This window comes from Paracoccus isoporae (assembly GCF_900101865.1).
Classification (GTDB): domain Bacteria; phylum Pseudomonadota; class Alphaproteobacteria; order Rhodobacterales; family Rhodobacteraceae; genus Paracoccus; species Paracoccus isoporae.
This window is the reverse complement of record NZ_FNAH01000002.1, coordinates 1-53685: the sequence shown is the minus strand read 5'-3', so window position 1 is coordinate 53685 and position 53685 is coordinate 1. Positions and strand designations below refer to the sequence as shown.

The 53685-nt window shown below is 64.7% G+C and carries 64 protein-coding genes and 1 pseudogene (1 of these 65 only partly in view); 7 read left to right on the top strand and 58 right to left on the bottom strand.

What is annotated here, in order from left to right; genetic code table 11:
* A protein-coding gene (locus BLT73_RS03910; protein WP_245727052.1) for a DUF6446 family protein crosses the window boundary here: on the bottom strand, positions 1-396 show its 5' portion. Its footprint begins 81 nt before the window's first position; 396 of the gene's 477 nt are visible here — the first part of the coding sequence; its start codon is at positions 394-396; its stop codon lies beyond the left edge, outside the window.
* The gene (locus tag BLT73_RS03905) at positions 393-1325 is read right to left on the bottom strand and encodes a glycine--tRNA ligase subunit alpha (RefSeq protein WP_090521114.1); all 933 of its coding nucleotides are present in this window, start codon (positions 1323-1325) and stop codon (positions 393-395) included. The genes BLT73_RS03910 and BLT73_RS03905 overlap by 4 nt, the downstream gene beginning before the upstream one ends.
* 96 nt (positions 1326-1421) lie before the next feature.
* Here BLT73_RS03905 and BLT73_RS03900 point away from each other — a divergent pair, with 96 nt between their 5' ends.
* Positions 1422-2867, top strand: coding sequence for a peptidoglycan-binding protein (locus tag BLT73_RS03900; RefSeq protein ID WP_090521113.1), 1446 nt, complete (start codon positions 1422-1424; stop codon positions 2865-2867).
* Between the two features lie 28 nt (positions 2868-2895).
* Here BLT73_RS03900 and BLT73_RS03895 read toward each other — a convergent pair whose 3' ends face one another.
* The 6 genes from BLT73_RS03895 to BLT73_RS03870 form a co-directional block, all read right to left on the bottom strand.
* Positions 2896-4347, bottom strand: coding sequence for a TrkH family potassium uptake protein (locus BLT73_RS03895; protein ID WP_090521111.1), 1452 nt, complete (start codon positions 4345-4347; stop codon positions 2896-2898).
* A 75-nt stretch (positions 4348-4422) separates the two neighbouring features.
* Positions 4423-5424, bottom strand: a complete 1002-nt coding sequence (locus BLT73_RS03890; RefSeq protein WP_090521110.1) for an ABC transporter ATP-binding protein — start codon at positions 5422-5424, stop codon at positions 4423-4425.
* Positions 5421-6410: an ABC transporter ATP-binding protein gene (locus BLT73_RS03885; RefSeq protein ID WP_090521109.1), complete on the bottom strand. Its 990-nt coding sequence runs from the start codon at positions 6408-6410 to the stop codon at positions 5421-5423. The genes BLT73_RS03890 and BLT73_RS03885 overlap by 4 nt, the downstream gene beginning before the upstream one ends.
* A gap of 4 nt (positions 6411-6414) precedes the next feature.
* The gene (locus BLT73_RS03880; protein WP_090521108.1) at positions 6415-7329 is read right to left on the bottom strand and encodes an ABC transporter permease subunit; all 915 of its coding nucleotides are present in this window, start codon (positions 7327-7329) and stop codon (positions 6415-6417) included.
* A 3-nt stretch (positions 7330-7332) separates the two neighbouring features.
* A complete protein-coding gene (locus BLT73_RS03875; RefSeq protein ID WP_090521106.1) occupies positions 7333-8340 on the bottom strand; it encodes an ABC transporter permease subunit in 1008 nt (335 codons plus the stop codon).
* 82 nt (positions 8341-8422) lie between these two features.
* Entirely contained in the window at positions 8423-10009 is a 1587-nt protein-coding gene (locus tag BLT73_RS03870) for an ABC transporter substrate-binding protein (protein ID WP_090521105.1), read from the bottom strand.
* Positions 10010-10283: 274 nt separating this feature from the next.
* Here BLT73_RS03870 and BLT73_RS03865 point away from each other — a divergent pair, with 274 nt between their 5' ends.
* The 3 genes from BLT73_RS03865 to BLT73_RS03855 all read left to right on the top strand — a co-directional run bounded on the left by BLT73_RS03865 (position 10284) and on the right by BLT73_RS03855 (position 14404).
* The gene (locus tag BLT73_RS03865; protein WP_090521103.1) at positions 10284-11255 is read left to right on the top strand and encodes a TAXI family TRAP transporter solute-binding subunit; all 972 of its coding nucleotides are present in this window, start codon (positions 10284-10286) and stop codon (positions 11253-11255) included.
* An 86-nt stretch (positions 11256-11341) separates the two neighbouring features.
* Positions 11342-13513, top strand: a complete 2172-nt coding sequence (locus BLT73_RS03860; RefSeq protein WP_090521102.1) for a TRAP transporter permease — start codon at positions 11342-11344, stop codon at positions 13511-13513.
* A gap of 387 nt (positions 13514-13900) precedes the next feature.
* The gene (locus BLT73_RS03855) at positions 13901-14404 is read left to right on the top strand and encodes a MarR family winged helix-turn-helix transcriptional regulator (RefSeq protein ID WP_090521101.1); all 504 of its coding nucleotides are present in this window, start codon (positions 13901-13903) and stop codon (positions 14402-14404) included.
* Positions 14405-14409: 5 nt separating this feature from the next.
* On the opposite strand, the gene pdeM is transcribed toward BLT73_RS03855, so the two are convergent.
* The 38 genes from pdeM to rpmC form a co-directional block, all read right to left on the bottom strand.
* Entirely contained in the window at positions 14410-15048 is a 639-nt protein-coding gene (gene pdeM / locus BLT73_RS03850; RefSeq protein ID WP_090521099.1) for a ligase-associated DNA damage response endonuclease PdeM, read from the bottom strand.
* Complete coding sequence (locus BLT73_RS03845; RefSeq protein WP_090521096.1) at positions 15045-17438, bottom strand: ligase-associated DNA damage response DEXH box helicase; 2394 nt, start codon at positions 17436-17438, stop codon at positions 15045-15047. Before BLT73_RS03845 ends, pdeM begins: the two co-directional genes overlap by 4 nt.
* Positions 17435-19015 (bottom strand): cisplatin damage response ATP-dependent DNA ligase, encoded by a 1581-nt coding sequence (locus tag BLT73_RS03840; protein WP_090521094.1) that lies wholly within the window; start codon positions 19013-19015, stop codon positions 17435-17437. Before BLT73_RS03840 ends, BLT73_RS03845 begins: the two co-directional genes overlap by 4 nt.
* On the bottom strand, positions 19015-20022 hold the full coding sequence (locus tag BLT73_RS03835; RefSeq protein ID WP_090521092.1) for a ligase-associated DNA damage response exonuclease: 1008 nt from the start codon (positions 20020-20022) through the stop codon (positions 19015-19017). The genes BLT73_RS03840 and BLT73_RS03835 overlap by 1 nt, the downstream gene beginning before the upstream one ends.
* Positions 20023-20496 carry a pyridoxamine 5'-phosphate oxidase family protein gene (locus tag BLT73_RS03830; RefSeq protein WP_090521090.1) on the bottom strand — a complete coding sequence of 158 codons (474 nt, stop codon included), beginning with the start codon at positions 20494-20496 and terminating at the stop codon, positions 20023-20025.
* Between the two features lie 64 nt (positions 20497-20560).
* Positions 20561-21304, bottom strand: a complete 744-nt coding sequence (locus tag BLT73_RS03825) for an amino acid ABC transporter ATP-binding protein (protein ID WP_176804960.1) — start codon at positions 21302-21304, stop codon at positions 20561-20563.
* Positions 21305-21365: 61 nt separating this feature from the next.
* Positions 21366-22820 (bottom strand): amino acid ABC transporter permease, encoded by a 1455-nt coding sequence (locus BLT73_RS03820; RefSeq protein ID WP_090521087.1) that lies wholly within the window; start codon positions 22818-22820, stop codon positions 21366-21368.
* A 1-nt stretch (position 22821) separates the two neighbouring features.
* Positions 22822-24075, bottom strand: coding sequence for an amino acid ABC transporter permease (locus BLT73_RS03815; protein WP_245727050.1), 1254 nt, complete (start codon positions 24073-24075; stop codon positions 22822-22824).
* Between the two features lie 108 nt (positions 24076-24183).
* A complete protein-coding gene (locus BLT73_RS03810) occupies positions 24184-25209 on the bottom strand; it encodes an amino acid ABC transporter substrate-binding protein (RefSeq protein ID WP_090521084.1) in 1026 nt (341 codons plus the stop codon).
* Between the two features lie 123 nt (positions 25210-25332).
* Positions 25333-26043, bottom strand: coding sequence for an ATP12 family chaperone protein (locus tag BLT73_RS03805; RefSeq protein WP_090521082.1), 711 nt, complete (start codon positions 26041-26043; stop codon positions 25333-25335).
* A complete protein-coding gene (locus BLT73_RS03800; protein ID WP_090521080.1) occupies positions 26040-26693 on the bottom strand; it encodes an HAD-IA family hydrolase in 654 nt (217 codons plus the stop codon). The genes BLT73_RS03805 and BLT73_RS03800 overlap by 4 nt, the downstream gene beginning before the upstream one ends.
* A complete protein-coding gene (locus BLT73_RS03795; RefSeq protein ID WP_090521078.1) occupies positions 26690-27733 on the bottom strand; it encodes an RluA family pseudouridine synthase in 1044 nt (347 codons plus the stop codon). Before BLT73_RS03795 ends, BLT73_RS03800 begins: the two co-directional genes overlap by 4 nt.
* On the bottom strand, positions 27730-28104 hold the full coding sequence (gene crcB / locus BLT73_RS03790) for a fluoride efflux transporter CrcB (RefSeq protein ID WP_090521076.1): 375 nt from the start codon (positions 28102-28104) through the stop codon (positions 27730-27732). The genes BLT73_RS03795 and crcB overlap by 4 nt, the downstream gene beginning before the upstream one ends.
* The gene (locus BLT73_RS03785) at positions 28101-28541 is read right to left on the bottom strand and encodes a DUF6314 family protein (RefSeq protein WP_090521074.1); all 441 of its coding nucleotides are present in this window, start codon (positions 28539-28541) and stop codon (positions 28101-28103) included. The genes crcB and BLT73_RS03785 overlap by 4 nt, the downstream gene beginning before the upstream one ends.
* A gap of 9 nt (positions 28542-28550) precedes the next feature.
* Positions 28551-29879: a replication-associated recombination protein A gene (locus BLT73_RS03780; protein WP_090521071.1), complete on the bottom strand. Its 1329-nt coding sequence runs from the start codon at positions 29877-29879 to the stop codon at positions 28551-28553.
* Positions 29880-29920: 41 nt separating this feature from the next.
* Positions 29921-30511 (bottom strand): acyl-homoserine-lactone synthase, encoded by a 591-nt coding sequence (locus BLT73_RS03775; protein WP_090521069.1) that lies wholly within the window; start codon positions 30509-30511, stop codon positions 29921-29923.
* 58 nt (positions 30512-30569) lie between these two features.
* Positions 30570-31181: an autoinducer binding domain-containing protein gene (locus tag BLT73_RS03770; protein ID WP_090521067.1), complete on the bottom strand. Its 612-nt coding sequence runs from the start codon at positions 31179-31181 to the stop codon at positions 30570-30572.
* 265 nt (positions 31182-31446) lie between these two features.
* On the bottom strand, positions 31447-31866 hold the full coding sequence (gene rplQ / locus BLT73_RS03765) for a 50S ribosomal protein L17 (protein WP_090521064.1): 420 nt from the start codon (positions 31864-31866) through the stop codon (positions 31447-31449).
* A 156-nt stretch (positions 31867-32022) separates the two neighbouring features.
* Positions 32023-33039, bottom strand: coding sequence for a DNA-directed RNA polymerase subunit alpha (locus BLT73_RS03760; protein ID WP_090521063.1), 1017 nt, complete (start codon positions 33037-33039; stop codon positions 32023-32025).
* Positions 33040-33157: 118 nt separating this feature from the next.
* Positions 33158-33547, bottom strand: a complete 390-nt coding sequence (rpsK, locus tag BLT73_RS03755) for a 30S ribosomal protein S11 (RefSeq protein WP_090521060.1) — start codon at positions 33545-33547, stop codon at positions 33158-33160.
* A gap of 12 nt (positions 33548-33559) precedes the next feature.
* Positions 33560-33928, bottom strand: a complete 369-nt coding sequence (gene rpsM, locus BLT73_RS03750) for a 30S ribosomal protein S13 (RefSeq protein WP_090521058.1) — start codon at positions 33926-33928, stop codon at positions 33560-33562.
* A 181-nt stretch (positions 33929-34109) separates the two neighbouring features.
* Entirely contained in the window at positions 34110-34457 is a 348-nt protein-coding gene (locus BLT73_RS03745; RefSeq protein ID WP_143025618.1) for a hypothetical protein, read from the bottom strand.
* Positions 34435-34881, bottom strand: a complete 447-nt coding sequence (locus BLT73_RS03740) for a Panacea domain-containing protein (protein ID WP_090521055.1) — start codon at positions 34879-34881, stop codon at positions 34435-34437. Before BLT73_RS03740 ends, BLT73_RS03745 begins: the two co-directional genes overlap by 23 nt.
* Positions 34882-34953: 72 nt before the next feature.
* Positions 34954-35616: an adenylate kinase gene (locus tag BLT73_RS03735; RefSeq protein WP_090521053.1), complete on the bottom strand. Its 663-nt coding sequence runs from the start codon at positions 35614-35616 to the stop codon at positions 34954-34956.
* A 35-nt stretch (positions 35617-35651) separates the two neighbouring features.
* Positions 35652-37025, bottom strand: a complete 1374-nt coding sequence (gene secY, locus BLT73_RS03730) for a preprotein translocase subunit SecY (RefSeq protein ID WP_090521051.1) — start codon at positions 37023-37025, stop codon at positions 35652-35654.
* 123 nt (positions 37026-37148) lie between these two features.
* Positions 37149-37634, bottom strand: a complete 486-nt coding sequence (gene rplO / locus BLT73_RS03725; protein WP_090521049.1) for a 50S ribosomal protein L15 — start codon at positions 37632-37634, stop codon at positions 37149-37151.
* 128 nt (positions 37635-37762) lie between these two features.
* Complete coding sequence (locus BLT73_RS03720; RefSeq protein WP_090521047.1) at positions 37763-38374, bottom strand: phosphatase PAP2 family protein; 612 nt, start codon at positions 38372-38374, stop codon at positions 37763-37765.
* A 174-nt stretch (positions 38375-38548) separates the two neighbouring features.
* Positions 38549-38737: a 50S ribosomal protein L30 gene (gene rpmD, locus BLT73_RS03715; protein ID WP_090521045.1), complete on the bottom strand. Its 189-nt coding sequence runs from the start codon at positions 38735-38737 to the stop codon at positions 38549-38551.
* Positions 38738-38749: 12 nt separating this feature from the next.
* A complete protein-coding gene (gene rpsE / locus BLT73_RS03710) occupies positions 38750-39346 on the bottom strand; it encodes a 30S ribosomal protein S5 (RefSeq protein WP_090521043.1) in 597 nt (198 codons plus the stop codon).
* Between the two features lie 136 nt (positions 39347-39482).
* Positions 39483-39842, bottom strand: coding sequence for a 50S ribosomal protein L18 (gene rplR, locus BLT73_RS03705; protein ID WP_090521041.1), 360 nt, complete (start codon positions 39840-39842; stop codon positions 39483-39485).
* Positions 39843-39853: 11 nt separating this feature from the next.
* Positions 39854-40387: a 50S ribosomal protein L6 gene (rplF, locus tag BLT73_RS03700; RefSeq protein WP_090521039.1), complete on the bottom strand. Its 534-nt coding sequence runs from the start codon at positions 40385-40387 to the stop codon at positions 39854-39856.
* A 10-nt stretch (positions 40388-40397) separates the two neighbouring features.
* Entirely contained in the window at positions 40398-40796 is a 399-nt protein-coding gene (gene rpsH, locus BLT73_RS03695) for a 30S ribosomal protein S8 (RefSeq protein ID WP_090521037.1), read from the bottom strand.
* 10 nt (positions 40797-40806) lie between these two features.
* The gene (rpsN, locus tag BLT73_RS03690) at positions 40807-41112 is read right to left on the bottom strand and encodes a 30S ribosomal protein S14 (protein WP_090521035.1); all 306 of its coding nucleotides are present in this window, start codon (positions 41110-41112) and stop codon (positions 40807-40809) included.
* Between the two features lie 19 nt (positions 41113-41131).
* Positions 41132-41692, bottom strand: coding sequence for a 50S ribosomal protein L5 (gene rplE / locus BLT73_RS03685; protein WP_090521034.1), 561 nt, complete (start codon positions 41690-41692; stop codon positions 41132-41134).
* On the bottom strand, positions 41692-41997 hold the full coding sequence (rplX, locus tag BLT73_RS03680) for a 50S ribosomal protein L24 (RefSeq protein ID WP_090521033.1): 306 nt from the start codon (positions 41995-41997) through the stop codon (positions 41692-41694). The genes rplE and rplX overlap by 1 nt, the downstream gene beginning before the upstream one ends.
* Positions 41997-42365 carry a 50S ribosomal protein L14 gene (rplN, locus tag BLT73_RS03675; RefSeq protein ID WP_090521031.1) on the bottom strand — a complete coding sequence of 123 codons (369 nt, stop codon included), beginning with the start codon at positions 42363-42365 and terminating at the stop codon, positions 41997-41999. Before rplN ends, rplX begins: the two co-directional genes overlap by 1 nt.
* 65 nt (positions 42366-42430) lie before the next feature.
* Positions 42431-42679, bottom strand: a complete 249-nt coding sequence (gene rpsQ / locus BLT73_RS03670) for a 30S ribosomal protein S17 (protein ID WP_090521030.1) — start codon at positions 42677-42679, stop codon at positions 42431-42433.
* A gap of 10 nt (positions 42680-42689) precedes the next feature.
* Positions 42690-42896 carry a 50S ribosomal protein L29 gene (gene rpmC / locus BLT73_RS03665; protein ID WP_090521028.1) on the bottom strand — a complete coding sequence of 69 codons (207 nt, stop codon included), beginning with the start codon at positions 42894-42896 and terminating at the stop codon, positions 42690-42692.
* A 240-nt stretch (positions 42897-43136) separates the two neighbouring features.
* Between rpmC and BLT73_RS03660 the strand changes: the two genes are divergently transcribed.
* Positions 43137-44192 (top strand): hypothetical protein, encoded by a 1056-nt coding sequence (locus BLT73_RS03660; RefSeq protein WP_090521026.1) that lies wholly within the window; start codon positions 43137-43139, stop codon positions 44190-44192.
* A gap of 9 nt (positions 44193-44201) precedes the next feature.
* Complete coding sequence (locus BLT73_RS03655) at positions 44202-44354, top strand: YqaE/Pmp3 family membrane protein (protein ID WP_090521024.1); 153 nt, start codon at positions 44202-44204, stop codon at positions 44352-44354.
* 103 nt (positions 44355-44457) lie between these two features.
* Here the strand turns inward: BLT73_RS03655 and BLT73_RS03650 are convergent, their stop codons facing one another.
* The 11 genes and pseudogenes from BLT73_RS03650 to BLT73_RS03600 form a co-directional block, all read right to left on the bottom strand.
* A complete protein-coding gene (locus tag BLT73_RS03650) occupies positions 44458-45417 on the bottom strand; it encodes a hypothetical protein (protein WP_090521022.1) in 960 nt (319 codons plus the stop codon).
* Positions 45418-45642: 225 nt separating this feature from the next.
* Positions 45643-46056: a 50S ribosomal protein L16 gene (rplP, locus tag BLT73_RS03645; RefSeq protein ID WP_090521020.1), complete on the bottom strand. Its 414-nt coding sequence runs from the start codon at positions 46054-46056 to the stop codon at positions 45643-45645.
* A 12-nt stretch (positions 46057-46068) separates the two neighbouring features.
* A complete protein-coding gene (gene rpsC, locus BLT73_RS03640) occupies positions 46069-46785 on the bottom strand; it encodes a 30S ribosomal protein S3 (RefSeq protein WP_090521018.1) in 717 nt (238 codons plus the stop codon).
* 74 nt (positions 46786-46859) lie between these two features.
* A pseudogene (gene rplV, locus BLT73_RS03635) lies at positions 46860-47237 on the bottom strand (50S ribosomal protein L22); the annotation flags it as partial.
* 3 nt (positions 47238-47240) lie between these two features.
* On the bottom strand, positions 47241-47519 hold the full coding sequence (gene rpsS, locus BLT73_RS03630; protein ID WP_076526684.1) for a 30S ribosomal protein S19: 279 nt from the start codon (positions 47517-47519) through the stop codon (positions 47241-47243).
* 3 nt (positions 47520-47522) lie between these two features.
* The gene (gene rplB / locus BLT73_RS03625) at positions 47523-48362 is read right to left on the bottom strand and encodes a 50S ribosomal protein L2 (RefSeq protein WP_090521015.1); all 840 of its coding nucleotides are present in this window, start codon (positions 48360-48362) and stop codon (positions 47523-47525) included.
* Positions 48363-48439: 77 nt separating this feature from the next.
* Positions 48440-48736 (bottom strand): 50S ribosomal protein L23, encoded by a 297-nt coding sequence (locus BLT73_RS03620; protein ID WP_090521013.1) that lies wholly within the window; start codon positions 48734-48736, stop codon positions 48440-48442.
* Positions 48733-49353, bottom strand: a complete 621-nt coding sequence (gene rplD, locus BLT73_RS03615) for a 50S ribosomal protein L4 (protein ID WP_090521012.1) — start codon at positions 49351-49353, stop codon at positions 48733-48735. The genes BLT73_RS03620 and rplD overlap by 4 nt, the downstream gene beginning before the upstream one ends.
* On the bottom strand, positions 49350-50237 hold the full coding sequence (gene rplC, locus BLT73_RS03610; protein ID WP_090521010.1) for a 50S ribosomal protein L3: 888 nt from the start codon (positions 50235-50237) through the stop codon (positions 49350-49352). Before rplC ends, rplD begins: the two co-directional genes overlap by 4 nt.
* Before the next feature lie 10 nt (positions 50238-50247).
* Positions 50248-50556, bottom strand: a complete 309-nt coding sequence (gene rpsJ / locus BLT73_RS03605; RefSeq protein ID WP_042247848.1) for a 30S ribosomal protein S10 — start codon at positions 50554-50556, stop codon at positions 50248-50250.
* A 253-nt stretch (positions 50557-50809) separates the two neighbouring features.
* Positions 50810-51493: a hypothetical protein gene (locus BLT73_RS03600; protein WP_090521008.1), complete on the bottom strand. Its 684-nt coding sequence runs from the start codon at positions 51491-51493 to the stop codon at positions 50810-50812.
* Between the two features lie 435 nt (positions 51494-51928).
* On the opposite strand from BLT73_RS03600, the gene BLT73_RS03595 reads away from it, so the two are divergent.
* Positions 51929-52954, top strand: coding sequence for a glycosyltransferase family 2 protein (locus BLT73_RS03595; RefSeq protein WP_176804889.1), 1026 nt, complete (start codon positions 51929-51931; stop codon positions 52952-52954).
* 131 nt (positions 52955-53085) lie between these two features.
* Here the strand turns inward: BLT73_RS03595 and BLT73_RS03590 are convergent.
* The coding region (locus BLT73_RS03590; RefSeq protein ID WP_245727047.1) for an EF-Tu C-terminal domain-related protein at positions 53086-53685 on the bottom strand (600 nt) is incomplete at its 5' end.

Below are 53685 nucleotides of genomic sequence, written 5' to 3'. Positions count from 1 at the left end.
GACGCGGTCGAAACCGGGCGAGATGTCGCGTTCCATCAGATAGGACGCGGCGCGGCCGTCCTCCACGTCATGGGTCAGAGCGGCATTGTCGAAACAGTCGAACCAGCCCGGCGGATTGAGCGGTGTCGGCGCGGCATAGGGTTCGGCCCCGGCGAATGCGCCCGGATCGACCGTCAGGCAGGCGCGAAACCGCAGGGGCGAGCTGTCCGAGGTGATGCCCTGAAAATCGCCAACCGCCAGCGGCACCGCACCGTCTGCGGTCTGCACAGACAGCTCCGGCGGCGTATCGATGCGGTCGTAATAGGCATAGTTCTGGGTATACCACACCCCGATGCCGGCCCCGATGCCGCACAGCACCAGCGTCCCGGCCATCAGCTTGCCCGCGGTGATGGTCACGCCGCCACCTGCGCCAGCCCGGTCTGCATGAACAGATCGGCGCATTTCCTGGTCAGCGCGCGGACCCGGCGGATATAATCGGCACGTTCGGTGACCGAGATCACGCCGCGCGCATCCAGAAGGTTGAAGACATGGCTGGCCTTGATGGCCTGATCATAGGCCGGATGGGCCATCAGGATGCGGCGTCCGGCGCTGTCTTCCTCGGCGGCGGTGACGATGCGCTCGCATTCCGCCTCGGCATCGCGGAAATGCTGGAACAGCGTCCCGGTATCGGCCTGCTCGAAATTCCAGCGGGAATATTCCTCCTCGGTCTGGCGGAATATGTCGCCATAAAGCAGCGGGATCGGGCTGTCGGGGTCGTTGAACGGCATCTCCATCACATGCTCGGCGCCCAGCACATACATCGCCAGACGTTCCAGCCCGTAGGTCAGCTCGCCCGAGACCGGCGCGCAGTCATAGCCCGCCACCTGCTGGAAATAGGTGAACTGGCTGACCTCCATCCCGTCGCACCAGACCTCCCAGCCGAGGCCCCAGGCGCCCAGCGTCGGGCTTTCCCAGTCATCTTCCACGAAGCGGACATCATGGACCAGCGGGTCGAGGCCGATGGCGCGCAGGCTGTCCAGATACAGCTCCTGCAAATTCGGCGGGCTGGGTTTGATGATGACCTGATACTGATAGTAATGCTGCAATCGGTTCGGGTTCTCGCCATAGCGCCCGTCGGTCGGCCGCCGCGAGGGCTGGACATAGGCCGCCGCCCAGGGTTTCGGCCCCAGCGAGCGCAGCGTCGTGGCCGGGTGGAACGTGCCCGCGCCGACTTCCATGTCATAGGGTTGCAGGATCGCGCAGCCCGATTTCGCCCAATGGTTTTGCAGGCGCAGGATCACATCCTGGAAACATCGCGGCGCGGCGTCGCTGCGGGGGCTGGTCATCGGGGCATCCTTTTTCGTATGTCTGCCAGAACTCGCGCGTGTTCTAGGCGCGGCGTGGCACAGGGTCAACGGACCAGCACAGGGCAGGATGACAGCATGGCGGGCAAAATCATGAAACCACTGGCCGTATTGGCGCTGAGCGTGGCGTTTCCGGGGCTGGCCGCGGCGGAGGACGTGTTCATCCGCGTCGAGGCCAAGCGCGGCGCGGCGGCCGCCGAGGCCGCCGGAGCTGTCTGGCAGTCGCGGGTCGAAGATCTGCCGGTGGTGACATTCCCGATCAGCGCAAGCTGGACCGCCATCGGCCTTGGCCCCCTGCCCCGCGAGACGGCAGAGGCGCGCATGGCGGCGCTGAAGGCGGCAGGGGCGATCCCGGCCGACAGCCTGCTGACCCCGGCCGAGGGGATCGCCGCCGCGACGCTGTCTGGCGGGGCCGCGCCCGGCGTGGAAGAGGTCGCGCCGGATGCGGGACGCGCGGCCGATGGCGCCTCGACCGCGGGGGTGGTGCCGGCCCCGGCGCCGATCACGCCTGCCGCGCCCTCGCCCGACCGCTATCTGCGCATCGAGGCCTTCGCGGCGCGCGATCAGGCCGATGCCGCGCTTGACCGCTGGCGCGAGACCCTGCCCGAGGCCGGGATGTGGACCATGCCGAATGGCTGGTTCGCCATCGCGCTCGGCCCGTTTTCCGAGGACGGCGCACAGCAATGGCTGGAGGCGCTGAAGACCGGCGGCGCAATCCCCGAAGACAGCCTGATCGAGACGGCGGCCGACATGGGAACGGAGACGGTGCCGGGAACGGACACCGACTGGGCGCTTGCCCCTGCCGATCCGCCCGCCATGCCTCCGATGAACGAGGCGCAGGCGGTGCTGAAATGGGCCGGGTTCTACGACGGCGAAATCGACGGCCAGTCCGGTCCCAAGACTCGCGCGGCCATCGCCGCCGCGCTTGCCGCGCAGCGCGCGACGCCGGATGCCGCAACCGCCCTTGCCAATCTGGCCGATCGCCGCGCCGAATGGCGCGCGGAGCTGGGGCTGGAGACCCTGCTCGACACCCATACCGGGCTGTCGCTGACCGCGCCGATGCAGCGCCTTGCGCATGACCGCAACGAACGCGCTTTGTCCATCTACGGGCCGCGCGACGAATCCGGCGCGGCGCTGATCCTGTTTTCGCAGCCGGGCGGTCAGCAGGAGATGGAGGATCTGGCCGGGCTCGTCACCGCGCTTGGCTGGGTGCCGTCGCCCACGCGCGAGATCGGCAATGGCCGGGCCGTGCTGTCGGGGCGCAACGACACCCATATCGGTCGCGCGGAATCGCGGGTCAGCGACGGGATCGTGGAAGGCTGGGTGCTGATCTGGCCGGTCGAGGACGAAGCCAATGCCCCCCGCATGGCGCGCGAAATCGCACAGAGCTTTACCCGCGCGCAGCCCCCTGCCAGCCCGGAGGCGGCGGATGCTGCGGGCGCAGCCGGATCGCTCAATCCGGCAGCAGACATGCCGGATGGAGAGGACGCGACCGGCTCGGGGACGAACGGCAACGCACCTTGATGCGCCGCTGACCGCGCCCCGGCGCCGCCTATCCCCGCCAGAAGCGCGGCAGCAGCAGCACCAGCACGCTGATGAGTTCCAGCCGGCCCAGATACATGCCGAAGCTCATCAGCCATTTCGCGGCATCGGGAAAACGCTGGATGCTGCCATTCGAGGTGATCTCCGGCCCCCAGACCGGGCCGACATTGGCAATCGCCGTCCAGGCGGCGGTCAGCGCGGTCTTGGGATGCAGCCCGGTCAGCGCCAGCCCGACGATCAGCAGCCCGAAGCTGAGCACGAACATGGTGAAGAAGGTCATCACCGAATCGACCACGTCCTTTTCCAGCCGCTTGCCCGCCAGCCGCAGCGGATAGAGCCGGTGCGGCGACTGCATCCGCCGGATCTGGGCGCGGATGGCCTGGAACAGCACCTGGTAGCGGAAGATCTTGACCGAACAGCCGGTCGATCCGGTGCAGCCGCCGATCAGCGCGGCGCAGAACAGCACGGCAAAGGGCAGATGCCCCCATTGCAACACATTGGTCGAAGCAAAGCCGGTGCCGGAGAAGACGGTGATGACGTTGAACACCGTCTCGCGCAGAATATCCCAGGGGTTCGAGACATCATGCATATAGGCCAGGCGGTAGATGATGATGACGCCGATCGCATAGGCCAGCCAGCGGATATAGGTGCGCACCTGCGAATCGCGCCAGATCGGCGCCAGATCCCCGCGGATCGCCTGCAACATGCGCACGAAGGGCAGCGAGGCCAGGATCATGAACAGCGTCGCGACCCACTCCGCCGGGCCGATGAACGCCCCGAAGCTGGCATCGTAATTCGAGAACCCGCCGGTCGAACAGGTGGTCAGCGCGTGCAGCACCGCGTCATAGGCGCTCATCCCGGTCACGACATAGAGAAGCGCGCAGATCACGGTGATGCCAAGATAGATCCAGGTCATCTCGGCCGCGATCTGTCCGGCGCGGGGCAAGACCTTGCCGAGCGTGTCGAAGCCTTCGGAGCGGAAGAACTGCATGCCCCCGACCTTCATCACCGGCAGGAACACCATCGCCACCACGACGATCCCCAGCCCGCCCGACCATTGCAGGATCGCGCGCCACATATTCGTGCCCGGCGGCAGGTCGTCCAGCTTCGGGATCACCGTGGTCCCGGTGGTGGTCAGCCCCGACATGGATTCGAAGAACGCATCGGTGAAATTCAGCCCCGGCGCGCCCAGCATCAGCGGCACCGCCCCGATCAGCGGCAGCACCAGCCACAGCCCCGAGGTCAGCAGAAAGCTCTGCTCAATGGTCAGATTGCCGCGGGAAGAAGCGGTGGCCGCCACCACCAGCCAGCTCAGCACCACCACCAGCACCGATGACTGCGCCATGCGGATCCAGTTCGGATCGCCCGCATTATAGTCGATCACCGCCGGAAACAGCATCATCGCCCCGAGCGCGACGCTGATCCGGCCGATGGTGTGGGCGACGGGGCGGATATCGATCATGGCTTGTGATTGCCGCGCCGGGGCCGGGCCGTCAAGCCAGCCCGTTGAAATGCGGCGGCGCGGCGCATCGCCTGATCACGCCGCGGCGGTCTCATCCTCCGGCACCGGGTTGTGGCAGGCGAAGCAATGTCCGCCCCCCGCCGGATTACCGCCCTGCAACTCCGGCTCGACGCTCAGGCAGATCTCCTGGCGGCGCCAGCAGCGCGGGTTGAACGGGCATCCTTCGGGTTTCGCCATGGGAGAGGGCAGCTCGCCCTCCAGCTTGATCCGCTCCTTGCGGTCCGAGGGATCAGCCATCGGCGTCGCCGACATCAGCGCCTTGGTATAGGGGTGGCGCGGGGCGTCGAAGATCACATCCTTCGGCCCCATCTCCACCGGCTCGCCCAGATAGATCACCATCACCTCGTCGGCGATATGGCGCACCACGGACAGGTCATGGCTGATGAACAGATAGGCCAGATCCATCCGCTCCTGAATATCCATCAGCAGGTTCAGCACCTGGCTTTGAATCGACAGATCGAGCGCCGAGACGGGTTCGTCGAGCACGAGGATCTTCGGCTCCAGCATCAGCGCGCGGGCGACCGCCACGCGCTGCCGCTGCCCGCCCGAGAACATATGCGGGTAGCGGTCGAAATGCTCGGGCCGCAGTCCGACCATGGACAGCATGTCACGGGCGCGGCGGTCACGCTCCTTGCGGTCGATCTCGGGGCGGTTCAGCAGCAGCGGCTCCATCAGCGTCTGACCGATGGTCTGGCGCGGGTTCAGGCTGCCGTAGGGATCCTGGAACACGATCTGAACCATGGCGCGCAGGTCGCGGTCGCGGCTCGCCCCCTCTGGCCCGATCTTCTTGCCGCCAATGACCAGCTCGCCCTCGGTCGGCGGCTCGATCATGGTCACGACGCGCGCCAGCGTCGATTTGCCGGAGCCGGATTCGCCCACCACGGCCAGCGTCTTGCCCGGCGTGAGCGTGAAGCTCGCCCCGTCAAGCGCGCGCAGCGTGGCGGCGGGCTGCATGAAGCCGCCCTTGACCTCGTAATGGCGTTTCAGATTGCTGGCGGTCAGGACGGGGGCGCTCATGCGGCGGTCTCCTTGCCGGTGGGATGGCCGTGGGACAGCGGGTAATGGCACAGCGCATGGCCCATGGCGGGCCCGGCCGGGACCGGGCGCTCGGCCTTGCAGCGCGCATCTGCGAATTGGCAGCGCGGCGAAAACAGACAGCCCGCCGGGCGGTCGAACTGACCCGGCACGACGCCGGGAATGGTGGGCAGCTTGCGCTCCGTCGCGCGTTCGGGAAGCGCGGCCAGAAGCGCGGCGGTATAGGGGTGGTGCGGATCGTCGAACAGCCCCTGCACCTCCTGCAGCTCCACCCGCTGGCCGGCATATTGCACCTGCACCCGTTCGACGGTTTCCGCGACCACCCCCATGTCATGGGTGATCAGCACCATCGCCATGCCGGTGTCTTCCTGCAAACCAGTCAGCAATTCGAGGATCTGGGCCTGAATGGTCACGTCGAGCGCCGTTGTCGGTTCATCCGCGATCAGCAGCTTCGGGCGGCAGGCGAGCGCGATCGCGATCATCGCCCGCTGGCTCATCCCGCCGGAGAGCTGATGAGGATAGGCGCTCAGCCGTTTTTCCGGGGCGGGAATGCCGACCTGCCGCATCAGTTCCACCGCGCGGTCCTGCCGCTGGCTGCGGCTCAGGCTGGTATGTTTGCGCAGGCTTTCCTTGATCTGCCAGCCAACGGTGAAGGCGGGGTTCAGCGACGACATCGGCTCCTGAAAGATCATCGAGATGTCGCGCCCGATGATCCGCCGCCGCGCCCGACCCGAGAGGCGGCGCAGATCATGGCCGTCAAACTCCATCTTGTCGGCGGTGACCGTGGCCGTCCAGGGCAGCAGCCCCATCAGCGCCAGCATCGAGACCGACTTGCCCGAGCCGGATTCGCCCACGATGGCCAGCAGATCGCCCTCATCGACGGTGACATCCACCCCGTCCACTGCTCGGAACTGGCCCGAGCTGGTGGCGAAATCGACGCTGAGATTGCGGATTTCCAGTAGCGACATGGGATCAGCTCCGCTTCAGTTTCGGATCGAGCGCATCGCGCAGACCGTCGCCCATCAGGTTGATGGCCAGCACGGTGATCAGGATGCACAGCCCGGGGAAGGTCACCACCCACCAGGCGCGCAGGATGAACTCCCGCGCCTCGGCCAGCATCGTGCCCCATTCCGGCGTGGGCGGCTGCGCGCCCATGCCCAGAAAGCCCAGGGCCGCCGTGTCCAGAACGGCGGTCGAAAACGACAGCGCCGCCTGCACGATGATCGGGGCGAGGCAGTTGGGCAGCACGGTCTTGAACATGATCCGCAAGGGCCGCCCGCCGGCGATGCGCGCGGCGGTGACGTAATCCTTCGACCGCTCGGACAGGACAGCCGCGCGGGTCAGGCGCACGAAATGCGGTTGCAGCACGACGGCGATGGCGATCATCGCGTTCAGCAGGCTCGGCCCCAGGATCGCCACCAGCACGAGCGCCAGAAGCAGGCTCGGGAAGGACAGCACGATATCCATCAGCCGCATGATGAGCGTGTCGATGATGCGCGGCGCAAACCCCGCAATCACGCCCAGCAACACGCCGCAGGTGGTGGCGATGGTGACGACCAGAACCCCGATGAAGAAGGAGAAGCGCGCGCCATAGATCAGCCGCGACAGCAGGTCGCGCCCAAGCGCATCGGTGCCCAGCAGGAACCGGGTCGAGCCGCCATCCTGCCAGAAGGGCGGCACCAGCAGTGCGTCGCGATACTGCGCATCCGGCGCGTAAGGCGCGAGGATCGGGGCGAGAGCCGCGACCAGCAGGAAGGCCAGGAACACGAACAGCCCGACCACCGCGCCGCGGTTTTCCTTGAAGGAGGACCAGAATTCCCGCAGCCGCGAGGGCGGCGCGGTCGGGGTGGTGGCGGGGCTGGCTGATTGGCTGGCAGTATCGGTCATGGCTCAGCCCTTTCGGATCTTGGGATTGAAGAGACCGTAGAGCAGATCGACGATCAAATTGACGATCATCACCACGAGCGCGATCAGGAGCAGCCCGCCCTGCACGACCTGGTAGTCGCGGCGGAAGATGGAATCGACCATCCATTTGCCGATGCCCGGCCAGGAGAAGATCGTCTCGGTCAGGATGGCGCCGGCCAGCAGCGTGCCCACCGACAGCCCGATCACGGTGATGACCGGGATCATGGCATTGCGCAGCGCGTGGATGCCGTTGACGCGCAAGGGCGACATGCCCTTGGCGCGGGCGGTGCGGACGTAATCTTCGCCCAGCACCTCCAGCATGGCGGAACGTGTCTGGCGCGCGATCACGGCCAGCGGGATCGTCGCCAGCGCCACGGTGGGCAGGATCAGATGCGCCGCGGCCGAGCGGAACGCACCGGGCTGACCCGACAGCAGGCTGTCGATCAGCATGAAGCCGGTCGGCGTGTCGAAGAAATACATCAGCCCGATCCGGCCCGACACCGGCGTCCAGCCGAGATTGCCGGAAAACACGATGATCAGCAGCAGCGCCCACCAGAAGATCGGCATCGAATACCCCACAAGCGCCGTCGACATCAGCGCCTGATCGAAGAATTTTCCCCGGTTCACCGCGGCGATGACACCGGCCGGAATGCCGATGATCGTGGCCAGGATGATCGCGCAGAGCGACAATTCCACCGTGGCCGGGAACAGCGCCATGAATTCGTCCAGCACCGGGCGCTTGGTCACGAAGGAGGTGCCCAGATCGCCCTGAAAGATGCCGGCGACGTAATCGATATACTGCTTCCAGATCGGCTGGTTGAAGCCGAGCTGTTCCTGCAGCATCTCGTAGCGCTCGGCGCTGACGCCGCGCTCGCCCGCCAGAAGCAGGATCGGATCGCCGGGCAGCAGGCGGATAAAGGCGAAGGCCACGACGGTCACACCGATGAATGTCGGCACGAATGTCCCTAGGCGACGAATGAAGAAGCTCAGCATCGGGTGATCTGTTCCGGGCTTGGCGTAAAAACGAAACAGCCGGGCAGCGATGCGCCGCCCGGCCGTAAAGCTGGTTCAGGGCTTATTCGGTCAGGCTGACGCCGTAGAAGACGTGACCGCCGAAGGGATCGATCTTGTAGCCCTGCACCTTGGTGCTGATCGGCTCGTTGACCACCGAATGCGCGATGGTGGCCCAGGGCGCCTGCTCCTTGAAGACGACCTGCGCCTCTTCATAGAGCCGGGTGCGTTCGGCCTGATCGGATTCGACCTTGGCCTGCTGGATCAGGTTCTCGAAATCCTCGTTGCACCATTGCGCGCGGTTGGCATTGCCCACCCCGTCGCAACCCAGAAGCACGGCGAGGAAGTTGTCCGGGTCGCCATTATCGCCGGTCCAGCCGAGCAGCACGGCACCGTCGCGATCCTCGGATTTGGAGCGTTCCAGATACTCGCCCCATTCATAGGAGACGATATCCGCATCCACCCCGATTTCCGAAAGATCGGCCTGGATCATCTCGGCCATGCGGCGGGCATTGGGGTTATAGGGGCGCTGCACAGGCATGGCCCAGATGCTCATCGACAGATCGGTGACCCCGGCCTCCTCAAGCGCCGCACGCGCCGCCTCGGGATCATAGGGATCATCCTCGATCGCGTCGTTATAGGACCACATGGTCGGCGGGATCGGGTTCTTCGCCACGCTGCCCGCGCCCTGGAAGATGCCGTCCACGATGGCCTGCTTGTCGATGGCCATGTTCAGCGCCTTGCGCACCGCCGGGTCGTCGAACGGCTCCATCTGGGTGTTGTAGGCCAGATAGCCGACATTCAGCCCTTCCTGGCTGACCACGTTGATGTTCTCGTCCGACTTCATCGCTTCCAGATCGGCCGGGTTCGGATAGGGCATGACATGGCATTCCCCCGCCCGCAGCTTCTGATAGCGGACCGAGGCGTCGGGCGTGATCGCGAACACAAGGTTCTCGATCGCCGCCGGCTCGCGCCAGTATTCGTCATTGCGGGCGTAACGGATCACCGCGTCCTTCTGATAGGCGACGAATTTGAACGGGCCGGTGCCGATCGGCTGCTGGTTGAACAGCTCCGGCGTGCCGGCCTCGATCAGGTTGTCGGCATATTCCTTGGACCCGATGGAGGCGAAGGACATCGCCAGGTTCGCCAGCATGGGCGATTCCGGGCGGGTCAGGGTGATCTTGACGGTCAGGTCATCGACCTTCTCGACCGACTCGATCAGGTCCGGCATCGACATGGAGTTGAAATACTCGTAGCTCGCGCCGTCGGTCATGTTGTGATACTCGCCGCCATCCTCGCCCTGGCGGGTCAGGCTGAAGATCACGTCATCGGCGTTCATGTCGCGCGTCGGGGTGAAATAATCGGTGGTGTGGAATTTCACGCCTTCACGCAGCTTGAACGTGTATTCCAGCCCGTCCTCGCTGACGTCCCAGCTTTCGGCCAGACCCGGCTCGATTTCTGTCTCGCCGTGGACGAAATGCACCAGGCGGTCATAGACATTGCGGGACGAGGCATCGAACGTCGTGCCCGAGGTATACAGCGCCGGGTCGAATCCCTCCGGCGAGCCTTCCGAGCAATAGACCAGGTTGGCGGCCGATGCGGCAGACCCCATCAGCATTGCTGCCACGCTGATCGCGACCAATTTTCTCATTCTCTCACTCCTGTTGGACGATGGTCCGCTATTTCACGGATCCGTAATGACGACAGGTTGCCCCAAGTTGATATGTTTATGCAAGTGCAGCTGCGCCTCGAATGACATCTTTGCATATTCCCTGTCGAAGGCGCGCGGTCCGGCACGGGCAGCGGCGCCGGGCAATAGGACGCTGCGGAAGTTTTTTAATTGTCGGATGGAATGTCGCATTGCATGCTGGCGGGATAACGGCCGCCCCGCGCAGGGTTGCCGACACACAACCGAGGAGGAACACATGACTTATCACCGCTTCGTGCTGGCGGCGTTTTGCGCCGCAATCGCCCTGCCCGCCGCCGCGCAGGAGGATCGCGAGGGCTGGCCGGACAGCATCAACATCGCCACCGCCAGCCAGGGCGGCACCTATTTCGGCTATGGCAGCGGCTTCGGCGCGATGATCAGTTCCGATCTGGGCCTCAATGTCGGCACCGAGATCACCGGCGGTCCGGTCCAGAACGTCACCCTGGTCGAAACCGGCGAGCATGAGCTGGGATTCGTCACGCTCGGCCCGGCGGATGAGGCGTGGCGGGGGGAAAGCCCGCTGATGCCGGGCGTTCCGCATGAGAATATCCGGGCGCTGTTCCCGATGTATCAGACCCCGCTTCAGGCGGCGGTGCTGGCCAGTTCCGACATTGAAAGCTTCGAGGATCTGAAGGGCAAGCGGATCGGCGTCGGGCCGAAGGGCGGCACGTCGGCCACCTATTGGGAGCGCTTCTTCGAGGACACCGATGCCGGCGCCACGATCAGCTATGCCGGCGGGTCGGACACGGCGGGCCAGCTCAAGGACGGCATGATCGACGCCTTCGTCTATGCCGCCGGGCTGCCGACAAGCGCCTATGCCCAGCTTGCGGTGGAAAACGATGTCCGCTTCCTGTCGATGGACGAGGCGACGCTGGCGCAGATGATGGAAACCGCGCCGGCCATGTCGCCCTTCACCATTCCGGCCAACACCTATGAGGATCAGCCGGACGATCTTCAGACCACCTCGCTGTGGAACTTCGCCATCGTGCATCAGGACATGCCCGAGAGCCTCGCCTACGCGCTGACGGCGCTCGCGATGGAGAACCATGACCGCATGGTGACGAACCACGCCGCCGCCAAGGAAACCCTGCCGGAGAATGTGGGGATGAACACGGTCATCCCGTTCCATCCCGGCGCGGTGCGGTGGTTCGAGGAAAACGGCCACGAGATCGCGGACGAGCTGAAATAGGCTGGCGTAGCGACGCCTCGCGGGCGTGGCCGGACCCCGGCCCGCCCGCATCCCTTTTCCGACGTCCCGCATGAGATCGAGAGCAGATGACCCATCCCGCCGCGCCGCCCCCGCGTGCCGAAGTGCCGCGCGATCGCGCCACCTCGCTGATCGAGGAGGAAACCGCCCGCGCCCATGTCGATGCCGAACCGGCGGCCGACAACCTGCGTGATTTCACCGGCTATCGCCACTGGCTCATCGCCGGTCTCTGCGCGGGCTACACGCTGTTTCACCTGCTGGTGATGAATCTCTACCCGCTGGAGACCTGGACCTACCGGCTCATCCATGTCGGCGGCGGGCTGCTGCTGGGGTTCCTGCTCTACGGCGCGGCGAGCTTTGGCGAAGGGGCGAGCGACACGCGCCGCAGCCCGCTCTCGGTGGCGGTGCTGGGGCTGGCGGCCTCCGGCATCATCAGCGGGCTGGTCTCAGTCGCGGCGATCTGGATCGGGGCGCGGGTGATGGGCGAGCCGATCCCGCCCGGCTGGGCGATGCGGGCCTTCGGCATCCCGCTGTGTCTCGGCACGGCGCTTGCCATCCTGCATGGCTGGATCTGGCCGGACCGGACCCGTCACAGCTTCGAGCCGGGGGACATTCTGCTGGGGCTGGCGGCGGTGGCCTCCACCGCCTATCTGATCCATTTCGCGCCGCAATTGCAGCTTCGGGCCGGGATGCCGATGGCCCTGCCCGCCGATATGTGGGCGGCGGTGGCCGGGGTGATGCTGATCTTGGAGCTGACCCGGCGGCTGGCGGGGCTGGCGCTTGTCATCATCGCCTCGATCTTCGTGGCCTATGCGTTCCTTGGGCCGTGGCTGCCAGGCATCTTCACCCATCGCGGCTATGACGCGAAACGGTTCTTTTCCTATATCTACACCGATAACGGCATCCTCAGCGCGCCGATCGCCATCTCCTCGACCTATATCATCCTCTTCGTGGTGTTCGCCGCCTTCCTGCAAACCACCCGCGTGGGCGAGTATTTCGTCAAGCTGGCCTTCGCGGCGGCCGGGCATCGCCGCGGCGGGCCGGCCAAGGTGGCGATCTTCGCCTCGGGCCTGATGGGCATGATCAACGGCACCTCGGCGGGCAATGTCGTGGCCACCGGCGCGCTGACCATTCCGATGATGAAGCGCGTCGGCTATCGCCCGCAAACCGCCGCCTCGGTCGAGGCCGCCGCCTCCACCGGCGGGCAGATCATGCCGCCGATCATGGGGGCTGGCGCCTTCATCATGGCCGAAATCACCGGCATCGCCTATATGGAGATCGTCTATGCGGCGATCATTCCGGCGATCCTGTATTTCATCTCGGTCTATTTCATGGTCGATCTGGCTGCGCAGCGGCTGAACATGACCGGCCTGCCCCGCAACGAATTGCCGAAACTGGATGCGCTGCTCAGGCAGATCTATCTGTTCAGCCCCATCGTGGTGCTGATCTATGCGCTGTTCGCCGGTTATTCGGTGATCCGCTGCGGCACGCTGGCCATGGCGACGGCCGCGGTGGTGTCCTGGCTGACCCCGCACAAGATGGGGCCGCGGCAATTCTTCCACGCGCTCGACAATGGCGCGCGCATGGTGCTGCAACTGGTGGCGGTCTGCGCCACGGCGGGGATCATCGTGGGCGTCATCGCCCTGACCGGGATCGGCTCGCGGTTCTCGACGGTGCTGCTGGCGCTCGCCGATCAGAGCCAGATCCTGGCGCTGTTCTTCGCGATGGTGGTCTCGATCATCCTCGGCATGGGGATGCCCACCACCGCCGCCTACGCGGTGGCCGCCAGCGTCATCGCGCCGGGCGTCATCAACCTGGGCGTCCAGCCCCTCGTGGCGCATCTGTTCATCTTCTATTTCGCGGTGATGTCGGCCATCACCCCGCCGGTGGCGCTCGCCTCCTATGCCGGCTCGGCCCTGGCCGGGTCCGACCCGGTCAAGACCAGCATGGAGAGTTTCCGCATCGGGCTGGCGGCCTTCGTAGTCCCCTATATGTTCTTCTTCTCGCCGGCGATGCTGCTGCAGGGAAGCTGGCCGGAGATCGCCCATGTCGCCACCACCGCGGTGATCGGGGTCTATCTGCTGTCCTGCGCCGTGCAGGGCTGGTTCATGGGGCGCGCCAACCCGGCGGTCCGCGCGGGGCTGCTGCTGGCGGGGCTGAGCATGATCGCCGGGGGCTGGATCACCGATTCCATCGGGCTGGCGATTGCCGCGCTGCTGTATCTGCTGCAGCGGCGCTGACCTCCCCAAACCCTTACCGGCAACCGGAAATTTCCCGCCATGCGTGACCCGCCTCGCATGGCCTTATCTGCCAACTTTTATTGCAGTGATTCTACTTATGTCTGCAAATCCGCGCGCACACGCGAGCATGCATAGTGATAATTACGTCTTGCAGTTGCAGTTTATTTCAGTATTCAACGGTAAATGACCTGAAAACCCCTGTTTTGGAGCAAGATCCACAACCTTTCCGAGCTTGGCGAAAAACGGCTGATCTGAAACTGGCCAATTGACGAAAGCGTGACGGAACCCATTAACTGCGGGGATAGCTAATGACTTCCGAACTTACCTCTCTAGCACAAAATTTCATCTGCTATCGCGGCTGGTTCGATTAAACGCGCAGGCCATTCCATGTATGATATTGATGACCTCTCCATTGTTGACGGCCGCATTCAGCTCGGCTTCCTGACCCGCGACCTGACCTTCATGTCGCGTGTGCTGACCGCGCATATGCGCTCGATCAATGCGGATTTTTACCGCGAGCATGACGTGATGAGCGGCAGCGTCGCGCTGCTCAGCCTGATCGGGCTCAACCCCGGCATTTCGCAGAACGACCTCGCCGCCGCGGTGGTGCTGAAGAAATCGGCCGTGACGAAGATCCTGACAGAGATGGAACAGCGCGGCGACGTGATCCGGGAAAAGCCGAAATTCGACCGGCGCTACAACGCGCTTCGGCTCAGCCCGCAGGGCGAGCGCCGCTGGCGCGAGGTCCGCGAGCGGATGATCGCGCAGCGCGAGGATCTGCTGGCCCCCCTGCCGCAGCGCGACCGCGAGAAGCTGTTCAAACTGCTGGGCCGGCTGGTGGAACATTACGCCGACCGCCCGGCCGAGGACGAGCCGCGCCCCCGGGCCTGAGGCGATCACAGTGCCGGTCTGACATGGCGCACCGGGAAGGGCAGTGCCCGGCGCCCGGTCAGCACCGCGATGCCATGCGGCACCAGATCGCGCAGCACGTCGCAGTCATGGCGCAGACCGCCGGTGTAATGGCCGAAGGCGGGCAGGATCAGATGCTCGCGCCCGATCAGGAAGCTGGGCCGCGCCCGCCCGGCGAGCTGTGCCTTGGGGTGATAATGCCCCGAGATATCCGGGCCGGTCCCGGCGATATGGCGCAGCGCCACCCCCGCGATCTCATGCGAGTCCACACCGGTCGCCGCGTCGTGATTGCCGGCGATCAGCAGCAACTCCAGCCCGGCCAGCATCTCGCGAAAGCTGCGCCGCTCCGGTTCCGGCAAGGCCGCGGCGGCGGCATCGTCGTCATAGACATCACCCAGCAGGGCCAGCCGGGCCGGGCGGACCGCTGCCAGTTCCGCCGCCAGCCGATCAAGTGTCTCGCGCGTCTCGAAGGGCGGCAGCAGCGCCCCGCCGCGCCGCGCCATGCGTTCGGATTTCCCCAGATGCAGATCCGACAGGACAAGCATGTCCTGATCCGGCCAGAACAATGCGCCGGAGCCGCGGGCCACGAAGCCCTGCCCGGCAAAGTGGAAGGCGTAGCCGCTCATGCCGCCTGCCCGTCCAGCCCGGCCTCGGACATCATCCGCGCCGCCTCCTCCTCCAGCAGCCGGTCCTCGCCCATGCCACGGATCGGCACCTTGCCGACCTCCAGCAGAAGCGGCGCGGAGAGCGGCGTGACATGGGGCGGGGTCGCATGGACGATCTCGGGGCGCGAGGACAGCATCTCCTCGACCCGGCCGAAATCCACCAGCCCGCGCATCGCCTCGGCCCGCGTGAGCCGCATCAGCAGGTGATCGGGATCGTGACGGCGCAGCGTGTCATAGATGATATCGCTGGAGAATGTCGCCTGCTTGCCGGATTTGCGCTGCCCCGGCAGGTTGCGCTGCAACAGCCCCGCGATCATGGCGACGTTACGGAAACTGCGCTTCATCACCGCATTCTCGCCCAGCCAGTCATCCAGCCCGTCGCGCAGCGCCTCGGGCGCGAAGAACGGCGCGGGATCGCGCACCGGGTCCATCGACCAGATCAGCATCGCGTAATCGGTGGCCACGAAGCCCAGTGGGCCGAGCCCCGCCTCCTCCATCCGCCGTGTCACCAGCAGCCCGAGCGTCTGGTTCGCATTGCGCCCCGCGAAGCTGTAGGCGCAGAAATAGGCGCGGCCGCGCAGGAAGGTTTCGCAGGTCAGCGTGCCGGGCTGCGGCAGCACCGAAATCTCGCGCTGCAACTCCAGCCAGTCCTGCGTGTGACCGGGCAATGCACCCCATGCCACCGGGTTGCCGATCAGGGCCAGCACGCGGGCGGATAGCTCGGTCGAGGTGGCCAGCTTCGTGCCCGCGAAGGTCGCGATCCGCGGGTTCTGCGAGGGTTTCGGCGTGACCTCCACCACCATCTCGCGCAGCCGGTCATAGCGCACGGTCTGCCCGCCGATCAGGAACGTATCGCCGGGGGCGAGGCTGGCCGCGAAGCCCTCCTCGATCTCGCCCAGGGCCGGGCCGGTGCGGCGGCGGACCTTCAGCTTCTCGGTGTCGGTGATGGTGCCGATATTCATGCGGATCATCCGCGCCGCGCGCGGGTCGCGCAGATGCCATTTGCCGTCCCGCTCCACCAGCCTTTGCCAGCGATCATAGGCGCGCAGCGCATAACCGCCCGTCGCCACGAAATCGAGGCAATCGTCGAATTGCGCCCGTGTCAGCGCCGTATAAGGCCCGGCGCGGCGGAACTCGGCAAAGAGCGTATCGGCGTCGAACGGTCCGGCGCAGGCGGTCAGCAGGATCTGCTGGCAAATGACATCCAGCCCGCCCCATTGACCGACCGGCCCGCGCCCTTCGCCATCCAGATCGCCTTCGGCCACGGCCTGAAGGGCGGCCACGCATTCGATGATCTCGAAGCGGTTCGCGGGCACGATCCGGGCTTTCGACGGTGCATTATAACGGTGATTGGCCCGTCCGATCCGCTGCACCAGCCGCTTGACGTTCTTCGGCGCGCCGACCTGGATCACCAGATCCACATCGCCCCAGTCGATGCCCAGATCGAGGCTGCCCGTCGCCACCACCGCGCGCAACTCGCCCGCCGCCATCGCGGCTTCGGCCTTGGCGCGGACCTCTCGCGACAGGCTGCCGTGATGCAGCCCGATGGGCAGGTTGTTGTCGTTGACCGCCCAGAGGGATTGAAAGAACAGCTCCGCCTGCGCGCGGGTGTTGATGAAGACCAGCGTCAGCCGCGCCGCTTCGATCGCCGCCATCACATCGCGCGCCGCATAGGCCCCGCCGCCGCCGGACCAGGGCGGCGGGTGCGTCGTCTCCAGCATGGCGATGTCGGGTGCGGGGCCGGGATCGGCCTGCACGATCCGCGCCCCGCCCAGATATTCCGCGAGCGCCGCAGGATCCTCGACCGTGGCGGACAGGGCGCTGACCCGCAGTTCGGGCGCGAGGCTGCGCAGCCGGGCGAGGCCCAGCATCAACTGCTCACCCCGCTTGGATTCCGCAAGCGCGTGGATCTCGTCAATGACGACGCGCTGCACGCCGCCAAAGATCTGCGGCGCTTCGGTATAGGACAGCATCAGCGCGAGGCTTTCCGGCGTGGTCAGCAGGATCTGCGGCGGGTCCACCCGCTGCCGGGCACGGCGCGCGGCGGCGGTATCGCCGGTGCGGTCCTCGATGCGGATGTCGATCCCCAGATCGGCCACGGGGCGCGCGAGGTTGCGCGCAATGTCATGGGTCAGCGCCTTCAAGGGCGAGACATAGAGCGTGTGCAGCCCCGGCCGCGCATCCGCCATCAGCGCGGCCAGCGTCGGCAGGAACCCGGCCAGCGTCTTGCCCCCGCCGGTGGGCGCGATCAGCAGCGTGTCGTCCTCCGCCTCGAACAGCTCGATCTGATGGGGATGCGGGGTCCAGCCCTGCCGGGCGAACCAGTCGGCAATCGGGGCGGGCAGGCTCATGCGAGTTCGGGCGGCAGCATGTCGCGCAGGGTTTCGATCCGGTCGGCCTCGCCCGCCGGCTTGTCGTCGCGGATGCGGCTGATGCGGGGAAAGCGCATCGCCACGCCGGATTTATGCCGGGCCGAGCGGTTCAGCCCCTCGAACGCCACCTCGACAACCTTTTTCTGCGCCACGGCGCGGACCGGGCCGAAGCGGTCCACCGTATTGTTGCGCACGAAACGATCCAGATCCTTCAATTCCTCATCCGTGAAACCGAAATACGCCTTGCCGACCGGCACCAGTTCATCCCCGTCCCAGACCCCGAAGGTGAAGTCCGAGTAGTAACCCGAGCGTTTGCCGTGACCCCGTTGGGCATACATCAGCACCGCGTCGATGACCATCGGGTCGCGCTTCCATTTGAACCACGGCCCCCGGATCCGCCCGGCCAGATAGGCGCTGTCGCGGCGTTTCAGCATGATCCCCTCGATCACCGTATCGGGCGGATCGGCGCGCAACGCAGCGAGGTCCTCCCACGTGTCGAACGGCAGCAGGGGCGAGGCGTCGATGCGGCGGTCGTCCAGCCCCTCGATCGCGGCCTCCAGCCGCGCGCGGCGGGACTCGAACGGCATCTGGCGCAGATCGCGCCCGCCCCAGAGCAGCAGATCATAGGCGCGCAGCCCGGCCGGGTGGCTCGCCAGCAGCTTCTTCGAGACGGTCTTGCGGTTCAGCCGCTGTTGCAGATCCCCGAAACTGCCGACCAGATCGCCCCGCCGGACCAGCAATTCGCCGTCGATCACCCCATCGAAATCCAGCCGGTCGAGCAGATCGGGGAAAGCGCCGCCAATATCCTCTCCGGTGCGGGAATAGAGCCGCCTCGTGCCCTGATCCGAGACCGCCTGCACCCGGATCCCGTCCCATTTCCACTCCGCGGCAAAATCCGCCGGGTCGAGCGATTGCAGCGCGTCGAGATCGGTGGCGGTGGACAGCATCACCGGGCGAAACGGCGCGAGCGCGGCGGAGACCGGCTTCTCGCCGCCCTCGGCCCATTGGAAGAGTTCCAGATAGGGCGGCGTCAGCCCGTGCCAGATCTCCTCGATCTCGGTCAGCGGCAGTTCGCCATACTCCGCAAGCGCCGCCCGCGCCAGCCGGGCCGAGACCCCGACGCGCAGCCCCCCGGTGGCGAGTTTCAGATAGGCGTAGCGTTCGGACGGATTCAGCGCATCCAGCCGCGAGGCGATCAGCGCGGGCAGCCCCGCCTTGCCGGTGGATCGCAGCTCCTCGACCAGCATGGGCAAGGGAAGGTCCGGGTCGTTGGGCGGCGTCTCCGGCTCGGGCCAGATCAGTGCGATGGTCTCGGCCAGATCGCCGACGAAATCATAGCTGGCCGCGAAAAGCTGGTCATCCACCCGCGCCGTGGCCAGCCCGCGCAGCATCGACGAGGTCACCGCCCGCAGCTTCAGATCGCCGGTCAGCGCGGCAAGCGCCAGCCCCCGCTCCGGGTCGGGCGTGGCCCCGAAATAGCGCCCGAGCAGGCGCAGCTTGCCGTTGCGTTGCGGGGTGAAGGCCAGACGTTCGAGCAGATGGGCGAATTCGCGCATCACTCGGCCTCGTCTTCGTAACCCGCCAGATGCAGCGGGATCGCCGCACGGCCCTGCAACTCGCACCAGCGGATCACCGCATCCTCGCGGCCATGCGTCACCCAGGTCTCGGCCGGGTCCAGTTCGGTGATGGTGCGGGTCAGATCCGGCCAGTCCACATGGTCCGAGATCACCAGCGGCAGTTCCACGCCCCGCTGACGGGCGCGCGCGCGCACCGACATCCACCCGCTGGCAAAGGCGATCACCGGGTCGGGGAAACGCTGCGCCCATGTCGCCTCGAAGGCCGAGGGCGGTGCGATGATGATCTGGCCGGCAAATTCCGCCTTCTTCATCTTGTCGGTCGTGGCCGGGCGCAGATCGCCCAGGGGAATGCCTTCGGCCAGATGATAATCACACAGTTTCTGCAACGCGCCGTGGATGAAGATCGGCGCGTCCCATCCCGCCTCGCGCAGCAGCATGATGACCCGCTGCGCCTTGCCCAGCGAATAGGCCCCGATCAGATGGGCGCGTTCGGGAAAGGCGCGCACGGATTCCAGCAGCTTGGCCATCTCGGTTTGCGGATCGGGATGGCGGAAGACGGGCAGACCGAAGGTCGCCTCGGTCACGAAGATGTCGCAGGGCACCGGCTCCCACGCGGCGCAGGAGGCGTTGGGCACCCGCGCGTAATCGCCGGAGACCGTCACCCGCTGCCCCGCCGCCTTGACCGAGATCTGCGCGGATCCCAGCACATGCCCCGCCGGGTGAAAGCTGACCGTGGCATCGCCCACCCGCGTCTCGCCCCCGGCCTCCTGCCGCGTGGCGGTGAAATCCGCGCCATAGCGGATCGCCATGATGTCCAGCGTCTGCCGGGTCGCCATGACCGCGCCGTGCCCCGCGCGGGCGTGATCCGCATGGCCGTGGGTAATCAGCGCGCGATCCACGGGCCGCACCGGGTCGATGAAAAAATCACCCGAGGGGCAATACAGCCCCTCGGGTTTCGGGATCAGGGGTGAGGCCCCCCGCGCCATTCAGGCCAGGTTCAGCGTCGTATGGGTGCCGAGATCGGGCTTGTCGTCGCTGACCTGCGCTTTCGCGATCTGATAGAGAAACCCAAGCGCCCCGCCTTCGGTCATCCAGGTTTCCGCCTCGCCGGGGGTATAGCTGACCAGCAGAAGGTCCGGGTCGCGCTTGCCATCCTCGAACCAGCTCGACGCGACGATGTTCCAAATCTCGTCCAGCTTCGCCTCGTCGTTCGACACGGCCAGCACGCCGTCAATATCGGCGTAAAGCCCCTTGCCGTCGCTGCAGATGAGATAGCGGGCGCGGGCACCCTGCGCCGCGGCCCTGGCCATCGGGGTTTCCCTGGCGGTGATGAACCACAGCTTCGGATCGCCCTCGATCACGTTGTGCGACATGGGCAGGAAGCGGCCATCCACCTCCAGCATGCCGGTGCGGATGGATTCCAGGCGGTCGCGGAACTCTGTTTTCGGATCGTCGGACATGGGGTCACCCTTTCAATTGCGGTTGCCGATACAACCGCCATGTCAGGACATTTGTTCCGCGCGCTCAGTGCCCGAGAATCTGGCTCAGGAACAGCTTGGTCCGGTCCGATTTGGGATTGTTGAAAAATTCCTGCGGGCTGTTCTGTTCGACGATTTGGCCCTGATCCATGAAGATCACCCGGTCGGCCACGGCCTGCGCAAACCCCATCTCATGGGTCACGCAGAGCATGGTCATCCCGGTCTCGGCCAGCTCGATCATCGTATCCAGCACCTCCTTGATCATCTCGGGATCGAGCGCCGAGGTCGGCTCGTCGAACAGCATGATCTTGGGCTCCATGCAGAGCGAGCGGGCGATCGCCACGCGCTGCTGCTGCCCGCCGGAAAGCTGGCCGGGATATTTATTGGCCTGTTCGGGGATGCGCACCTTCTCCAGATATTGCATCGCGGTGTCCTCGGCCTGGCGCTTGGGCACCTTGCGCACCCAGATCGGCGCCAGCGTGCAGTTCTCCAGCACGGTCAGATGCGGAAACAGGTTGAAATGCTGGAACACCATGCCGACTTCGGAGCGCACCTTGTCGATATTCTTGATGTCGGAGGTCAGCTCGATCCCGTCCACGACGATCTGGCCGGCCTGATGCTCCTCCAGCCGGTTGATGCAGCGGATCAGGGTGGATTTGCCCGAGCCCGACGGGCCGGCGATCACGATGCGCTCGCCCCGCCGCACGGTCAGGTCGATGTCGCGCAGCACGTGGAAATCCCCGTACCACTTGTTCATGTCCCGGATCTCGATGGCGATCTCGTCGCTCATGCCGGGCAGATGCGGGGTGTCGGTGGCGTAGCTTGCGGTCAGGTCGGACATGATGGCCCCCTCAGCGATGTTCGCGGCTCAGCCGGCGTTCGAGATACATCGAATAGCGCGACATGGAGAAACAGATGACGAAGAAGATGGCGCCGACAAAGATGAACGGCTCCCAGTAGATCCCCTTCCAGGCGAAATTGGAGCGGACGAAATCCGAGATCCCCTTGAGCGGATCGAACAGCCCGATCAGCCCCACCAGCGTGGTGTCCTTGAACATGCCGATGAAGGTGCCGACGATGCCGGGGATGGAGATCTTCAGCGCCTGCGGCAGCACGATCAGCCTTTGTGCCTGCCAGTAATTCAGGCCAAGCGCATCGGCCGCCTCGAACTGGCCGCGCGGCAGCGCGGCCAGCCCGCCCCGGATCACCTCGGCCATATAGGCGGCGGCGAAGATCGTCACCATGATGATGACCCGCAGGATGATGTCGAAATTCGTCCCCGGCGGCAGGAAGTAGTTCAGCAGCAGCGAGGCCACGAACAGCAGCGTGATCAGCGGCACGCCGCGGATGAACTCGATGAAGATCACCGCGAAGACATGGATCAGGAACATGTCGGAACGCCGGGCGAGCGCCAGCACGATGCCGAGCGGCAGCGACATGGCAATGCCCGACACGCCGATCACCATCGCCAGCAGGAAGCCGCCGAATTCGTTGGAATCGATCACCCGCAGCCGCGCAGGCGCCAGATCGCCCAGCAGACCCGCCACCGGCCCGGCCAGGAAAAGCCACCAGATCAGCGCCGCCGCGATCCCGGCCGGCAGGGCCAGCCCGGCATGGCGCGGCGGCACCAGCCGTGTGGCCAGATAGCCGACGCCGAACCCGGCCAGCAGCATCAGAGGGAACCACAGCGATCCGCCCCACAGGAACCAGACGCCCACGACCGGATAGAACAGCGTGAAGATCAGCAGGCGCTGCGGGGCGTATTCGCCAAGCAGCAACGCCGTGCCGATCAGCGCCCACATCAGCAGGACCGCCCAGTCCGGCACCTCGGCCACACCCATCAGCAGCAGGGTAATCAGCCCGGTTACGGCCAGCACCCAGCGACGGATCGCCGGGTTGACCGAGAACAGCACAGGCGTGATGGCAATGAAGAGAAGCCCCAGAGTCATCAGCGGGCGCCAGTATTCCGCGCGGGGATAGAAGCCGAACAGATATTGATGCCAGCGTTCCCGGATCACCCCGAAACAGCCGCCTGTCGCGCCCTCGCCATAGCGGGCGGCGATGATCTCGCGGCATTCCTGCACGCTGTCGGCCTTCCAGACCGAATGCGACAGCCAGGGCCAGAAATGATCGAACAGGAACCAGATGATCCCCAGCCCCAGCAGGGTCAGCACCGTGTTGAACCAGCCCGAGAACAGGTTCACCCGGAGCCAGCGCAGCGCGCCGAGCTGCTGGTTCGGGGGCGCGGCCGGGGGCAGCATCGTGTCGCGGACATAGGCGACGGATTCGGCGTGCATCTCGCTCATCTCACCGCTCCTTCAGCTTGACGCGGCTGTTATAGATGTTCATCACGCCAGAGATCATCAGGCTGACCGCCAGATAGACCAGCATCATCAGCAGGATCCCCTCCAGCTCGCGCCCGGTCTGGTTGACCGTGGTCCCGCCCAGCGTGCCGCGCAGGTCCATATAGCCCACCGCGATCGCCAGCGAGCTGTTCTTGGTCAGGTTCAGATATTGCGAGATCAGCGGCGGCACGATGACCCGCAGCGCCTGCGGCAGGATCACCAGATTCATCGTGCGGTTCGGCCGCAGGCCAAGCGCGAAGGAGGCCTCGGACTGGCCCTTGCTGACCGCGAGGATGCCGGCGCGGACGATCTCGGCGATGAAGGCCCCGGTATAAAGCGTCAGCGCCAGCCACAGCGCCACCAGCGAGTTGTCCACGTTGATCCCGCCCGAGAAGTTGAACCCGGTCAGCTCTGGCACGGTCAGGCGCAGCCCGAAGATCAGCCAGATCGCGACCGGCGGCACCACGAACAGCGCCAGGTTGATCCACCAGGTCGTGGGCCGGCGTCCGGTGCGGTTCTGCACCCGTTGCGCACGGGCATTGATCCAGCGGCGCAGCACCACCGCCAGCGCCAGGAGCCCCAGGAACAGGATCGCCAACCACGGAATCGCGATCCGGCCGATCTGCAGCACGCCCGGCGAATGCTCGGCCACGATGCCGGGGATGGAGGTATAGCGGTTGGTCGGCGCGATCAGCCCAAGGAACAGGTTCTGCGCATCCTCGCCGCGATAGGCGCGGGGCGCGGGCGAGATCTCGGTGAAGATCGCGAAGATGATGAGGATCCACAGCAGCAGCGGGATGTTGCGGAAGATCTCGACATAGATGGTCATCAGCCGCGCGAACAGCCAGTTGTTCGACAGCCGCAGCACGCCCACCGCCACACCCAGGAAGGTCGCGGCGATGCAGCCCAGGAAGGACACGAACAGCGTGTTGAGCAGCCCGATCACCGCCGCGCGCAGATGGCTGTCATCGTTGTCATAGGGGATGAGCTGTTGCGGGATGTCGTAACCCGCGCGGCTGAACAGGAACCGGAAATCGATGTCCTTGCCCAGATTCTCCAGATTGGTGATGGTGTTTCCGATCAGCCACCACACCAGCGACATCACGATGATGAAGACGATCACCTGGAAGGTCATCGACCGGTAGCGCCGGTCATAGATCAGCATGCTCGGCCGGAACGGCGGCGAGGCAGGGCCAGCCGGTGCGCGGTCAGTCATCCAATTCCCCCTGTGGTCCGGTGCGGGTTGACCCCGTCATGTTGGTCCCGGAAATCCGGGGGCGCGCGGTATTCTGCGCCCGCGCGCCCCGTTGTCTTGGCGTGCCGATCAGCGGAACGGCATGGCGTACATCAGACCGCCCTGGGTCCACTGCGCGTTCAGACCGCGGGCCAGGCCGATCGGGGTTTCCTCGCCGATGGTCTTGGCGAAGATCTCGCCATAGTTGCCGCCCGCCTTGATGGCGCGCTTGGCCCATTCCGCGTCAAGCCCGATCATCGCGCCCAGATCGCCGGTGGTGCCCAGCAGACGCTGCACTTCGGGGTTTTCCGAGTTCGAGGCCAGCTCTTCGATATTGGCCGAGGTCACACCGTACTCCTCGGCCGCGATCAGCGCGTAGAGCGTCCAGCGGACGATGTCGCCCCAGTTGTTGTCGCCGTGGCGCACGACCGGACCCAGCGGCTCCTTCGAGATGATCTCGGGCAGGATGATGTGGTCGGACGGGCTGGCGAAGGCGGCGCGCGTCGCGGCCAGGCCCGAGGCGTCGGTGGTATAGGCATCGCAGGCCCCGGCCATGTATTGCTGCTCGCCCTCGGCGTTGCTGTCGATATTGACCGGCTGGTAGGACATGTTGTTGGCGTTGAAGTAATCCGCCAGGTTCAGCTCGGTCGTGGTGCCGGTCTGCACGCAGATCGTGGCGCCGTCCAGCTCCTTGGCGGAGGACACGCCCAGCGATCGCGGCACCATGAAGCCCTGGCCGTCATAATAGTTGATGCCGGCGAAATCGAGCGTCAGGTCGGTATCGCGCGAGAACGTCCAGGTCGAGTTGCGCGCCAGCACGTCCACCTCGCCCGAGGCGAGCGCGGTGAAGCGGGTCTGCCCGGTGGTGGGGACGTATTTCACCTTGGCGGGGTCAGACAGGACGGCGGCGGCGATGGCCTTGCAGACGGCGATGTCGAAGCCGGTCCAGTTGCCATTCGCGTCGGGCGAGGCGAAGCCCACCAGCCCGGCATTCACCCCGCAGATCAGCTGGTCGCGGCCTGTCACATCCGCAAGCGTGTCGCCCTCGGCCGCGTATCCGGCGCCGGCCAGCATGGCGGCGGCCGCGGTCGCGCCGATAAAGACGGATCTTGTCATTGGTTTCCCTTCCCGTTGTGGCGGCTCTTTCCGCCCTGCATTGTCGCCGGGCCTTCATGTACCCGATAGGCGGTATTGTGCCGATCGAACCCCACCCGTCAAGCGCGGCGTGCGGCCATCAGCTCAGGCTGACAACAAGCCAAGCAGTTTTTCGGCATTGCGCATCGCCGCCAGCCGGTTCGCCGCGGCGGAGTCGGCCTCGTCGTCCTGGCCCCAGATCTCGGCCTGATAAGTTTCGTCGATGCGCGAGAGCGCATGCGCGTCATCGGCGCTCAGCCGCCCTTCCAGAACCGCGAGGCCCAGGATCAGCGATCCGGGCAGCGTCACCAGATCATGCAGCGCGGTCAGCCGGAACGCATCCAGCCCGCCGATCCGCGCGCGCAGCCGGGCAAGCGCTGCCGTGTCCTGCGCCACCGGCATCACCCCCTGCGTCACCGCCAGCCGCGCACCCAGCCGATCCGCCGCCCAGTCGAGCAGCGGATCCCAGCCCTCTTCCTGCCGCGCGATCAGTGCCTCCGGCTCCGTCGCGCGATAGCTGAGCAGGTCGGTGCCGCCATAATCTGCCAGCATATCCGCCACCGCGTCGAATTGCGGCGCCACCTTCTCGATGGCGGAATTGGCGGCGCGGGTCAGCGGCATGGTCTCGGGCCGGATCACGCCCTGCTGCGCGTCCCATTCCGCCGCCACCGCATCGGCAAGCGCGGCGGTGGGCAGGATCATCGGCTTCTTGCCCGGCGTCATCACCGGCTTGCCGTCCAGCGTGACCCGATACCCGCCCTCGGCCGGTTCGGATGCGGCCTCGGTCCAGAACCGCCGTGCTGCCCATTCGCTCATGCCGCCCAGTCCTCGATCATGCGGCGCAGTTCGGCGTAGTCCCCGGCCAGCGGTTTGCCCAAGGCGCGCAACGCGTCGGGCGCGTGATAGCCCCAACTCACCGCAATCGCGTCGCAGCCGGCCGCATCGGCCATCTCCATGTCGAACTCGGTATCGCCGATCATCAGCGCATCTCCGGGCGCCAGCCCAGCCTCGCGACAGGCGCTCAGCAACATGTCCGGGTGCGGCTTCGAGGGGTGCTGATCGGCGGTCTGCAACGTCACGAAATGGCCGCGCAGCCCGTGATGATCCAGCATCGCGTCCAGCCCGCGCCGCGACTTTCCCGTCGCCACCCCCAGCACCAGATCGTCCCGCGCCGCCAGCGCGTCGAGACAGTCCCGCGCGCCCTCATAAAGCGGCGCCTCGGAGTCGATGCGGCGTGACAGGAAGGCGTTGCGATAGCCCTCGACGATGGCGTCCTGCTGCGTCAGCGGGGCCTCCGGCGCCAGCCGCCCGACTGCGACCGGAAGCGACAGCCCGACGATGGACAAGACCTGCGTCCGGTCGAGCGGCGACATGCCGACGCCCTCGAACGCCATCTCCATCGCGCCGACGATCAGCGCCTCGGAATCGATAAGCGTGCCATCGACATCGAACACAACCAGCTTCATGGCATCTCCTCGAACGGGTCGGCCGGCACCTCGCTTTCATGCCAGCCAAGGGTTTTCCAGGTGCGCCGCATATGGTCGGGCAAGGGCGCGGTCAGGCTGATCTGCTCGAGGGTCACGGGATGGGTGAAGGAGATGCTGCGGGCGTGAAGATGCAGCTTGCGGCTGATCTCTCCGCCAAGCTGCGCGCCCCAGCCATCGCCCAGATTTTCCTGTCCCGAGCCGCCATATTTTCCGTCGCCCACGATCGGGTGGCCCAGCTCGGCCATATGGGCGCGGAGCTGATGGGTGCGCCCGGTGATGGGGACGAGCGCGCACCAGCTCACCCGCTGCGCGAGATTGTCCAGCACGGCGTAATCGGTGGTGGCGCGCTTGGCGCCCTCGGTCGAGGCGATGTCGCGGGGATGGACGGCGATCATCTTCTCGCCCTCGCCGCCGCGGCCATGCCCGCCGGCCTTGACCAGCCCGTAGCGCACCGTGCCCATGCGCGGGCTGGGCACGCCCGCCACCGCCGCCCAGTAGATCTTGCGCGTGGTCTTGGCGCGGAACGCCTCGGACAGGCCCCGCGCCACGCGGTCGGTGCGCGCCAGAAGCAGCACGCCCGACGTGTCCTTGTCCAGCCGGTGCACCAGCTTCGGCCGGTCCTTGTAGCCGAATTTCAACGCCTCGGTCAGCCCGTCCACATGGCGGTTGCCCTGCCCCGAGCCACCCTGCGAGGGCAGGCCCGGCGGCTTGTTGATGGCGATGATGTGCTGATCCTTCCAGATCACCGCCGCCTGGATCATCTGCACATCGCTGTCGGGGATGCGCGGCGCCTCTGCCTTTGGTGCGGGCGCATCGGGCAGCGGCGGCACCCGCACCTCCTGCCCCGTCTCGATACGGGTATTGGCCTTCACCCGCCCGCCATCGACGCGCAATTCGCCCTTGCGGCACATCTTCTCGACCGCGCCCTGGGTGAGCTGCGGAAAGCGCTTCTTTAGCCAGCGATCCAGCCGCTGATCGCCCTCATCACCGCTGACCCGGATCATCTGCACCCCGCTCATGCCCAGATCCCCCGGCCAAGCGCCAGCCCCACGCCCACCGCCAGCAGCGACAGCAGCACGGAGGCGATCACATAGACACTGGCCGTTCCGACCTGACCGCGCTCCCACAGGCTGATCGCGTCCAGCGAAAACGCCGAAAACGTGGTGAAGCCACCCAGCATCCCGGTCAGCAACAGCGGCGCGAACTGGTTGCCGCCGCGCTGCGCCAGCCCGACGACCAGAAGCCCCATCAGGAAGGATCCGGCGATGTTGACGATCAGCGTGCCGGCCGGGAAGCCCGGCCCGAAGCCGCGCATCGCCGCGACGCCGACCGCGTAGCGGCCCGTCGCGCCGATCGCCCCGCCGATGGCTACTTGCAGAAAAGTGTTCATGGCAGAGCCATGGCGTCTTGCCCCGGCGCTGTCAACGCGGCCGCGACGTAGTCCGAGCGCATGACGTAGGATTTGCGCGGCCCCTCGACCCGCCAGAGAGCGGACCATCGTGGCCAGTCCGTGAAATCATAGGTCACGTCATAGAGATCCGGCGGGCAGAGATGACGCGCCTGCGGGGCAGGCATCGCCGGATCGAAGCGGTGAAAGAACCGGCCATCCGCGAAGCATACCGCGATCCCGTCCCCCTCCTGCCGCCAGAGATAGCGCCGTGTGGCCTGAAAAGGCGGCTGACCGGGCAGCGACAGCACGCCTTCCTCGTCATAGACGGCCCCACCCGCCCCGTCCGGCGCGATCACCGCCACGCCGTCGAACCGCCCGCCGCCGGAGATCTCTCGCGTCAGGTGCCAGTGTCCCAGAAAGCGGCGAATGCCACACATCGCCCGCGCTCAGCCCCCGCGCTTCAGGCGCTGCGCGACGAACCAGTCGAGGCGCTTTTTCAGCTCGCGCTCGAAACCGCGCTCGACCGGGCTATAGAGCACCGGGCGCTTCATGCCGTCGGGAAAGTAGTTCTGGCCGCTGAACCCGTCCTCGGCGTCGTGGTCATAGGCATAGCCGCTGCCATAGCCCTGCTCCTTCATCAGCCTGGTCGGTGCGTTCAGGATATGGGCGGGCGGCATCAGGCTGCCGGTTCTCTTCGCCTCGGCCCGTGCGCCCTTATAGGCGACGTAACCGGCATTGGATTTCGGGGCGAGCGCCAGATAGATCACCGCCTGCCCGAGCGCCAGCTCGCCCTCCGGGCTGCCGAGACGTTCATAGAGCGCCCAGGCATCCAGGCAGTGGCGCTGTGCCGCCGGATCGGCCAGTCCGATATCCTCGACCGCCATGCGAGTGATGCGGCGGGCGAGATAGCGCGGATCCTCGCCCCCTTCCAGCATCCGCGCCAGCCAGTAGAGCGCGGCGTCGGGGTCGGAGCCGCGCACCGATTTATGCAGGGCAGAGATCAGGTTGTAATGCTCGTCGCCGGATTTGTCGTATTTTGCCGCCCGCTTCATCAGCCGCGCCGACAGCGCCTCGGGGTCGAGCGGCGTGTCCAGCTTCCAGGCCATCACCTGTTCGATCAGGTTCAGCGCCGCGCGCCCATCGCCATCGGCCATCTCCAAGAGCGCCTCGCGCGCCGCGCCGGTCAGAGGAAGCGCGCGACCGAACTCCTTCTCGGCGCGCTGTGCCAGCAATTCCAGATCGGCCAGGCTCAGCCGTTTCAGCACGATCACCTGGGCGCGCGACAGCAATGCGGCATTCAGCTCGAAGCTGGGATTCTCGGTGGTGGCGCCGACCAGAAGGATGGTGCCGTCCTCCATATGCGGCAGGAAACTGTCCTGCTGCGCCTTGTTGAAGCGGTGGATCTCATCCACGAACAGCAGCGTGCCGCCGCCCTGCTGCCGGCGCAGCTTCGCCGCCTCGAACACCTTGCGCAGCTCCGGCACGCCGGAAAAGATCGCGCTGATCTGGACGAATTTCAGCTCGGTCTCATCGGCCAGCAGGCGCGCGATGGTGGTCTTGCCCACGCCCGGCGGGCCCCACAGGATCAGCGAGGACAGGCTGCCCGCTGCCAGCATCGCGCCGAGCGGGCCGTCGCGGTCCAGCACCTTGCCCTGCCCAATGACCTGCGCCAGCGAGCGCGGCCGGATACGGTCGGCAAGCGGCGCCGCCCGCACCGATCTTTCGGTCCGGTCGTCCGGGTCGCCGCCCGCCGCGCTGTCGAAAAGATCGGCCATGACGGGCGGAGACTACGCCGCCCGCCATCGAAGCAAAAGGGTCAGTGCAGTTTCTGGACCAGATTCGTGGCGACCACCTGGAAGGCGCCGTCATCGAAGTTCAGCACCGGACCCATCGCTTCCCCCTCCATGCCACAGCGACGGTACCACCGCGGCCAGCTCGAGTTGATGAGCCCGATATGCCGCGTCGCGCCCAGTTCGCGGGCCGACTGGTTCAGCCCGTCGATGAGCTGGGCGTGGACCTTGCGGCGCACCCCCATCGGCACGGCGTGGCTGACGAAGACACGGCTGGATTCCCAGACATGGTCATCGACCGGCGCATCCTCGTAGAGCAGGTTCTGCGGGATGGAGCCGCCGAGGATGCCGCGCTGTGCGTCCCGGATCATGTAGGAATAGATGCCGCAACGCGCGGTGGTGGGCGTCAGGCGGATCCCCGCCAGAACTTCGCCCCGTTCGTGAACCGCCACCCAACGCGACGCCGGTGTGTCATACTGGTCAAACTCCATCCCTTCCGCCTGGGGAAGGTCCCAATTATTCTGCACGATAAAGCTCTGCCGGCGGGCCCGCAGAATATTGGCAAATAATTCACCGTGCGTGTGCATGTTCGTGAAGGAAATCGTCGTCGTCTGCATTGTTCTAACTCCTGGGATTGAGGGGTCGGCCCCAGGGTATGCGATGACGGGCGATGGCCTAGAGCAGACGGTATTCCTTGGCTCTCTGCAGCGCCTCCGCAGTGGTCCGGGCCATCAGTCGTTCGCGCGCGGAGATGAGCCGGGCCTTGAAAGCGCTTTCCGTGATACCAAGCTTGGCAGCCGCTGCAGCATGGCGATCACCCTCCGCGATACATCGAAGGGCCTCGATCTGAGCCCTTGTGAGGCTCTCCGGCGGCTCCGTAATCTCGTGGAGCTGGCGGATCAGTTTAGAGATCTCCTCGATCTCTGAATCGTTATATTCGCGGTCGCCGCGCGTCATCCCGGCGATGGTGCGGGAACTCAGCGGGCCGACGGACAGCGCGACACCGTATTTCATGCCGAATTTCGCGGCGTCGCCCAGAATGTCGAACGGATCCGGCACCGGCATCGCCGACCAGCGGATCGCGCCATTGGTCGAGAACCCCCAGGCAATCGTCGGATCGCGCAGCGCATAGGCTTTCGCGGAATAATGCTCCGCCCACGCCTCGTCATAGGTCTGAAACTGCATGATCGGCGCTGCAAATCGGATATGCAGCCCGATGAAATACCCTTTCGGCGCGAAAGGGCCTAACTTGCTCAGCAGTGCGGAAATTTCGGCTCTGGCAGACATATCAGCTTATTACACAAATGATTTCGAGTACTCGCAAAACAACAATGGCGTGTTTCCGATAGCAAGGGAAGCTTGTTTGAGGCGCATACTCACAAGATCTTGCGTCATGCGCCAGCCCGGCCGCTATATTCGATGTAATATCCACAAAACATGGCAATTCCGGGCAGGTTTCCAACAGGTGATCCGACCGGATCCACCGATTCGAAACGAAAAACGCCCCGCCGGGCATGTCACCGGCGGGGCGTCAAGATGTCTTTAAGCCGAATCAGTCCTCGGCGTCGTCCTCTGCCTCGATGCGCGCGCGATCGGCGGCGCCTTTGGCGTTGGGATCGCGGTCCACCAGCTCGATAATCGCCATCGGTGCCATGTCGCCATAGCGGAAGCCCGCCTTCAGCACGCGGACATAGCCGCCCTGGCGGTCCTTGTAGCGGGCACCGAGTTCGTCAAACAGCTTGGCCACATGGCCATCCTGCTTGAGCTGGGCGGCGGCCTGGCGGCGGGCGTGCAGATCGCCGCGCTTGGCGAGCGTGATCAGCTTCTCGACGATCGGACGCAGTTCCTTGGCCTTGGGCAGGGTGGTCTTGATCTGCTCATGCTCGATCAGCGAGCCGGCCATGTTGGCGAACAGCGCCTTGCGGTGTTCGTGGGTGCGGTTGAGGCGGCGATAGCCGCGGGCGTGACGCATGATATATCTCCGTTAACGTCTTTTGCTTTGTCTGGCGGCCCATGCGTGCGGGACGCTCTCCTTGGGGCGGAATTGCCCGTTTTTCCGGGGGCACCATGCGTACACCGCGCGTACTCAGAACGTACACAGGCGGTATGACGCCCCCGGTATTTCCGATCAGAACTGGTCGTCGAAGCGCTTGGCCAGATCCTCGATATTCTCCGGCGGCCAGTCCACGACATCCATGCCGAGATGGAGACCCATGCCCGAGAGCACTTCCTTGATCTCGTTGAGCGACTTGCGGCCGAAATTCGGCGTGCGCAGCATCTCGGCCTCGGTCTTCTGGATGAGGTCGCCGATATAGACGATGTTGTCGTTCTTCAGGCAGTTGGCCGAACGCACCGACAATTCCAGCTCGTCCACCTTCTTGAGCAGGCGCGGATCGAATTCCAGACCGTCATCGTCGCTCTGCGCACGCGCCGCTTCGGGTTCGTCGAAGTTGACGAACACGGACAGCTGGTCCTGAAGGATGCGCGCGGCGAAGGCCACGGCGTCTTCCGGGGTCAGCGAGCCGTCGGTCTCGACCTTCATGGTCAGCTTGTCATAGTCGAGCACCTGACCTTCGCGGGTCGGCGTCACCTCATAGCTGACACGCTTGACCGGCGAGAAGATCGCGTCGATCGGGATCAGCCCGATGGGCGCATCCTCGGGGCGGTTCTTGTCGGCGGCGACATAACCCTTGCCAGTGGTGACGGTCAGCTCCATGTTCAGCTCCGCCCCGTCATCCAGATGGCAGATGACGTGATCGCGGTTCAGTACGGTGATACCGGCGGTCTCCTGGATGGCGCCGGCCTTGACCTCGCCCGGCCCCTTGGCCGACAGGGTGAGACGCTTGGTGCCCTCGACATCCATCTTCAGGGTCACGCCCTTCAGGTTCAGCACGATGTCGGTCACATCCTCGCGCACACCGGCGACGGAGGAGAATTCATGCAGCACGTTGTCGATCTGCACCGACGTGATGGCCGCGCCCTGAAGCGAGGACAGCAGCACGCGGCGCAGCGCGTTGCCGAGCGTCAGGCCGAAGCCCCGCTCCAGCGGTTCGGCGGTGACCGTGGCGGTGCGCGTCGCATCGGCGCCGGTCTTGATGTCAAGCTGCGAGGGCTTGATCAGCTCGGCCCAGTTCTTGTGGATCATGCGTTTGCCTCCATACCTGTTCCGATCCCATGACCAGCAATCGGAACGCCCGAGGTGAAATGCGAAATACCCTGCCCGCGCCACATCGCTGCGGCGCGGGCAGGACGATCAGTGCGGATCAGACGCGACGGCGCTTCGGCGGGCGAACGCCGTTATGCGCAATCGGGGTCACGTCGCGGATCGCGGTGATGTTGAAGCCGACCGCGGCGAGCGCGCGCAGTGCCGATTCGCGGCCGGAGCCGGGGCCCTGCACTTCGACTTCCAGCGTGCGCACACCATGTTCCTGCGCCTTCTTGCCGGCGTCTTCGGCGGCCATCTGGGCGGCGTAAGGGGTCGATTTGCGCGAACCCTTGAAGCCCATCGTGCCGGCCGAGGACCACGCAATCGCGTTGCCCTGAACGTCGGAGATCAGGATCTTGGTGTTGTTGAACGAGCTGTTCACATGCGCGACGCCAGCCGCGATGTTCTTGCGCTCCTTGCGGCGGGTGCGGGTCTTATCACGAGCCATATGCCTGCCTCCTTACTTCTTCTTGCCGGCGATGGGTTTCGCCGGGCCCTTGCGGGTGCGGGCATTGGTGTGGGTGCGCTGACCGCGGACCGGAAGGCCGCGGCGGTGGCGCAGCCCGCGATAGGAGCCGAGATCCATCAGACGCTTGATGTTCATCTGGTTCTCGCGGCGCAGATCGCCCTCGACGGTCAGATTGCCGTCGATATATTCGCGGATCTGCAGAACTTCGGCATCCGAGAGCTCATTGACGCGGCGCGTCGGGTCGATGCCCACCGCCTCGATGATCTGGTTGGCATAGGCCGGGCCGATGCCGTGGATATAGGTCAGGGCGATGGGGACACGTTTCCCCGTCGGAATGTTGACGCCAGCAATACGAGCCACGCGTTATCCTTTTCATTGTTGCGGTTCCGTAGCACCGGAACCTTTTTTCACAACGGAAGGCCCGAAAGACGGCTTTCGGGCCTCGTCTCTGTCACCGGATGGTGATTCCCATGGCGGGATGCCGTGAGGTAGTGAGGATTCGGTTAATTGTCAAGAAGGTGAGTGCGCAACTCTATCGGGACTACTCTTCTGAGTTACCTTTCGAGACAAATCTCTCCAGGACCCTATTCAAAAGTTTCACAATCTCGTCGACCCCCATCTGCCGAGCGAGGGGAATGAGTATCAGCAGTTCAAGAATTAGTAATGCGATCGGCCCACCAAACGACGGCATAACTGTAAAGAAGCAGACATCAAGCAGTAAAATTAGCCCAACGGTGAATGCAAATCGTTCTTCTTGCCTCGCATCCCTTAACTGAGCGATTTCCTCTTGCAGCTCGGTAATCTGTTGATCGCGCTTATCGGGGACAGCGCGCTCAGCCAATGCGCTGAAATCCGTACTTCTTTGCTCAGGCAGCTTGGTCGACGTCAAGGCTCTCGTACTCTTTCCGGATGTCTTCGTTCGAAATCAAGCTGTAACGTCGACCTGGCCGGTAGTTAGCTTCCCAAGCTCCGCCGGTCCGATGCGTGATACTGACCAACTGGCTCGGACCCAATGCGCCCAAAGACTCATAAGCCTCCTGAATAAATCTCTTTTCAGCGCCTTCGGGAAGCGGTGGAAGAGAACCAAATATGTCCTCGACCGGCGCACGACCGAACACCTTCGCTCTATGGTACAAAGTAGGGTTGACGGGGCCGTAATCCCAAGCCTGGAACGGTCCCGAAACGAGTGGTTTTCCTGTCCGCCCCAAGTAAATCATGTGCGCGATGTAAATGAGCTTCTGCAACTCCAAGTTGGAAAGCCCCCAACCGGACAGTCTTCCAAATTCTTTCGCCGCAGCCAATGCAGAGATCATCGTACCCGAACTCCTGTACCAGTCCTCCGTACCACAAACGCTGATTCGTCCAAAGAGTTGCAAACTATATGATTAATCGACAGTCAGCCCGTCCAGCACCCGGCCCATATCGGCCGCGACGGCCTCGACCTCGGCCAGCCCGTTGACAGGGTGCAGATTGCCCTTGGCATAGTAATAGCCGATCAGCGGCGAGGTCTTCTTGTAATACTCCAGCAGCCGCGTCTTCAGGCTCTCTTCATTGTCATCGGCACGGCGGCGCAGATCGGTGGAGCCGCAGACATCGCAGACGCCGTCCTTCGCGGTGGGCTTGGTCTCGTCGTGATAGACCTCGCCGCAATTGCCGCAGGTGAAGCGCCCGGTGATGCGGCGCACGAGTGCGGCGTCGTCCACCTGCATCTCGATCACCCCGTCTACCTGCTGTCCCAGCCCGCCCAACAGCGCGCCGAGCGCGTCGGCCTGCGCCAGCGTGCGCGGGAAGCCGTCGAAGATGAAGCCCTTCGCGTCCGAGCCCTCCAGCTTCTCGCGGATCAGCCCGACGACGATCTCGTCCGTCACCAACTGGCCCTTGTCCATCACCTCGGCCACGACCTTGCCCATCTCCGTCCCCGAGGAGCGCGCCTCGCGCAGCATGTCGCCGGTGGACAGCTGGACCAGCCCGCGCTCCTCCACCAGCCGGCGTGCCTGGGTGCCCTTGCCCGCGCCGGGCGGGCCGAGAAGGATGATGTTCACGGTCATGGCGGGGTCCCTCTTCCCTTTTGATGCGGCGCGGATCAGCGGCGCGCCGGTGCCTTGCGTTTTCTTGGCTTGTCGCCCGGCTTGCGCTTGCCGCGAAGCTGGGACTTCTCGATCAGACCCTCATATTGATGGGCGAGCAAGTGGCTTTGCACCTGATTGATCGTGTCCATCGTGACCGAGACCACGATCAGCACCGAGGTGCCGCCGAAATAGAACGGCACCGAAAGCTGGCTGCGCACGACTTCGGGCAGCAGGCAGACCGCCGCCAGATAGACCGAGCCGATGACCAGGATCCGGTTCACCACGTAGTCGAGATAATCCACCGTCTTCTTGCCGGGCCGGATGCCGGGGATGAAGCCGCCCTGGTTTTTCAGGTTCTCGGCCACATCGTCGGATTTGAAGGCGACATTCTGGGTGTAGAAATAGGCGAAGAAGATGATCATCCCAGCGAAGAACAGCAGGTAAAGCGGCTGGCCGGGGCCGAAATAGGCCAGCACGCGCGACATGATCGGCCCGGTCTGGTTGCCCGAGAAGGTCGAGATGGTCACCGGCAGCAGCAGCAGCGAGGAGGCGAAGATCGCCGGGATCACGCCGGCCGGGTTGACCTTGATCGGCAAATGGCTCGACTGACCGTCATAGACCTTCATGCCGACCTGGCGGCGCGGATACTGGATGGTGATCTTGCGCAGCGCGCGCTCCATGAACACCACGAAGGTGATGACCGCGATCACCATCAGGATGATGCCGATGATGACCGGCGTCGAGATCGCGCCCGACCGGCCCTGGCTGAAGAACTGCGCCAATGCGCCCGGGATCTCGGCCACGATGCCCACGAAGATGATCAGCGAGATGCCGTTGCCGATGCCGCGCGCGGTGATCTGTTCGCCCAGCCACATCAGGAACATGGTGCCCCCGACCAGGGTGATGACCACCGAGGCCTGGAAGAAGGCGCCCGGATCATGGGCCAGCCCCCCCGCCTCCAGCGATTTCGCCAGCCCGTAGGCCTGGAACAGCGCCAGGGCGACGGTGGCATAGCGGGTATACTGGTTGATCTTCTTGCGGCCCTGCTCGCCCTCTTTCTTCATTTGTTCGAGCGCGGGAACCATCGAGGCCAGAAGCTGCACGATGATCGAGGCCGAGATATAGGGCATGATGCCGAGCGCAAAGACCCCCATCCGGCCCAACGCGCCGCCGGTGAACATCGACAGCATCCCGCCGATGCCGGACCCCGCCTGTTCCATGAAGTTGCGCAGCGCCGCGCCGTCGATGCCGGGAACCGGGATATAGGTGCCGAGACGATAGATGATCAGCAGTCCGAGGGTGAACCAGATACGCTGACGAAGTTCCGTGGCCTTGCCCAATGCCCCCCAGGAGAGGTTCGCGGCCATCTGTTCTGCGGCTGACGCCATGTAAGTGCCCCCAGATTGCGGGTCGTATCATGTCAGCGCCGCCGGACCTGATGGAGATCCCGCGGCGCGAAAGGAAAACTCAGTCGTGTATGTAAGGGGCGCTGCCGCCCCTCACAAGCACAATCACTCGGCCGCGGTTTCTTCGCGGGCCGGCGTGGTGACGGTCAGCTTGCCGCCGGCCTTCTCGATCGCCTCGGCGGCGGATTTCGACGCCCCGGCCACGGTCAGGTCCAGCTTGGCCTTGAGTTCGCCCTTGCCCAGAACCCGCACCCCGTCCAGCTTACGGCGCACGACACCGGCCTCGACCAGCGTGTCCTCGGTGATGGCGCCCTTGGCGTCCAGCTTGCCGGCGTCGATGAAGCTCTGGATCTGGCCCAGATTGACGACGGCGAATTTCTTGGCGTTGGGTGCGGTGAAGCCGCGCTTCGGCAGGCGGCGATAGAGCGGCATCTGACCGCCTTCATAGCCGTTCAGCGCCACGCCCGAGCGCGAGGTCTGGCCCTTGATGCCGCGCCCGGCGGTCTTGCCCTTGCCGGAGCCGGGGCCGCGCGCCACGCGCTTCTTCTTGCGGTTCGCGCCCTCATTGTCGCGGATTTCATGCAGTTTCATATCGCTTCTCCTGATGCCGGAGACGCCCCGCGAAGCGGAATGGGGCGAACACGGCGTTTCTTGGTTGTCGAGTCGGTGCCGATTGGCACGCGGGCGCTGTCTAAAGAAAAATCAGCGCGCGTGCAATCTCATTCTGCTGCGGCGCGTGGCTGCGATGCGCAGCCCGGCTGTGCCGCCGGGGCGCGCTGCCAGAGGATCGCCACCACCTTCTCGGACAGCAGCCCGACGACCGCCCCCGCCGCAACGTCAAGCGGATAATGGCTGCCGCGCGGGATCTGGATGCCGCCGACCACCGCCGCAAAGGCCACCCCGCCGGGCGCCGTGTCGGGATAGGCGCGGCTGACCGCGCGCGCGATGGCGACCGCATTGGCGGTGTGGCCGGAGGGAAAGGAGTTCCACGGCCCGTCATCGGGGCCGCCGACGCGGGTGTCGTAATGCCCCTTGTCGCGCAGCATGAAGGGCCGGGTGCGGGTGACGGAGGACTTGATCGTGCCCTTCACCAGCGTGGCGATGCCCAGGGCCGCGAAGCTGCGCAGCCCGGCCTCGGCCAGTTTCGGGCGGTTCAGCAGCAGCCCCGCGAGGGCGGCGAGGGCCGCGCCGGTGAAGGCGGGGGGTTGATCGGTGATTTCCGACAGCGCGCCGATGGTCCTGACAAGCGGGTGGTCGCGATGGCGCGTGGCCTCCATCGTGACCTCGATATCGGCCTGTTCGACCTGGCTGGTGATGCGGCTCTGATCCATGGGCAGGAAACGCCGCGCCGCCGCATTGGTTGCCGCGATGGCTCTCTGGCGGGCGCGATCGGCGGGCTGTGGCCGGATTGACGCAGGCCGATGATGCGGGCGGCACGGGAGGCGCGGCACGACCCATCGCGCCGCGCCAAAAGAAAAGGCCGGGGTCGCGCCCCGGCCTGATCCTCAGTTCTTTTCTTCGATGATGGTCGCGAGATGCGGGATCTTCGCCACCATGCCGCGGATCGCGGGCGTGTCTTCCAGCTCGCGGGTGCGGTGCATCTTGTTCAGGCCCAGGCCTTTCAGCGTTTCACGCTGGATGGCGGGGCGGCGGATCGGAGAGCCGATCTGCTTGACGACGATGGTTTTTGCCATATGCCCTTCTCCTTACGCCTGCGCCGAGGTGACGGTCGCGTCGGTGCCGGCTTCGGCTTCGGGTGCCTTGTCCTGCGAGGGCAGGATGTCGGCCACCTTCTTGCCGCGGCGCTGCGCGACCGAGCGCGGCGAGGCCTCGGATTGCAGACCGTCCAGCGTGGCGCGGATCATGTTATAGGGGTTCTGCGAACCCAGCGATTTCGCCACGACGTCCTGGACGCCCAGCATCTCGAACACGGCGCGCATCGGACCACCGGCGATGATCCCGGTCCCCGGAACGGCGGTGCGCATCACGACGCGGCCCGCACCGTGGCGGCCGGTGGTGTCGTGGTGCAGGGTGCGGCCGTCGCGCAGCGGCACGCGGATCATGTTGCGCTTGGCCTGTTCGGTGGCCTTGCGGATCGCCTCGGGCACCTCTTTGGCCTTGCCCTTGCCGAAGCCGACACGGCCCCGCTGATCGCCGACGACGACGAGCGCGGCGAAGCCGAAGCGCTTACCACCCTTGACGGTTTTCGAGACACGGTTGATCGCGACCAGACGGTCGGCGAATTCGGGGGTTTCCTCGCGCTGATCGCGGCGGCCGCCCCGGCGGTTATCACGTTCTGCCATTCGGCATTCCTTCACATGGTGGCGCGCATCGCTTGGGCGCCGTTGAACTCGATCCAGGTGGGCAGGCGGGCATGTGCCCCCTGCCCCCGGATCATCGGGACGGCGCGCCGGTCCCCCGCCGCGCCGTCCACAGGTCTCAGAACTTCAGACCGCCTTCGCGGGCGGCATCGGCAAGCGCCTTGATCTTGCCGTGGAACAGGAAGCCGCCGCGGTCGAACACGACTTCTTCCACACCGGCCTTCTTGGCCCGTTCCGCAATCGCCGCGCCGATTTTGGCCGCCGCGTCGACATTGTTCTTGCCCACGACGCCCAGATCCTTCTCCAGCGTGGACGCCGCGGCCAGGGTCCGTCCCTGGGCGTCGTCGATCAGCTGGACCGAGATGTTCTTGGACGAGCGGTGGACCGACAGGCGCGGGCGGCCGGAGCCTTCCGCGCGCAGCTTGTTCCGGTTGCGCAGGCGGCGCTTGAGGAACAGATCTCTCTTTTTCAGTGCCATTTTCGCGCCCCTTACTTCTTCTTGCCTTCCTTGCGGAAGACATATTCGCCCTTGTAGCGGATGCCCTTGCCCTTATAGGGCTCCGGCGCGCGCCATTCGCGAATATTGGCGGCAACCTGACCAACGAGCTGCTGGTCGATGCCTTCCACAACGATTTCGGTCTGCTTCGGTGCGGTGATCGTCACGCCATCGGGCGTTTCGAAATTCACCTCGTGGCTGTAGCCGAGCGAGAGCTTCAGCGTCTTGCCCTGCATCTGCGCACGATAACCGACGCCCTGGATTTCCAGCTCCTTCTTGAAGCCGTCCGACACGCCGACGGTCAGGTTCTCGACCATCGAGCGGGTCATGCCCCATTGCTGGCGGGCGCGCTTGGACATGCCGCGCGGCACGACCGAGACGGAGCCGTCTTCCAGTTTCAGTTCGACATCATCATTCGCGGTGAAGGAACGGGTGCCTTTCGGCCCCTTCACCTCGATGGTCTGTCCTTTGATCTCGGCCGTCACGCCCTTGGGCAGTTCGACCGGTCTTTTGCCAATACGAGACATGCTGCCCTCCTTAGAATACGGTGCAGAGCACTTCGCCGCCGACATTGGCGTTGCGTGCATTTGCATCCGACATCACGCCTTTCGGCGTCGAGACGATGGAAACGCCCAGACCCTGGCGGACCTGCGGGATTTCCTTGGCACCGGCATAGACGCGGCGGCCCGGCTTCGACACACGGGACAATTCGCGGATGACCGGCTGGCCGTCGAAGTATTTCAGCGAGATTTCCAGCTCCTTGTGGCCGGCCTCGGTGGTGACTTCTTCATAGCCGCGGATGTAGCCTTCCGACTGCAGCACGTCCAGAACCCAGGCGCGCAGCTTGGAAGAGGGCGAGCGGACGGTCGATTTGCCGCGCATCTGCGAGTTGCGGATGCGGGTCAGCATATCGCCGAGAGGATCGTTCATATTCATTGTCGCCCCCTTACCAGCTCGATTTGACCAGGCCCGGGATATGCCCCTGAGCGCCAAGCTCGCGCAGCATGATCCGGCTGAGTTTCAGTTTGCGGTAATACGCGTGCGGACGGCCGGTGAGCTGGCACCGGTTGTGCAGACGCGTGGGCGAGGAGTTGCGCGGCAGTTCGGCCAGCTTCAGCGTCGCCTTGAACCGCTCTTCCATCGGCCGTTCCTGGTCGTGGATGATCTCGTTCAGCTCGGCCCGCTTCGCGGCGTATTTCTCGACCAGGCGCTGGCGCTTCTTCTCGCGCTCAATCATGGATTTCTTAGCCATATCTTCTTTCCCTCCGCGATCAGCTGGTGAAGGGCATGTTGAAATGCTTCAACAGCGACTTCGCTTCCGCGTCGGTCTTCGCGGTGGTGCAGATGATGATGTCCATCCCCAGAACTTCGTCGACCTTGTCGAAGTTGATTTCCGGGAACACGATATGTTCCTTCAGGCCCATGGCATAGTTGCCGCGGCCGTCAAACGCCGTGCCCTTCACGCCGCGGAAGTCGCGGACGCGCGGCAGCGCGATGTTGATGAGCCGGTCGAGGAATTCATACATGCGATCGCCGCGCAGCGTGACTTTCGCACCCAGCGGCATTTCCTCACGCACACGGAAACCGGCGATGGATTTCTTGGCCTTGGTCGTGACTGCCTTCTGGCCCGCGATCAGGGACAGCTCTTCGGCGCCCTGCTTGACCTTCTTGGTGTCCTTGACGGCCTCGCCGATTCCCATGTTCAGCACGATCTTGTCGAGCTTGGGGATCTGCATGTCGTTCTTGTAGCCGAACTCTTCCTTCAGAGCGGCGCGGATCTTGTCGCGGAACTGCTGGCGCAGACGCGGCGTGTACTTGGATTCGTCCAGCATCAGATCACGTCTCCCGTGGTCTTGGCGAAACGCACCTTCTTGCCGTCTTCCTCGCGGAAGCCGACACGGGTCGCTTTGCCGTTCTTGTCCAACAGCGCCAGGTTCGACAGGTCGATCGGCATGTTCTTGGGAACGCGGCCGCCCTGGCTGGTCTGCGACTGGCGGGTGTGACGCAGCGCGATATTCACGCCGTCCACGACGGCCTTGCCCTCTTTGGGCAGAACCTGCGTGATCTCACCCTGCTTGCCCTTGTCCTTGCCGGCAAGGACGACGACCTTGTCGCCTTTCTTCAGCTTGGCAGCCATCACAGCACCTCCGGAGCGAGCGAGATGATCTTCATGAAGTTCTTCGCGCGCAGCTCGCGCACGACCGGCCCGAAGATACGGGTGCCGACCGGTTCGCCCTGGTTGTTCAGGATCACGGCGGCATTCTGGTCGAAGCGGATCGAGGTGCCGTCTTCGCGTTTCACTTCCTTGGCGGTGCGCACGACGACGGCCTTGCGGACATCGCCTTTCTTCACGCGGCCGCGCGGGATGGCTTCCTTGACGGATACGACAATGATGTCGCCCACCGACGCATAGCGACGGTGCGAACCACCCAGAACCTTGATGCACTGAACTTTCCGGGCACCGGAATTGTCAGCGACATCCAGATTGGTCTGCATCTGGATCATGGTTTACTCCCGACCTTTGGGGACGACGATGCGGGTCGCCCCAGGGTTTCGAATTTATCCGGACCTCAGGCCGACGCGGCTGCGTCTTCCGTCAGGACGGTCCAGCGTTTGGTCTTCGAGACCGGGGCACATTCGACGATGCGAACGGTATCCCCGACCTTGAACTGGTTCTCCGCGTCATGGGCGCGGTATTTCTTCGACGACCGCACGGTCTTGTGCAGCAGCGGATGCTTGAAGCGCCGTTCCACCAGCACGGTGACGGTCTGGTCGTTCTTGTCCGAGGTCACGGTGCCTTGCAGGATGCGTTTGGGCATGTCGGTCCCCTTACTTCGACGACGCGGCGTCGGCCGCTTTCTGGTTCAGAACGGTCTTCACACGGGCCACGTCGCGACGGACGCTGCGCATGCGGGCGGTCGATTCGAGCTGGCCGGTGGCCTGCTGGAAGCGCAAGTTGAACGCTTCCTTTTTCAGCGACACGAGCTGCTCGTTGAGCTGCTCGGGCGTCTTGTCTTTCAGTTCCTGCGCTTTCATTGCGCCTCTTCCTTTCAACATCACCGGAGAGCCCCGCTTGCCACGGGCCACCCTGATTCCGGTGGAGTTTCGTGATGAAGGCCGTCCCATACAGGGTGACGGCGGCTTTGACAAGCCATTTCCGGCACGGAGCGCCGCCGACAGGATCTTTGTTAGTTTACCGCCCGGATTTGGAACCAAGCCCGCCGCTATGGCTTGGAGTTTCACTGTTACGTGACAATTTGAGAGAGGGATAGAGCCATGACCGAAACCCGCGTCGAAACGCAAAGCCGGCTGGAGGCCAGCCGCGTCTCATGGGGGGCGATCTTCGCCGGGACCGCCTGCGCGGTCGCCCTGCAGATCGTGTTCCTGCTGTTCGCCCTGTCGATCGGGCTGGAGATCATCGATGACGGCGACATGACCGGCTTCGGCTTCGGCACCGGGCTGTTCATCCTGCTGACCGGCATCATGTGCCTGTTTGCCGGTGGCTCGGTCGCGGGCCGCCTGTCGGGTCTGCCCTTCATGCCCTCTGCCGTGCTGCATGGCGCGGTGGTCTGGGCCCTGGTGACGATCATCGGCGTCTATGTCGCGGGTGCGGTGACCAACCGCGCCGCCTCTGTCGCCGGATCGGTGGTTCAGACCGTTGGATCGGCCGCGGGCAATATCGCCGGCAGCGCCGGGCAGTTGGCGCAGGCCGCCCTGCCCGACCCGTCGGAGATGGATTTCCCCTCGGTGGACGAGATCCTGCCCGCGTCGCTCCAGACCGATCTGGAGCAGCAGCTTGAGCGCGAGGGGGCGACGCCCGCCCAGATCCGCCAGGAAGCGCGCGAGATCGCCAATGACGTGATCGACGATCAGGACCGCGAGCAGATCCGCTCGATCGCGGCGACCACCGCGCGGCGGGTGCTGAGCAATCCGCAGGACGCCCCGGAAATTCTCGACAATGCCGTCAGCCGTCTGACCGAGGGTGCCAACGCGCCCCTGGGCGATCAGAAGCTGGAGGAGTTGTCCGAGATCCTGCAACAGCGCACCGGCGTGTCCGAGCAGGAAGCCCGCCAGCAGGTCGATGAATGGCTGGCCGAGTTCCAGCAGACCCGCGACGAGATCGTGACCCGCTACCGGAGCACGGTCGATGAGCTGACGGCGGAGGTCAACCAGACCGTCCAGCAGGCCGAGGCGCGCGCCGCGCAGGCCGCCGACGCCGCGTCCAGCTTTGCCTTCTGGAGCGCGATCACTCTGATCTTCGGGCTAGGCGCGGCCTGCCTGGGCGCGATCTTCGCCCATCCCGAAGATTACGACAAAATCCGCTGGTCATAGGAGGGCGCCATGAAACTCATCGAGATCATCGCCGCCGTCATCCTGCCGCCGCTGGGGGTGTTTCTGAAAGTCGGGATCGGCAAGCAGTTCTGGATCAACCTGCTGCTGACCTTCCTGGGCTTCATCCCCGGCGTCATCCACGCGCTGTTCGTGATCGCCTGATCGCAACGGCCGCCGGTTTGGAAACCACGCGCCCCGCCGGTCATGCTGGCGGGGTGCTTTTTCTGTCGGGCATCAGTGCAAGCGCGCACGCAGTGTCCGGGGTCTAGTCGTCATATTTCAGGTTCAGCGTGTAGTCGTCGTCGCTGAACTCGGAAACCCCCATGAGCTTGACCTGAATCATCGAGACGTGATGATTGTCGATGCGGTAGAGGGCGCTGACATGGGTGTCGTCCTCCGCGTCGGTCACGTTCATCCCGATGAATTCGGCGGTGCGCCACTGATCGCCCACCGTCATGTGGTCGCTTTCCCTCACGTCGAAGGTGAGGCTGTCCACACCACGCTCGAAATCCGTGATCGTCGCCAGTTCCAGCAATGTCCGGTTGATGCTGGAATTGTAGGAGTCCTCGTCAATCTCGTCAGCGATCCAGGGTGAGAACTGGAATTTGTCGGCGCCCGCACCGCCCGAGATCGTCAGCGGGTCCTGGTAAAGCGCACCGTTATCGACATGGATCTCGTCATCGTCCGCCCCGGCTTCAATGACGAAGGCAGGCTCTTGCGCGAAAAACGGCGTGGCCGGCCGCGACGCGATCCGGTTGTCGATCTTGATGATGTCGTTGCCAGACCCGCCGACAAGCCGGCCCCCGGTAGACGCGGTGAGGGTCAGGTGATCGTCCCCGAGTCCGCCGTCGAAGATCACGCCCCCCTCGCTCAACCCGGCCGGTTCACTGGGGTCGAGCGGACCGTATTGGGCCGAGACGCCGGACAGGCTGTCATTGCCGATGCCCCCCTCGGCAATCGCCGGCTTCCTGGCATCGGGTGTGACGAAGTCCATGGTGATGCGATCATTGCCGCCCAGGCCGTAAACCTGTTTCCCGATCGCCATTGGCACATCGATGTCGTCATCTCCTTCGGTTCCGGCGATGATGTCGGGATTGTCGTCACCGTTCGGCGGCTCACCATCGTCAAGATCATCCCCCTCCGCGTCGGCGCCGCCATTCAGTAGTCCGGGGCCCAGCAACATGGCGAGCAGGCCACCGGCAAGCAAGGCAATCGAAGGATCCATGGCGCGCGTTCCACTTCATGTCACAGGCAGACTATCATTTGCTAATACACGGCTCAGGTCTGTTTTTCTACCTTTGGTGTTTCGGACTTCGACATCCGCACGGGCCAAAGACGGATCAGCATGGCAAGGGCAGCCGTCGCGGGCCGACCGGACCGGCCGCGCATGAAAAAAGCCCCGCCGGTCTCTCGGCGGGGCTTGATCTGTGTCGTCAGGTCTCTGGCGCGATTACCAGTCCTGGCGGGCCACGATCCGGGTCTGGACCGGCAGCTTCATCGCCCCGAGGCGCAGCGCCTCGCGCGCGATGTTGTCGTTCACGCCGTCGATCTCGAACATGATCCGGCCGGGATGGACGCGGGCGGCCCAGTAATCGACCGAGCCCTTGCCCTTACCCATCCGCACTTCGGTCGGCTTCGACGAGACCGGCACGTCCGGGAACACCCGGATCCAGACCCGGCCCTGACGCTTCATGTGGCGGGTGATCGCGCGGCGGGCCGCTTCGATCTGGCGCGCGGTGACACGCTCGGGCTCAACGGCCTTCAGCGCGAAGGAGCCGAAATTGATGTCGAAACCACCCTTGGCTTCGCCGTGGATCCGGCCCTTGTGCTGTTTGCGGAACTTCGTCCGTTTCGGTTGCAGCATCTTTCTTTCTCCTTAGCGGGCGTCGCGGTCGCGACGCGGGCCACGGGGGGCGGGACCGTCCTGGGCTTCGGCGGCGCGGCGGTCGCGGGCCTGCGGATCATGTTCCATGATCTCGCCCTTGAAGATCCACACCTTCACCCCGATGATCCCGTAGGGGGTCGAGGCTTCCGACAGCGCATAGTCGATATCGGCGCGCAGCGTGTGCAGCGGCACCCGCCCCTCGCGATACCATTCGGTCCGCGCAATCTCGGCACCGCCCAGACGGCCGCCGACATTGACCCGGATACCTTGGGCGCCCATGCGCATGGCATTCTGGACCGAGCGCTTCATGGCGCGGCGGAACGACACACGACGCTCGAGCTGCTGCGCGATGGATTCCGCCACGAGCTGGGCGTCCAGCTCCGGCTTGCGGACCTCGACGATGTTCAGATGAAGTTCGCTGTCGGTGAACTGCGCCAGCTTCTTCTTCAGAACCTCGATATCGGCGCCTTTCTTGCCGATGATGACGCCCGGACGCGCGGCGTGAATGGTCACGCGGCATTTCTTGTGCGGACGCTCGATGATGACGCGGCTGATGCCGGCCTGCTTGGCTTCCTTCTTGATGAAGTCGCGGATCTTGAGATCCTCGAGCAGCAGATCGCCATATTCCTTGTCATCGGCATACCAGCGGCTGTCCCAGGTGCGGTTGACCTGGAGGCGCATCCCGACGGGGTTGACCTTCTGACCCATTACGCTTGCTCCTCTGCGGTGTCTGCCTTGGCGGTCTTGCGCGAAGCCTTCTTGGCTTCGGCAGCAGCCGCGGCAGCGGCCGGATCGACCTCACGCAGCTTGATGGTGATTTCCGAGAACGGCTTCATGATGCGGCCGTAACGACCACGCGCCCGCGGACGGCCGCGCTTCATCACCAGGTTCTTGCCCACCCACGCCTCGGCGACGACCAGGTTGTCGACGTCGAGATTGTGGTTGTTCTCGGCGTTGGCGATGGCCGATTGCAGGCATTTCTTGACGTCGCCCGCGACGCGGCGCTTCGAGAAGGTCAGGTCGGCAAGCGCCTTTTCAACCTTCTTGCCGCGGATCAGACCGGCAACGACATTCAGCTTCTGCGGCGAGCTGCGCAGCATGCGCGTCTTCGCCATCGCCTCGTTATCCGCCACGCGGCGCGGATTCTTTTCCTTACCCATGGCTTACTTCCTTTTCGCTTTCTTGTCGGCCGCGTGACCGTAATAGGTCCGGGTCGGCGAATATTCCCCGAATTTCTGACCGATCATATCCTCGGAGACGTTCACCGGGATATGCTTGTGCCCGTTATAGACACCGAAGGTCAGGCCGACGAATTGCGGCAGGATGGTCGAACGGCGCGACCAGATCTTGATGACATCCGACTTGCCCGACTCGCGGGCTTTCTCGGCCTTTTTCAGCACATAGGCGTCGACAAAAGGCCCTTTCCAAACAGAACGTGCCATGGATTAGCGCCCCTTCTTGCGTGCGTGACGCGACCGCAGGATATACTTGTCGGTCGATTTGTTGGTGCGGGTCTTCTTGCCCTTGGTGTCCTTGCCCCAGGGCGTGACCGGCGTGCGGCCGCCCGAGGTCCGGCCCTCACCACCACCATGCGGGTGGTCGATCGGGTTCATGGCGACACCGCGCACCGACGGGCGGATGCCCTTGTGGCGGTTGCGGCCGGCCTTGCCGAGATTCTGGTTCGAATGATCGGCATTCGACACCGCGCCGATGGTGGCCATGCATTCCTGGCGGACCAGGCGCAGCTCACCCGAGGACAGGCGGATCTGGGCATAGCCGCCATCGCGGCCCACGAACTGGGCATAGGTGCCCGCCGAACGCGCGACCTGCCCGCCCTTGCCGGGCTTCAGCTCGACATTATGGACGATCGTGCCGATCGGCATGCCGGAAAACGGCATGGCGTTGCCCGGCTTGACGTCCACGCGGCTGCCGGCGACGACCTTGTCGCCAATGGCCAGACGCTGCGGGGCCAGGATATAGGCCTGCTCGCCGTCTTCATACTTGATCAGCGCGATGAAGGCGGTGCGGTTGGGATCGTATTCGATCCGCTCGACCACGCCGGTGACATCGAACTTGTTGCGCTTGAAATCGACGATGCGATACAGGCGCTTTGCCCCGCCGCCCTTGCGGCGCATGGTGATCCGTCCGGTGTTGTTCCGGCCGCCCTTCTTGGTCAGACCCTCGGTAAGGGTTTTGACCGGACGACCTTTCCAAAGCTCCGAACGGTCGATCAGAACCAGCCCACGCTGGCCAGGCGTCGTCGGTTTATACGACTTGAGTGCCATCTTTCTGTCTTCCGTTGCTTTGTTTCGTCACATACTCGCGCGGCCCCCGGTTGCCCGGAGACCGCAATTCATCCCGATCAGAGTCCGGTGGACACGTCGATCGTGTTGCCGGCTTCCAGCGTGACATAGGCTTTCTTCACGTCGGAACGGACGCCGGGGCGGCCGCGGAAACGCTTGGTCTTGCCTTTGGTCACGGTGGTGTTGACCGCTTTCACCTTGACGTCGAACAGGGTCTCCACAGCTTCCTTGATCTGCGGCTTGTTCGCGTCGATCGCCACCTCGAAGACGAAGGCGTTGGATTCGCCCGCGTTGGTCGCTTTCTCGGTGATGACCGGCTTGCGGATCACGTCGTAATGGTCTGCTTTCGCGCTCATTTCAGGCGAGCCTCCAGAGCTTCGACACCTGCGCGCGTGATGACCAGCGTATCACGCTTGAGGATGTCATAGACATTGGCGCCCATCGAGGGCAGCACATCGACACCGTCCAGGTTCCGCGCGGCGCGGGCAAAGCCCTCGTTCACGTCGGCCCCGTCGATGACCAGCACGCGCTTCCAGCCGTTTTCCTTGACGGCCTTGGCGACGGCCGAGGTCTTGGCGTCGGCGATGTTCAGATCCTCGATCACCACCAGCTCACCGGCGGTCGCCTTGGCGGACAGCGCATGCTTGAGACCAAGCGCGCGGACCTTCTTCGGCAGATCGAAGGCGTGGCTGCGCGGGGTCGGACCCTTGTAGACGCCACCCTTGCGGAAGATCGGCGCCTTGCGCGAGCCGTGGCGTGCGCCGCCCGTGCCCTTCTGGCGATAGATCTTCTTGGTCGAGTAGCTGACCTCGGACCGGCCCAGCACCGAATGGGTGCCGGCCTGCGCCTTGGCGCGCTGCCAGCGGACGACGCGCTGCAGGATGTCGCCGCGCGGCTCCAGCCCGAACACCTCGTCGGCCAGCTCGATGGACCCGGCCTTACCGGAGTCCAGCTTGATCACATCGAGTTTCATTCCTTGTTCTCCCCTTCCGGAGCGGCGTCGTCAGCCTGATCCGCGTTCGGATCGGCCGCTTCCTTGTCGGCTTCGATCGAGGCTTCGGCTTCCTTCAGCGCGGCGGCCTCCTGCTCGGCGGCCAGGCGTGCGGCCTCCTCGCGGGCGGCTTCTTCCTCGGCGGCCGCGGCGGCGGCGGCTTCCTCGGCGATGCGCTGCGCTTCCTTCAGCTTCGAACGGGTCGCAGCCGGGGTGATCAGGTTCTCGGGCGCGTCCTTCTTGACCGCGTCCTTGACGATGACCCAGCCCCCTTTCGAACCCGGCACCGAGCCCTTGACCATGATCAGGCCCCGGTCGGTGTCGGTCTTGATGACCTGCAGGTTCTGGGTGGTCACGCGGACCGCGCCCAGGTGACCGGCCATCTTCTTGCCCTTGAACACCTTGCCCGGATCCTGGCACTGACCGGTCGAGCCGTGCGAGCGGTGGCTGATCGACACGCCGTGCGAGGCGCGCAGACCGCCGAAATTATGCCGCTTCATCGCACCGGCAAAGCCTTTACCGATCGAGGTGCCGGCCACGTCGACGAACTGGCCTGCAAAATAATGGTCGGCGATGATTTCCTCGCCCACATCGACCAGATTGTCTTCGGAGACGCGGAATTCCGCGATCTTGCGCTTGGGCGCGACACCGGCCTTTGCAAAATGCCCGCGCAGCGGGGCCGCGACGCGCTTGGCCTTGGCCTCGCCCGCGCCGAGCTGCACGGCGACATAGCCGTCACGCTCCGCCGTGCGCTGCGACACGACCTGCAGATTGTCGAGCTGAAGCACCGTCACCGGAACCTGGCGGCCGTCTTCCATGAACAGCCGGGTCATGCCCAGCTTCTTGGCGATTACACCTGTCCGCATAGCCGCCCCCTTACACCTTGATCTCGACATCCACGCCGGCGGCGAGGTCGAGCTTCATCAGCGCATCGACGGTCTGCGGCGTCGGGTCGACGATATCCAGCAGACGCTTATGCGTGCGGATTTCCCACTGGTCGCGCGACTTCTTGTCGATATGCGGACCGCGCAGAACGGTGAATTTCTCGATCTTGTTCGGCAGCGGGATCGGCCCGCGCACCGTGGCACCCGTGCGCTTGGCGGTGTTCACGATTTCCTGGGTGCTGGCATCCAGCACGCGGTAATCGAACGCCTTGAGCCGAATGCGGATATTCTGACTTTGCATCGTCATCCCTCGGAGCTTTGAGGGTTCCAGTCGAGAGGCTGACGACACACCACGCGGCGCCAGCATCGGACCTGTCTAAAAACTGCGAAGCCGCCCTATAGGGGGCGGCCCCGACAGATGCAAGCGAATCCTTGTGGATCGGGCGGATTCGGTCGCGATGCGCGCGTATAGCGGGTGGCGTGGGGTGGGGTCAAGGGGGAGCAACCGAGTCCGTTCCTTCCGCTGACGAGCAGGATAGGACTTCCAAGAGCGTTCACGCGTCCTCAGATTCCTGCGCCAGTACAACCTCTTTAAGCTGTTTCATTCGATCAAGCTCGTGCTTTGTCGGGTCGAGCTCACGACGTCGAAAACTGTTTCTAAGCGCGTAGGCCTCTTCAGCCGCCTCCGCAGTACTCTTTGAGATCCTGTCGTCGTATAGTAACGCGTTGATCAGATCACGGTACGCCCGCCTATCAATGCGAAAATACTTAGCTCTTGTTCGCCCGTCGATCGCAGGGTTGCTGGCGATTTCCTCGATATAGTCGGAGATGTCGCGCCAGAGGCTTCTAATTTCATCTCTGCTCGCTCCGTTGTCGCTATCGACAACCGAAGCGAGATGGGTTTGCGGTAGATCGCTGACCCGCTCCGAGATGCCCTCTACCTCTTCGTCACCCAAATCAGCCTCATAAGCGGTCTTATTAAGCCGTTCAGTCACGGCTGATAGGATTTCGTCTAGGCCATTCGCCTTGTCGTTAATCTTCTCAAGCGTTTCATCCATTTTGCTTAAGTGAGTGTCCACGACCTGCTGTGATGCTTCGATGGCCTCTGTTATATTTTTGACCTTGCCGCTAAACAGCAACCGGCCTAGCAGCACGCCTACTGCCGCGGCAAAGACAGTCAAAACACCGTTGATTATAATGGCTTGCGCTTCCGAAAGGGAGCTCCAAATGTTACTCATTCACGTCTTCCCAATTGTCTAATCTATAGCTTTCGTCGCAAACATCCCTGATGTTGCGACGGCCGGCAAGCTCTGAAGCAAAAGCGCGACGGTGTGCCCACGTTGTGTTGAGAAGATGCCGCAATTGAGTGGTGGTCAGTTTATCGGTGGTGCTGCGCTAGAGCGCAAAGTAATCACAGCCCTTTGGTTTTTGATCTCGGCCACCTTCGCGCGGGCTGTGAGGCCGACTTCGTGGACATGGAATATCACATCTTCATCCATTGCAATCGGCGCACTTAAGTCAATCTGTCATCTCCAGATCATCAATGCGCTCAACCAACTCAGCATACCCAGTCGCCACCATGCCCCGTTTTCCCGCATGTTCCCCGACGCTTGCATTCCAGCCCAACCGCGGTCATGCAACAGGAAGCCCATCGAACCGCCGGAGCCCGCGCCATGTCCACGAAGCCGTCCGAGACCTCCTCGCGGAAATTGCTCATCGCGATCATGCGCGATGAGGGGCCCTATATCCTCGAATGGGTGGCCCATCACCGCGCCATCGGCTTCACCGACATGATCGTGTTCTCCAATGATTGCCAGGACGGCAGCAATCTCATGCTGGACCGGTTGCATGAGCGCGGGCTGTTGCGGCATCTGCCCAACCCCAAGGCGGTGTTTTCGCAACTGGCGAACTGGCAGGTTTCGGCGCTCCGCTACGCCTCGTCCTTCTGGGAGTTCCGCCATGCCGACTGGGTGTGCACGGTGGATGCGGATGAATTCATCGAGATCTCGGCCGGAGACGGCACGCTGGATGCGCTGATCTCGGCTTGCCATTTCGATCTGATGAGCTTTCCGGTGCTGGGCTATCGCAGCGACCAGAACCCGGAGATCGGGGATGGCCGGGTGCAGGGCCGCTTTACCCTGCCGCGGCGCGACATCTCGGCCGATACGGTGTGGGAGCCGGCGGGCATGGCCGTGAAGACCCTGTCCCGGCCGCGGATCAGGGGCGCGCATTTCCGCAATCACCGCCCGAAGATCTCGGATTTCTCGCAGACCGGCATGATCTGGGTCGGCGGCGCGGGGGAGCGGATGCCGGTCGAGTTCACCGACCACAAGATCAATGCCTGGACCTTCGCCGAGCGGCCGACGCTCGCCCATGTCAACCACCACTCGCTGCGCTCGCGCGACAGTTTCCTGGTCAAGTCGCTGCGCGGCGATGCGGTCACCCGCGACCGGATCGGGCTGGACACCGAGAAGCAGATCCGGAACGCGGTGAAATACTGGAACACCCGCAACCACTCCATAGGAACGCCGCGCGAGGTGCATCGCCCGCCCCGCGCCGCCGAGATCGAGCGGGATCTGCACGCCGATCCGGTGCTGGGCGAATTGCACCAGGCGGCCTGCGATCACCAACGCGACACCGCGAAGCGGCTGCTCGCCACCCCGGCCGGGGAGCGGCTTGCCTCGGAGATGAAACTCTAGCCCGCGCCGGACTCTGGCACGGTGCAGGGCCGCCACCAAAGCCCCCGCCCCATCACGAAAAAACCCGCCCCTTTCGGGGCGGGCCTTGATCTCGTCGCGCGGGCGGGGGTGGCCCCGCCCTCAGAAGATCATCACTCGATGATCTTCGCCACCACGCCGGCGCCGACGGTGCGGCCGCCTTCGCGGATGGCGAAGCGCAGTTTCTCTTCCATCGCGATCGGCGCGATCAGCTCGACCTCGAATTTCAGGTTGTCGCCCGGCATCACCATCTCCGTGCCTTCCGGCAGCTTCACCGTGCCGGTCACATCCGTGGTGCGGAAGTAGAACTGCGGACGGTAATTGGCGAAGAACGGGGTGTGGCGGCCGCCCTCTTCCTTGGTCAGGATATAGGCCTCGGCCTCGAACTTGGTGTGCGGGGTCACGGAACCGGGCTTGGCCAGAACCTGACCGCGCTCCACGCCGTCACGCTCGATGCCGCGCAGAAGCGCGCCGATATTGTCGCCCGCCTCGCCGCGATCGAGCAGCTTGCGGAACATCTCGACGCCGGTGCAGGTGGTTTTCTTGGTGTCGCGGATGCCGACGATTTCAAGCTCGTCACCCACATTCACCGCGCCACGCTCGACCCGGCCGGTCACGACCGTGCCGCGGCCCGAGATCGAGAACACGTCCTCGATCGGCATCAGGAAGGGCTGATCCACGGCGCGCTCCGGCGTCGGGATATAGCTGTCCAC

What these genes read in the sequence shown, in the direction of transcription:
- BLT73_RS03875 (WP_090521106.1), bottom strand. Translation starts at nt 8,340, where the DNA reads ATGCTGAGCTTCTTCATTCGTCGCCTAGGGACATTCGTGCCGACATTC.
- BLT73_RS03775 (WP_090521069.1), bottom strand. Translation starts at nt 30,511, where the DNA reads ATGCAGACGACGACGATTTCCTTCACGAACATGCACACGCACGGTGAA.
- BLT73_RS03825 (WP_176804960.1), bottom strand. Translation starts at nt 21,304, where the DNA reads ATGAGCGACGAGATCGCCATCGAGATCCGGGACATGAACAAGTGGTAC.
- BLT73_RS03845 (WP_090521096.1), bottom strand. Translation starts at nt 17,438, where the DNA reads ATGAGCCTGCCCGCCCCGATTGCCGACTGGTTCGCCCGGCAGGGCTGG.
- pdeM (WP_090521099.1), bottom strand. Translation starts at nt 15,048, where the DNA reads ATGAGCGGCTACGCCTTCCACTTTGCCGGGCAGGGCTTCGTGGCCCGC.
- rplN (WP_090521031.1), bottom strand. Translation starts at nt 42,365, where the DNA reads ATGATCCAGATGCAGACCAATCTGGATGTCGCTGACAATTCCGGTGCC.
- BLT73_RS03880 (WP_090521108.1), bottom strand. Translation starts at nt 7,329, where the DNA reads ATGACCGATACTGCCAGCCAATCAGCCAGCCCCGCCACCACCCCGACC.
- BLT73_RS03895 (WP_090521111.1), bottom strand. Translation starts at nt 4,347, where the DNA reads ATGATCGATATCCGCCCCGTCGCCCACACCATCGGCCGGATCAGCGTC.
- BLT73_RS03835 (WP_090521092.1), bottom strand. Translation starts at nt 20,022, where the DNA reads ATGGCGCGGGGGGCCTCACCCCTGATCCCGAAACCCGAGGGGCTGTAT.
- BLT73_RS03785 (WP_090521074.1), bottom strand. Translation starts at nt 28,541, where the DNA reads ATGTGTGGCATTCGCCGCTTTCTGGGACACTGGCACCTGACGCGAGAG.
- rpsQ (WP_090521030.1), bottom strand. Translation starts at nt 42,679, where the DNA reads ATGCCCAAACGCATCCTGCAAGGCACCGTGACCTCGGACAAGAACGAC.
- BLT73_RS03620 (WP_090521013.1), bottom strand. Translation starts at nt 48,736, where the DNA reads ATGAGCGCGAAAGCAGACCATTACGACGTGATCCGCAAGCCGGTCATC.
- BLT73_RS03800 (WP_090521080.1), bottom strand. Translation starts at nt 26,693, where the DNA reads ATGAAGCTGGTTGTGTTCGATGTCGATGGCACGCTTATCGATTCCGAG.
- BLT73_RS03830 (WP_090521090.1), bottom strand. Translation starts at nt 20,496, where the DNA reads ATGTCCGACGATCCGAAAACAGAGTTCCGCGACCGCCTGGAATCCATC.
- rplB (WP_090521015.1), bottom strand. Translation starts at nt 48,362, where the DNA reads ATGGCACTCAAGTCGTATAAACCGACGACGCCTGGCCAGCGTGGGCTG.
- rpmC (WP_090521028.1), bottom strand. Translation starts at nt 42,896, where the DNA reads ATGAAAGCGCAGGAACTGAAAGACAAGACGCCCGAGCAGCTCAACGAG.
- rplP (WP_090521020.1), bottom strand. Translation starts at nt 46,056, where the DNA reads ATGCTGCAACCGAAACGGACGAAGTTCCGCAAACAGCACAAGGGCCGG.
- BLT73_RS03600 (WP_090521008.1), bottom strand. Translation starts at nt 51,493, where the DNA reads ATGAGTAACATTTGGAGCTCCCTTTCGGAAGCGCAAGCCATTATAATC.
- BLT73_RS03795 (WP_090521078.1), bottom strand. Translation starts at nt 27,733, where the DNA reads ATGAGCGGGGTGCAGATGATCCGGGTCAGCGGTGATGAGGGCGATCAG.
- BLT73_RS03840 (WP_090521094.1), bottom strand. Translation starts at nt 19,015, where the DNA reads ATGCGCGAATTCGCCCATCTGCTCGAACGTCTGGCCTTCACCCCGCAA.
- BLT73_RS03860 (WP_090521102.1), top strand. Translation starts at nt 11,342, where the DNA reads ATGACCCATCCCGCCGCGCCGCCCCCGCGTGCCGAAGTGCCGCGCGAT.
- rpsE (WP_090521043.1), bottom strand. Translation starts at nt 39,346, where the DNA reads ATGGCAGAACGTGATAACCGCCGGGGCGGCCGCCGCGATCAGCGCGAG.
- BLT73_RS03720 (WP_090521047.1), bottom strand. Translation starts at nt 38,374, where the DNA reads ATGGATCAGAGCCGCATCACCAGCCAGGTCGAACAGGCCGATATCGAG.
- BLT73_RS03810 (WP_090521084.1), bottom strand. Translation starts at nt 25,209, where the DNA reads ATGACAAGATCCGTCTTTATCGGCGCGACCGCGGCCGCCGCCATGCTG.
- rplF (WP_090521039.1), bottom strand. Translation starts at nt 40,387, where the DNA reads ATGTCTCGTATTGGCAAAAGACCGGTCGAACTGCCCAAGGGCGTGACG.
- BLT73_RS03855 (WP_090521101.1), top strand. Translation starts at nt 13,901, where the DNA reads ATGTATGATATTGATGACCTCTCCATTGTTGACGGCCGCATTCAGCTC.
- BLT73_RS03650 (WP_090521022.1), bottom strand. Translation starts at nt 45,417, where the DNA reads ATGGATCCTTCGATTGCCTTGCTTGCCGGTGGCCTGCTCGCCATGTTG.
- BLT73_RS03660 (WP_090521026.1), top strand. Translation starts at nt 43,137, where the DNA reads ATGACCGAAACCCGCGTCGAAACGCAAAGCCGGCTGGAGGCCAGCCGC.
- rplE (WP_090521034.1), bottom strand. Translation starts at nt 41,692, where the DNA reads ATGCTGGACGAATCCAAGTACACGCCGCGTCTGCGCCAGCAGTTCCGC.
- rpsK (WP_090521060.1), bottom strand. Translation starts at nt 33,547, where the DNA reads ATGGCTCGTGATAAGACCCGCACCCGCCGCAAGGAGCGCAAGAACATC.
- BLT73_RS03760 (WP_090521063.1), bottom strand. Translation starts at nt 33,039, where the DNA reads ATGATCCACAAGAACTGGGCCGAGCTGATCAAGCCCTCGCAGCTTGAC.
- BLT73_RS03905 (WP_090521114.1), bottom strand. Translation starts at nt 1,325, where the DNA reads ATGACCAGCCCCCGCAGCGACGCCGCGCCGCGATGTTTCCAGGATGTG.
- BLT73_RS03820 (WP_090521087.1), bottom strand. Translation starts at nt 22,820, where the DNA reads ATGAGCGAGATGCACGCCGAATCCGTCGCCTATGTCCGCGACACGATG.
- BLT73_RS03870 (WP_090521105.1), bottom strand. Translation starts at nt 10,009, where the DNA reads ATGAGAAAATTGGTCGCGATCAGCGTGGCAGCAATGCTGATGGGGTCT.
- BLT73_RS03595 (WP_176804889.1), top strand. Translation starts at nt 51,929, where the DNA reads ATGTCCACGAAGCCGTCCGAGACCTCCTCGCGGAAATTGCTCATCGCG.
- rpsS (WP_076526684.1), bottom strand. Translation starts at nt 47,519, where the DNA reads ATGGCACGTTCTGTTTGGAAAGGGCCTTTTGTCGACGCCTATGTGCTG.
- BLT73_RS03740 (WP_090521055.1), bottom strand. Translation starts at nt 34,881, where the DNA reads ATGATCTCTGCATTGGCTGCGGCGAAAGAATTTGGAAGACTGTCCGGT.
- rpsH (WP_090521037.1), bottom strand. Translation starts at nt 40,796, where the DNA reads ATGAATATGAACGATCCTCTCGGCGATATGCTGACCCGCATCCGCAAC.
- BLT73_RS03805 (WP_090521082.1), bottom strand. Translation starts at nt 26,043, where the DNA reads ATGAGCGAATGGGCAGCACGGCGGTTCTGGACCGAGGCCGCATCCGAA.
- rpsN (WP_090521035.1), bottom strand. Translation starts at nt 41,112, where the DNA reads ATGGCTAAGAAATCCATGATTGAGCGCGAGAAGAAGCGCCAGCGCCTG.
- rpsJ (WP_042247848.1), bottom strand. Translation starts at nt 50,556, where the DNA reads ATGCAAAGTCAGAATATCCGCATTCGGCTCAAGGCGTTCGATTACCGC.
- rplQ (WP_090521064.1), bottom strand. Translation starts at nt 31,866, where the DNA reads ATGCGTCACGCCCGCGGCTATCGCCGCCTCAACCGCACCCACGAACAC.
- BLT73_RS03655 (WP_090521024.1), top strand. Translation starts at nt 44,202, where the DNA reads ATGAAACTCATCGAGATCATCGCCGCCGTCATCCTGCCGCCGCTGGGG.
- BLT73_RS03780 (WP_090521071.1), bottom strand. Translation starts at nt 29,879, where the DNA reads ATGGCCGATCTTTTCGACAGCGCGGCGGGCGGCGACCCGGACGACCGG.
- rplX (WP_090521033.1), bottom strand. Translation starts at nt 41,997, where the DNA reads ATGGCTGCCAAGCTGAAGAAAGGCGACAAGGTCGTCGTCCTTGCCGGC.
- rplD (WP_090521012.1), bottom strand. Translation starts at nt 49,353, where the DNA reads ATGAAACTCGATGTGATCAAGCTGGACTCCGGTAAGGCCGGGTCCATC.
- secY (WP_090521051.1), bottom strand. Translation starts at nt 37,025, where the DNA reads ATGGCGTCAGCCGCAGAACAGATGGCCGCGAACCTCTCCTGGGGGGCA.
- crcB (WP_090521076.1), bottom strand. Translation starts at nt 28,104, where the DNA reads ATGAACACTTTTCTGCAAGTAGCCATCGGCGGGGCGATCGGCGCGACG.
- rpsC (WP_090521018.1), bottom strand. Translation starts at nt 46,785, where the DNA reads ATGGGTCAGAAGGTCAACCCCGTCGGGATGCGCCTCCAGGTCAACCGC.
- BLT73_RS03865 (WP_090521103.1), top strand. Translation starts at nt 10,284, where the DNA reads ATGACTTATCACCGCTTCGTGCTGGCGGCGTTTTGCGCCGCAATCGCC.
- rplC (WP_090521010.1), bottom strand. Translation starts at nt 50,237, where the DNA reads ATGCGGACAGGTGTAATCGCCAAGAAGCTGGGCATGACCCGGCTGTTC.
- rplO (WP_090521049.1), bottom strand. Translation starts at nt 37,634, where the DNA reads ATGAAACTGCATGAAATCCGCGACAATGAGGGCGCGAACCGCAAGAAG.
- rplR (WP_090521041.1), bottom strand. Translation starts at nt 39,842, where the DNA reads ATGGCACTGAAAAAGAGAGATCTGTTCCTCAAGCGCCGCCTGCGCAAC.
- rpmD (WP_090521045.1), bottom strand. Translation starts at nt 38,737, where the DNA reads ATGGCAAAAACCATCGTCGTCAAGCAGATCGGCTCTCCGATCCGCCGC.
- BLT73_RS03770 (WP_090521067.1), bottom strand. Translation starts at nt 31,181, where the DNA reads ATGTCTGCCAGAGCCGAAATTTCCGCACTGCTGAGCAAGTTAGGCCCT.
- BLT73_RS03735 (WP_090521053.1), bottom strand. Translation starts at nt 35,616, where the DNA reads ATGACCGTGAACATCATCCTTCTCGGCCCGCCCGGCGCGGGCAAGGGC.
- BLT73_RS03900 (WP_090521113.1), top strand. Translation starts at nt 1,422, where the DNA reads ATGGCGGGCAAAATCATGAAACCACTGGCCGTATTGGCGCTGAGCGTG.
- BLT73_RS03885 (WP_090521109.1), bottom strand. Translation starts at nt 6,410, where the DNA reads ATGTCGCTACTGGAAATCCGCAATCTCAGCGTCGATTTCGCCACCAGC.
- BLT73_RS03815 (WP_245727050.1), bottom strand. Translation starts at nt 24,075, where the DNA reads ATGACTGACCGCGCACCGGCTGGCCCTGCCTCGCCGCCGTTCCGGCCG.
- BLT73_RS03890 (WP_090521110.1), bottom strand. Translation starts at nt 5,424, where the DNA reads ATGAGCGCCCCCGTCCTGACCGCCAGCAATCTGAAACGCCATTACGAG.